Origin of the sequence: Arthrobacter sp. B2a2-09 (assembly GCF_027587375.1) — a bacterium.
Lineage (GTDB): Bacteria > Actinomycetota > Actinomycetes > Actinomycetales > Micrococcaceae > Arthrobacter.
This window is the reverse complement of the sequence record NZ_JAMXIC010000004.1, coordinates 71299-128467: the sequence shown is the minus strand read 5'-3', so window position 1 is coordinate 128467 and position 57169 is coordinate 71299. Positions and strand designations below refer to the sequence as shown.

Here is a 57169-nt window from a genome sequence, read left to right as displayed (position 1 = left end):
GGATGGCATGGATTCCTTGCTGTCCATCGTGCAGATGCCCGCCGGCGTTCCCGTGGCGACCGTTTCGATCGGCGGCGCCCGCAACGCCGGCCTCCTGGCCGTGCGCATGCTGGCGTCCGGAACCGATGAGCTGGCCGTCCGGCTACGCGGCGAGCTGCTCGAATTCGCCCAGGAGCTCAACAACACCGCCACGGAAAAAGGGGCCAGGCTCCGCGACAAGGTCGCCGAAGTCTTCTCCACGGCGAACGTCTCCGCCCGGAGCAGTCGTTAAGAGCCCGGGCAGCCGCTAAGAGGTCATCCCCGGCAATCCCGAATGAACCGTCCCGCAATGACAAGGATCCCCTGCCGTGTACCAGCTTGAGAATGTTCTCCGCCCCTATGCATGGGGATCGACGACGGCGATCGCCGCTCTGCTGGGAAGGCCCGCCTCGGGCGGTCCGGAGGCGGAGTTGTGGATCGGCGCGCACCCGGACTCGCCGTCCGTGGCCACCCGTCCGGATGGGTCTTCCGTCGCCTTGGACACCCTGATCAGCGTGGATCCCGTGCACTTCCTAGGTGAAACGAGCCTGGCCGAATTCGGTCCCCGCTTGCCGTTCCTCACCAAGCTCCTTGCAGCGGACAAGCCGCTGTCCTTGCAGGTCCACCCTCGCCTGCAGCAGGCCCGGGACGGCTTCGCGAAGGAAAATGCCGCAGGTATGGCAGCGGACGCACCCGAGCGCAACTATCGCGACGACAACCACAAGCCGGAGATGATCTTCGCGCTGACGCCGTTTCATGCCCTCTGCGGTTTCCGTCCAGCCGCCGATTCGCAGCGTGTCTTCGAGCACCTGGCGACCCTCCTGGACCTTGCCGCCGTCGACGTTCCGGGCGTCATCGCCGGAGTCATCGCGGACCTCGCCGGGTCCGACGAGCCCTCGGCACTCAAAGCTGCGTTCACCCGGCTGATTACCGGCGGGGATGCCGTCTCCGCAGCCACCGATCAGGTGGTTTCCATCCTGAAATCGGGCGCGCCGATGGGTCAGCACGCCGCGGAACTCTCCACATTGGTGGACATCAACAATGAGTTCCCGGGCGATCCCGGGGTCCTGATTTCCCTGCTCTTGAATCTTGTCTTCCTGTCCCCGGGCGAATCGGTGTACCTGCCGGGCGGAAACGTCCACGCCTACTTGAAAGGCCTCGGTGTGGAGGTGATGGCGGCTTCGGACAACGTGCTCCGTGGCGGCCTCACCCCCAAGCACATCGATGTCCCCGAACTCCTGAAGACCATCGAATTCGCCTCCCTCGGCGTACCGCGCATCGAGTCGAGGACCTCCGGATATGGCCAGGATCTGTATGTGCCGCCGTTCCGGGAATTCCAGCTCCAGCGCATCGAGTTGGCTCCCGGAGCGGAACCGGTGCCGATGGCGCAGGCCGGTCCCGCCGTCGTCGTCGTGGTTTCGGGTTCCGTCGTGCTCGACTCCCCCAAGAGCGAGCTCGCCGTGGAGCGCGGCGGGAGTGCGTTCATCCCGGCATCCGAAGAGCCCGTGATGGTGCACCCGGTTGCCGGCGCAACGGGAACCAGCGTTGCCTTTGCCGTCACAACGGGCTTGGGGAACTAAAACGGTGGAGTACTTCCTGCAGACGCCCGCATGGGCGTCCTTCCAGCGATCCCTCGGCCGAACCGTGCACGAGGAGTCCGGCCCGGGGTGGCGTTTCCTCGCGGTGGAGGAAAAGAACCCCGCGGGCAAGGTCATCTATGCACCCTACGGGCCCGTGGCCGATTCGTTGGAGGCCTTCGACGAAGCCGTAGCCGCACTCGCGGCGATCGCGCACCGCAGCCGTGCGGTCTTTGTCCGGATGGAACCGGTCACCGCCGGGTTCGAAGCCGCCGACGCCGGGGCGATACTGCGGGAACGCGGCCTGCAGCCGGCGCCATCCAACCAGCAGCCGGAATTGAGCTGGATTGTGGATCTGGACGGCGACTTCAAGGACGTCCTTGCGGGCATGAAACCCACCAACCGGAACCTGTACCGCAACATCCACAAGAAGGGTGTCACCTTCCGGTCCTCGCAGGATCCTGAAGAGATCTCCGTGCTTCTCAACTTCCTGCACATGACCGCCGCACGCAACGGCTTCAAGCCCCAGAGCGACGACTACCTGAGCTCGGTGGCACGCTCCCTCATGCCAGCGGGTGCCGGCACCCTGTTCATCGCCGAACTCGAAGGCGAGCCCATTGCGGCCGCCCTGGCGTACGACTCCGCCGACACGCGCACCTACGCCCACGCGGCGCTCGATGACACGCACCGCAAGCTCAGCGCGGGCATTCCGTTGCTCGTGACGCTCATGGCGGATGCCAAGGACAAGGGACTCAAGCACGTCGACCTGTGGGGTGTGGCCCCGGAGGACGAGCCTGACCACAAGTGGGCCGGATTCACTGCCTTCAAGAAGTCCTTCGGCGGGCGCGAAATCGCCTACCCGGGTACGTGGGACCTTCCCGTCAACAAGCTTCGCTACGGGGCCTACCAAGTGGCCCGGAAGCTGCGCGAAAAGCTCCGCTGACGTTTCCTTTCGCAGCACTCGCGCGAACTGGCAGCAAATGCCCTCAAAATTCGATTGAGAGGGCATTTGCTGCCAGTTCGCGCGGGAGGGCGCGTCCTACTTGCGGGCGTAACCTTCCCACTTGCTGGCCTGGTGCTCGCCGTCGACGAAGCGGATGGTTCCGGACTTGGAGCGCATCACGATGGACTGGGTCAGGACCTTGTCCTTGGAATAGCGCACACCCTTGAGGAGGTCGCCGTCGGTGATGCCGGTAGCCGCGAAGTAGCAGTTATCGCTCGTGACGAGGTCGTTCGTGGAGAGGACGCGCTCGAGGTCGTGTCCGGCGTCGATGGCCTTTTGCTTCTCGTCGTCGCTCGTGGGCCACAGGCGACCCTGGATGACACCGCCGAGGGACTTGATGGCACACGCGGCAACGATGCCTTCCGGGGTGCCGCCGATGCCCATCAGGGCGTCGACGCCGGTACCGGAACGTGCGGCGGCAATGGCGCCTGCAACGTCGCCATCCATGATGAACTTGGTGCGGGCACCGGCTTCGCGGATTTCCTCCACCAGCGGGCGGTGGCGGTCGCGGTCCAGGATCATGACGTTGAGCTGGTTGACCTTGACGCCCTTGGCCTTGGCGATCAGGTGCAGGTTCTGCTTCACCGGCAGACGCAGGTCCACCATGTCAGCGGCTTCGGGACCCGTGACGAGCTTCTCCATATAGAACACGGCGGAAGGATCGAACATGGTTCCGCGTTCGGCCACGGCCAGCACGGCGAGGGCGTTGTTGATGCCCAAGGCAGTAAGGCGGGTTCCATCGATAGGGTCGACGGCGACGTCGCACTCCGGTCCGGTGCCGTCACCGACGTGCTCTCCATTGAAGAGCATGGGGGCTTCGTCCTTTTCACCCTCGCCAATGACAACGACGCCGTTGAAATGGACGGTGTGGAGGAACGAGCGCATGGCGTCAACGGCGGCGCCGTCTGCCTTGTTCTTATCGCCGAAACCAACCCAGTGACCGCCGGCAATGGCGGCAGCTTCAGTAACGCGGACAAGTTCGAGGGCCAGGTTGCGGTCCGGCTCATCGGTCCCGACGGCGAGCGCCGGCGAAATCGTGGAATACTTCTGGGACATTGGCGCTGGAGACACGTGAACCTCTTCTTCGATGACGCGATTCGTGGGACCAGGAATGGCTGCGCTTGGCAGCCTGAATGATTCCTCTACAACAGATCATAGTCGGGGCGGAGCGCCACGGTCATGGGATGACCAACTCCCGGAACGCCCCTTGCGCGGATGGCCCGATGTGTATTAGCCGCCGGGATAAGGGACTATTGAAGCGTGAGTGAAACGCAAGACAAAGCAATTGCCGCTGTCCCATCGGACAACGCCACTACCGACGCAACTGGCAACCAAGAGTCCGGCCAAGCGGCGGTCAAGCCCGTTATCGCGGCGAAAGCAGCCAAACGCGCCAACGCGTCGGTGATTGGCATGCTCATCGCGTTGCTCCTCTGTGTGTTGGCATTCCTGCCGATCGTGCTCATGAACCCGGCACCAAAGAGCAGCGGCTACCGGCCCAACGTCGATGTGGCCGCAACCGCAGCCAACGCGAAAGATGTGGCGGGTTTCACACCCGTGGCGCCGGATACCGGCGACACATTTAGTCCGAACTACGCCCGTTGGAACTCCGGGACCGGCGATGGCGTGCCCACGTGGGAGGTCGGCTACGTCACTCCCAAGCAGATGTTCATCGGAATTGTCCAGACCCGCAAGGCCAATCCAACCTGGATTTTCCAGCAGACCGGCAGCGCTCCGATTACCGGCACGCGCAGCGCCGGCGGCCACGACTGGGAGCTCCATGACACGGCCAAGGGCAACCGCAGCATGGTCCTGAACTACCGCGGAACCACGATCATCCTGAGCGGCAGTGCAGGACTGGACGAGTTCTCCACACTGGCCGCAGCCGTGGTGAAATCAATGGACTCAGCTCCGGCCGCTTCCGCGGACGTGAGCACGAAGCCGGGCGACACAGTTTCGCAGCCTGCCACCTCAAAGCCGTAAAGTAGCGCCGTGGCTACCTACCTGACTCCTGCACTTGCCTGGCGCCGTTTGCGCGAAGGAAACGAACGCTTTGTCGCCGGGGAGTCCTTGCACCCCAACCAGGACGCTTCCCGCCGGCATTCCCTGCTCGAGGACCAGCACCCATTCGCAGTGATTTTCGGCTGCTCGGATTCCCGCCTGGCCGCCGAGATCATCTTCGACCTCGGACTGGGCGATGCTTTCGTGGTCCGGACCGCCGGTCAAGTGATCGACGACGCCGTCCTCGGTTCCCTTGAATACAGCATCTCCCAATTGCATGTTCCGCTCATCGTGATCCTCGGCCACGACAGCTGCGGCGCCGTGACCGCGACCAAGAACGCAGTCGAGACCGGCGAAATGCCAGCAGGCTTCATCCGTTCACTCGTGGAACGCATCACGCCTTCCGTCCTCACGGCAATGCGCAACGAGCAGACGGACGTCAACGAGATGGTGGTGGAGCACGTCAAGCAGACGGCCCGTCGCCTTGCAGACAGTTCCCGTGTGATTTCCGACGCGATCGACGACGGCCGGGCCGCCGTCGTCGGGCTTTCCTACAAACTGGACGAAGGCCGCGCGGCGCTGGTTTCCGGGATCGGCAAGCTCTAAACCCGACGCCGGGCCGCCCGCTAAGGGGCGGTAACCAGCGGCCGTAGCTTTGCACCTCCGGTTTTCGGTCAAGCGGCTGCTCGCCATAAGCTAGCCCCATGACTTCCACTCAAGAATCCAACACGGCCGAGTTCCGTATTGAACATGACACGATGGGCGAAGTTCGCGTTCCCGTGAACGCCCTGTACCGCGCCCAGACGCAGCGCGCCGTGGAGAACTTCCCGATCTCCGGCAAGACGCTTGAGCGCGCACACATCGAGGCCCTTGCCCGCGTCAAGAAGGCTGCGGCCCTGGCGAACGCTGAACTGGGAGTGCTCGACGGCGAGCTCGCCGAGGCGATCGCCAGCGCTGCCGATGAGGTTGCCGCCGGAAAGTACGACGGCGATTTCCCCATCGACGTCTTCCAGACCGGTTCGGGTACGTCCTCCAACATGAACACCAACGAGGTCATCGCTGAGCTGGCGACTCGTGCCCTCGCGGCCGCCGGGAGCGACAAAGTTGTCCACCCGAACGACCACGTCAACGCTTCCCAGTCCTCCAACGATGTCTTCCCGACGTCCGTTCACGTCGCCGCGACGTCGGCCCTGATCAACGACCTGATCCCGGCCCTCGACTACCTGGCTGCTTCCCTGGACCGCAAGGCCGTGGAGTTCAAGGACGTCGTCAAGTCCGGCCGCACCCACCTCATGGACGCCACTCCGGTGACGTTGGGCCAGGAATTCGGCGGCTACGCCGCGCAGGTCCGTTACGGCATCGAGCGCATCAACGCCGCCCTCCCCCGCGTTGCCGAGGTCCCCCTGGGCGGCACCGCCGTCGGCACCGGAATCAACACCCCGGAAGGCTTCCCGGAGCGCGTCATCGAGCTCCTCGCAGCCGACACCGGCCTGCCGCTGACCGAGGCGCGCGACCACTTCGAAGCGCAGGCCAACCGCGACGGCCTCATCGAGGGCTCCAGCCAGCTGCGAAACATCGCGATCTCGTTCATGAAGATCAACAACGACCTCCGCTGGATGGGCTCCGGCCCCAACACGGGACTTGGCGAAATCTCCATCCCGGACCTCCAGCCTGGCTCGTCGATCATGCCGGGCAAGGTCAACCCGGTCATCTGCGAAGCCTCGATCATGGTCTGCGCCCAGGTCATCGGCAACGACACCGCCATCGCCTGGTCCGGTACCAACGGCGCCTTCGAGCTCAATGTCGGCATCCCCGTGATGGCCGCCAACCTGCTCGAATCCATCCGCCTCCTGGCCAACACCAGCCGCGTCATGGCCGACAAGATGATCGACGGCATCACGGCCAACGTGGAGCGCGCCCGCTTCCTCGCCGAGGCTTCCCCGTCTATCGTGACCCCGCTGAACAAGTTCATCGGTTACGAAGCAGCGGCAAAGATCGCCAAGAAGGCCGTTGCCGAGGGTTTGACCATCCGCGAAGCCGTGATCTCCCTTGGTTACCTTGAGCGCGGCGAATTGACCGAAGAGCAGCTCGACAAGGCTCTCGACGTCACCACCATGACCCGCCCGGCCCACAAGGCCTAGCCTCCCGCTAGTCCAACTGGCCAGCCCGACGGCGGCCGGCACCTTTCCCACGGAAGGTGCCGGCCGCCGTCGTCGTTTCCGCCCACAGAGCCTTCTTGCACTCTTAGATAAAAAGTGCAAAACTTTACTTTGTGGAAAATAGTGCAACTAACGACGGCGGACTCCGGGAGCGCAAGCGCGCACAGACCCGCGCGGCGATCTCCGCCGTCGCACGGTCCCTGACGGCCCAGCGCGGACTCAACGGCTTCACCGTCGAGGAAGCCTGCGAGCAGGCCGGGATATCGCGGCGGACGTTCTTCAACTACTTCCACACCAAGGAAGACGCGGTGATCGGCTCGTTCTCCGATGAACTTCCGGAAGATGCCTTGGAGGCCTTCAACCGCAACCCCGCCCGTGCCCTCGGCACAATCTCTGCCACGATCTCGGACTCGCTGCTGTCCGCACTGCGCCACTTCACCTTGGCGGTCCTCGAGCGGTCCACCGTCAGCCCGTCGGAGATCCGCCAGCTCATCGCAGCCGTCACAGCCGAGCCCCAGCTCCTGGCCCGCTTGACCCGCGAAGGCGAAGTCCGCGAGCGCCAGTTCGCCGAGCTCATCGCCACCCGTGAAGGCCTCCCCGCAGACCACGTAGAGGTCACCATGGCCGCCGCGGTCTTCGGTGCAGTCACCAAGAAGACGAGCAAACAGTTCTTTTCCGAAGAGAACACCGAGCCCTACCGCGAACTGCTGGATCGGAACCTCAACGCGGCCCGCGCACTCTTCGCCCAACCGCTGGACGCCAATCCCGTCGAACCCCAGAAGGATCAACCGTGAGTACAACGCTCAAGACCAAAGCGGCCGCACCGCTGCTCTTGACCCAGAGAAGGATCTGGATCATTTTCTCGGCGTTGATCGCCGGAATGCTGCTCTCCAGCCTGGACCAGACCATCGTGTCCACGGCCATGCCCACTATCGTCGGCAAGCTCGGCGGCGTTGAGAACCAGGCCTGGATCACCACGGCCTACCTGCTCGCCACCACCATCGTCATGCCGATCTACGGCAAGTTCGGTGACATCCTGGGCCGGCGGAACCTCTTCCTGATTGCCATCGGTTTGTTCACCGCAGCTTCCATCGGTTGTGCCTTCGCCACCGACTTCTGGGGCTTCGTGATCTTCCGTGCCATCCAGGGCCTGGGCGGCGGCGGCCTGATGATCCTGTCGCAGGCCATCATCGCGGACATCGTGCCTGCCAAGGAACGCGGCAAGTACATGGGCCCCCTCGGTGCCATCTTCGGCCTCTCCGCCGTTGCGGGCCCGCTCCTGGGCGGCTTCTTCGTCGATCACCTCACCTGGGAATGGGCCTTCTACATCAACATCCCCATCGGCATTGCGGCGTTCACCATCGCCTGGTTCACGCTCACCCTGCCGAACAAGAAGGCCGAAAAGCGCATCGACATCCTGGGTGTGCTGCTGCTGTCCGCCGCCACGGCCTGCCTGATCTTCTTCACCGACTTCGGTGGGAAGAAGGACCAAGGCTGGGACTCCCCGCTCACCTGGGCCTTCGGCGCCGGCATGGTGCTTGCTGCTTTCCTCTTCGTCCTCGTGGAGCGTAAAGCCGAAGATCCCATCATTCCGCTGAGCCTGTTCAAGAACCGGATCTTCATCAACGCAACGGCTATCGGCTTCACCCTTGGCTTGGGCATGTTCGCCGCCATTGCCTTCGTTCCGACGTTCCTGCAGATGTCCTCCGGTACCTCGGCCGCTGTCTCCGGCCTGCTTATGCTGCCGATGATGGTGGGACTCATGGGTACGTCCATCTACTCCGGTATCCGCATCTCCAAGACCGGCAAGTACAAGATGTTCCCGATCCTCGGAGCGAGCCTCACGATCGTTGCGATGTTATGGCTCACCACGCTCACCGCGGCAACTCCGATCTGGGTCATCTGCATCCAGCTGTTCATCTTCGGCGCAGGCCTGGGCTTGATCATGCAGGTCATCGTCCTGGTGGTCCAGAACGCGGTTCCGGCCGAGCAAATCGGCACGGCAACGAGCACCAACAACTACTTCCGCGAGGTCGGGGCTTCGTTGGGCGTTGCCGTCTTCGGCTCGATCTTCACCACGCGGCTAGCCGAGTCCCTCACGAAGGCATTCACGGGCGCCGGGGCTTCTGCCGCGCAGGCTGCACAGTCCACCAGCAGGCTTGATCCGCAGACACTGGCCCAACTGCCGGTCCAGGTCAAGGACGCCATCATCAACGCCTATGCCGATTCACTGGCACCCGTGTTCTGGTACCTGATCCCGTTCATCGCTGCCGCCCTCCTGCTCGCCATCACCCTCAAGCAGATCCCGCTGTCCGACACCGCCGGAATGGTGGCCCGGGGCGAGGCTGTCGGGGGCGAGGAGGCGGAACGCCTTGAAACCGAACGCCTCGGAGGATCCGCCGAGGCGACTGTCGACGCAGACGCTGACGCCGAGCCGGAGTCCGGCACGGTGGGCGACAACGACGGCGAGCTCGCCCGGCGCTGAAGGACATGCCCAGCCTTGGCCCGGACCAGTGGACATAAGGGGGAATATGCCCACTGCCCGGATGCAAAGCTGGGCATGTCCCTTGGTCCGACGTCGGGTTCCATGGCCGCTGGCCCGGCCAACCGGGGCGCCGCAATCTTTGGGGGTTGCGGCGCCCCTGTGTTGTCCGTCCCCGCGGCGTCTGGCTTAGGCTGGAACCCATGAGTTCAGAGCCCGAAGAATCCGCGAACATCAGCCCGGCCGTTCGATGGGGACTAGGGGCCGTGCTTTTCGGCCTTCTGGCCGTCTCCATAGCCTCCGCCCGGGGCGAATGGTGGACCATCGTCGGAGCCATTGTCTGTGGGGCCGCCGCTTGCCTCTTCGCTGCCCGCGCGATCCTCGCAGCCCGTCAATCGCGCTGATACGCGACGGCGGAGCCCGGCTCCAGCGCAAGCCGGATGGTTTCGCGGTGGCCGGCACTGATATCAGGCAGCTCGTCGAGGGCAAACCAGCCGACGGCGATTGATTCGTCGTCGTTGACGCGGGCCTCCCCCGAGACATAGCGGCATTTGAAGGCAATATCCAGGAAGTCGCAGACGTCTCCGTTGGGATAAATGACCGGGCCGATCACGCCCACGGCCAGGATCCGCTCGGTTTCGGCCACCACGGCAGTCTCCTCGAAGATCTCGCGAATCAAACCGGGGGCCGGGTGCTCCCCGGGTTCCAGCATTCCGGTGATCAAGGTCCAACGGCCATTGTCGGCCCGTTGGCACAGCAAAACCCGGTTCTCGTCGTCCAGGACCACGCCACGTACGCCGGGTAGCCACAGCGGGTCGTTGCCGATCTTCTCGCGGATTTGCAGGATGAATTCCGGGACCGCCACTGCCTAGCCCGCTTTCGTTGAAACAGTCATTACCAACAAGAGCACTGCCTCCGCTTCCGGATCGGATCCGCCAGTAGGGCGAGTATCCCACCGGCGATGCCCGAATGACAGCGGGCAAGCCTGCTCAGGCGGTCGTCTCACGCGCCGCTTGCTCACGGCTCTCCTCACGCGGGCAGGGCAAGCATCGCCGCAGCGGCACCGGCGAGCATGAACGGCCCGAATGGTATCGATGATTTCAGGGTTCCCCGCCGGGCAGCCAGGACCCCAAGGCTCCACAGCCCGCCGAAGAGGAACGCAGCAAACGTTCCGGCGAAAACATGCGCCCAACCCAGATAGCCAAGGTAGAGGCCGAGGACACCAGCCAATTTGACGTCTCCGAAGCCCATCCCGGGCGGGTACACCAATCGCAGGATGAAGTAGAACACCCACAGCACGGCTCCCCCGGCCACGATTCCCAAGGCGGGCACCCCGAGGAAGGAGGCACCGCCGTCGGGCGTGTTCCCCGCTGCTCCGCCGCTGAGGTTCGTTGCCGCTCCCCCGGCCAGGGTGACAGCCATCGCCGCGCCGAGCAGCAATACACCGGCGATCGCATAGGACGGGAACACGATCCGGTTGGGCAACAGGTGGTGGCGGACGTCAATGACCGTGAGGCGGGCAGCCATAATCGCAAAGTACACACAGGCTGCGAGCAGCAACCAGAAGGCCGGGAAACTGGTCCCCCACAATTCGCCGAGTCGTCGGATCACTCTCGGATGCTATCGGTTTTCTCAAACCTGCGCCGGTCACGCACGCTTAGACTGTGGATATGGGGCGCTACAGTGCAGAAATCCAAGGCAATCCGGACGCTGACATGTCCTCCACCTTCCGAAACCTCTGCCGTTCCTCCCCGTGGAAATGGACCAGCCTGAGGTTCGAGTACCTGGACCGGCCGGGCAACACGGGAGCCACAGTGCGCGCCTGGCTGCGTCGGCCGGGGGCGCTTCGGCTCGAAACCATGGAAGGCGCGTTGCTGCATAGCACCACGGGCATCAACGACTCCCGCGACGGGCTTTACCTCGGTTCCAAGCGTAAGTCCTGGCTGTTGCCGGCCCACTTGGTGACCCCCGTTTACGACTCCGCCGGCTTGGTCCGCCGGCGTCCCGAGGCTGCGTACGGTGAACCGTCCTTCGGGAACGGTCGGCTCGCGGCAGCCCTCGATCCTGTGGAGCTCGCCGGCAATGCGCCGGTGCCGATGGAGTTTCCCGAGTCCAACCGGGTGTCGTTCGGCGCCATTCGGGAAGTGGATCACGAGGGCCGGCCGGCCCTTGAAACCATAGCGACGCCGGGACACAGTTACGTGGCGTCTGATGCCGCAACGCCGCTTTGTTTTCCCGGACGGACGCTCTTGCGGGTGGACTCGGGAACGGGCGTGTGCGTTTCCAGCCAATCGCTCGACGGCGATACCACCGGTCGGGGGCATTGGATGCGGATCCTGGGGGTAGACGAATACATGCTGGACGATCTGTTCCTCGCCGAATCGATGAACCTCACCGACGTACGCAAACACATCAGCTGGGACATCGGCCCCCGCCCCTGAGACGCTCGCTCACCTTTGGCCGTCAATTCCCAAACGCTCGCTCACCTATACGCCCCACCCGCCAAACGCTCGCTCACCTATACGCCCCACCCGCCAAACGCTCGCTCACCTATACGCCCCTCCCGCCAAACGCTCGCTCACCTATACGCCCCACCCGCCAAACGCTCGCTCACCTATACGCCCCATCCACCAACCCTCGCTCACCAATTGGGCCCTCCCGCGGAACGGGCCGACCGATGACAAGCTATCCCGGCCTGTCCGCTAGGCTTCCCGGATGAACGAGCTAAGTGCCATCTGGCCCCTCTTCGGTCTTACCCTGACCACACCCCGCCTCGAGTTGCGCCCCATCCAGGACGCTGACATCCCCGCAGCGGTCAGGGCCGCCCTCAGCGGCATTCACGAGCCTGGGAAGTCGCCCTTCTGCAACCCCTGGACGGAACTGCCCGACGATGAGTTGGGGGCCAACATGGCCCGATGGTATTGGCGCTGCCGTGCAGGAATGACCCCGGAATCATGGACGCTCCTCCTCGGTATCTGGCACAACAACGAGTTCATTGGCTGCCAGGATGTGGAGGCGAAGAACTTCGAATCGTTGAAGACTGTCTCCACCGGCTCCTGGCTCAAGAAGGGCGCGCAAGGCCAAGGCCTCGGCAAGGAGATGCGCGCGGCCGCCCTCAGCTACGCCTTCGACTACCTGAACGCAGAAATGGCGACCTCCGAAGCTGCCATTTGGAACAAGCAGTCCTTGGGCGTCTCCACCAGCCTCGGATATGAATCCGACGGCAGTTACCGCGACACCTGGGGCCCCGACGTCGTGGAAGTCCAGAGAGTCCGGCTCACCCCGGAAGCGTTCATCCGACCGGATTGGAAATTAGAGGTGGAGGGCCACGAAGCCACGGCAAAGTTCCTAGGTATGTGAGCGAGCGTCAGCGAAAAACCCGACATAAGTGAGCGAGCGTCAGCGAAAACCCGACATAAGTGAGCGAGCATCGGCAGGAAACACGACATAAGTGAGCGAGCATCGGCAGGAAACACGACATAAGTGAGCGAGCGTCAGCGACAGACGCACAAGGATCGACGCGTGAAGGGCCGTGGCCCGGCGAACCGGCCACGGCCCTTCACTCGCCGCGCCTAGATTTCCGCCCCTTCAAGCAGTTCCGTGACGAGGGCCGCGATCGGCGAGCGTTCGGAGCGGGTCAGGGTGATGTGGCCGAACAGCGGGTGTCCCTTGAGGGTCTCGACGACGGCGGCAACGCCGTCGTGCCGGCCGACGCGGAGGTTGTCCCGCTGGGCGACGTCGTGGGTCAGGACGATCTTGGAGTTCTGGCCGATACGGCTCATGACCGTGAGGAGCACGTTCTTTTCGAGCGACTGGGCCTCGTCCACGATCACGAAGGCGTCATGGAGCGAACGTCCGCGGATGTGGGTCAGCGGCATGACTTCAAGCATGCCCCTGTCCATGACTTCTTCGACGACTTCCTGGCTGACGAGTGCACCGAGGGTGTCGAAGACCGCCTGCGCCCAGGGGTTCATCTTCTCTGCCTCGGAACCGGGCAGGTAGCCAAGTTCCTGTCCACCCACCGCGTACAGGGGGCGGAAGACGATCACCTTGCGGTGCTCCCGGCGCTCCAGGACGGCTTCGAGTCCCGCACACAAGGCGAGGGCTGACTTTCCGGTGCCCGCCCGGCCGCCGATCGAGACGATTCCGACGCTGGGATCCATGAGCAGATCGATCGCAAGCCGTTGCTCCGCCGAGCGGCCGTGCAGTCCGAAGACATCACGGTCGCCCTTGACCAGCCGCACTTGCTTGTCCGCGCCCACGCGGCCCAGGGCGGAGCCCCGGTTTGAGAGCAGTACCAGGCCCGTGTTGACGGGCAGCTCGGCCGCTGCCGGGATGAAAACCGGTTCGTGCCCGTACAGGGTGGTGATTTCGTCCTCGCTGGCTTCGATCTCTGCCATGCCGGTCCAGCCGGAGTCCTTGACGAGTTCATTGCGGTATTCGTCCGCGAACAGCCCCATCGCGGAGGCTTTGACTCGCATGGGCAGGTCTTTGGAGACAACCGTGACGTTGTGGCCTTCGTTGGCGAGGTTCTTGGCGACTGCCAGGATGCGGCTGTCGTTGTCCGCACCGCGGAATCCTGCCGGAAGCACTTCGGTGGACACGTGGTTCATCTCGACACGCAGCGTTCCGCCGTCGGATCCGATCGGGATGGGTTGATTCAACCCGCCATGCTCAATGCGCAGGTCATCCAGGAGCCGGAGGGCCTTGCGGGCGAAGTAGCCCAACTCGGGATCGTGGCGTTTGCCTTCCAATTCTGTGATGACCACGATCGGGACAATGACTTCGTGCTCCGCGAAGCGCAACAGGGCGTGCGGATCGGAAAGCAATACGGAAGTGTCAATCACATAGCTTCGGCCAGTCGGGGTCCCGGACTTTGCAGTCCGCCCACTGTTGACCCGCTTGGTGCGAGAGGTAGCTGAACTTTCCCCGTCGGAAACGACTACGGGCAGTTGCTCAGAAATAGCCACATCGACTCCAGCCCCGGGCGAACCCGGCTTATTCGTGAGGCGGCTCGGCCGGAAGGCCGGGCGCGGCCCCCCACGTAACTGGTGCGATGATTCGCTCCATCTACTGGCCTCCCCGATCAGCAGGCGGTTTGCCTACTGATGGGATTAACGTATTCCCGTGCGATTACATTTCCGGTTAGCCCAAACGGCGATTCATGTAGACAAATTGTGAACATCCCGTAAACGGGAGCGCACCGGCTAGACACCGCGTCAGGAACCGTAGCGGCGCTGGCGGCCTGCGTAATCCCTCAAGGCGCGTAGGAAATCGATCTTGCGGAACGCGGGCCAGAGTGCCTCGCAAAAGTAGAACTCGCTGTAGGCGCTTTGCCACATGAGGAAACCTGACAAGCGCTGTTCACCTGACGTGCGGATCACCAGATCGGGGTCCGGCTGGCCGCGCGTGTAGAGGAAACGCGAGATGTCGTCCACTGAAAGTTCATCGGCCAGCTCGGTGATGTTGCGGCCATGCGCGACGGCGTCGTGCAGCAATTCCCGCACGGCGTCAACGATTTCGCGCCGTCCGCCGTAGCCGACAGCCACGTTCACGTGCAGCCGCTCGCGGATCGGAGTGCGTGCCGTGAGCTTGTTGAGCCGCTCGGCGAGATAGTCCGGAAGGAGCTCGGGCGCACCCATGGCGTGGACCGAGATATTGGCGTCGTCATCCAAGCGATCGAGGGTGTTGGCGATGATTCCCATGAGCAGTTCGAGCTCTTCACCGGAGCGGTTCATGTTGTCCGTCGAGAGCATGTACAGCGTGACGACCTTGACCCCAAGTTCCTGGCACCAGCCGAGGAATTCGTGGATCTTGTCCGCGCCTGCTTGATGGCCTTCGCTGGTGGGAGCGTTGAATTGCCGCGCCCAGCGGCGGTTGCCATCCACCATGACGCCGATATGCCGGGGAATCTTCTCCTGCTCGAGCGAACGGAGCAGTTTGCGCTCGTAGAAGCCGTAGAGGAAGCCGGGCCACTCCATCCGGACACTCACCTGACTTCCTTTGAACACCACATGAAAAGCGACACAACAACGACGGCGGCTGGCCTGGTTGGCAGCCCACCCTCAGCCAAACAACTATCGGCGCCTCCGGACTGCTGCCGTAGGTGCACCACCTAGGCTACCTTCCCAAGCTGGGCGGTCGTCACACCCGAGCAGCGGAAAGCGATCGCAAACTGCGTTACTCCGCGGTAACTTATCCCGGCGCGGGGTACGCTTTAACGATGTCGGAGCTGCTCTCAATCAAGCCAAGGTGGCGCGGCTGGATACATGCTGTGGCCACGCCCTTCGCCGTTGCGGCAGGGATCGTCCTTGTGGCGTTGGCGCCTACGACGGATCGCAAAATCGCCTCCGCCATCTACGCTTTCACGGGAGTACTGCTCTTCGGCGTGTCCGCGGTCTACCACCGCGGCAATTGGGAGCCGAAGACCAGGATGGTCCTCAAGCGCCTGGACCACACCAACATCATGCTGGTGATCGCGGGCAGCTACACGCCCCTTGCGTGGTCACTGCTGGAGCGCCCCAAGGCGGTGCTCCTGCTGTGGGTGATCTGGTCCGGAGCGCTGCTGGGAGTACTGTTCCGGGTTCTCTGGACCGGCGCTCCACGTTGGCTCTACGTGCCCATCTACGTTGCACTGGGCTGCGGGGCGTTGTTCTACTTGCCGGAGTTCTTCGCAGCGAGCGTTCCAGCCACGATCCTGATCTGTGCGGGTGGGGCCTTCTACATCGCCGGCGCGGTTTTCTACGGGATCAAGAGGCCCAACTTCAGTCCGTTGAACTTCGGCTTCCATGAACTCTTCCACGCCCTCACGGTGCTCGCGTTCGCCGCACATTTCGCCGCAATCATGATTGCGGTGCTGAGTTAGTTTGCGGCTGAGCTAGCCTCCGGCCTCCGTCATCGTGTCAAGGCGCCGCATCAGTTCCTCGACGGAGCCAAGCGGCAGGTCACACACCATGCCCCGGCACAAGTACACCTGTGGTGAGCCGTCCGCAGCAGCCGTCCGTGCCTCAAGCAGTGGCACCTCCGGTTCCGCGGCGCGGGCCTCCGGCAGCGCGCCGTCGTCGGCGGCTTTTTCGCCAGCAACACCGATCTGGACCGCCACCACCATCCCCGGGCTCGGCGAGGCCAACAGGGCGCGATGGAGTTCCCGTTGCTTCTGGTCTCGAGGGCCGGATACGGCGGCCTCTATGGGACCAGCCACGGCCGCCTGGGCGGTCGCAAGCAGCCATCCCGCCACCCTTGGTGCCCGCCCGGCTATGGGCGGCAGGAGCGACAGGATGTTGCTTGCCATGGCCCTGTGCTCGTGCGAACCGGAGTAGGCCGCATAGCTCAGCAAAACTCCGGAAAACGCCGCTGCCCCGCTGGGCGCCGCATTGTCGAAGGGGTCCAGGCCCGCGTGCTGGCCCTGCGCATTGAATACCTGGGCCGACTCCCCCACGGAGTCCGACAACCTGCCATCCACCACGAAGCGCGCGCAGGCTCCGCTGATCAGCTCCTCTGCCAACCCATACCAGCGCCGCCGGCCCGTCACGGCGTAGAGCGCCAGGAAGCCTTCCGCGCAAAACGCATAGTCTTCCAACAGGCCGCTGATCCCTCGCGCAACGCCATCGTGCGAGACCCTGATCAGGACCCCCGCGCCGGGTTTTGAGGTGCCGGGTTTTTGTGCGCCAGCCTTGGACGCCGGGCGCCAATGCACGCGCACCAGGTACTCGGCCAGGCTTTCCGCGGCGGTCACCAGTTCCGGCCTGTCCAGGACGGCACCGGCTTCGGCAAGCGCCGCGATGGCCAGGCCGTTCCAGCCTGCCACTACTTTGTCGTCCCGGGCAGGCTGGGGGCGCGCCGAGCGCGCGGCGCGCAAGACGGGCCTGACGCGGTTCCACAACCGCGATTCCGCCCCGGACAGCTGGCGCCCCGGATGGAGGGGAGAGCCAAGCTCCGAGACCGTCCCGGACGGCCCCACGTTCATCAGCCGGGCCACGGCCGCTCCGTCCCCAGGGCCGAGCGCGGCTTCGAGGCTCGCGGGAGTCCACAGGTAGGACGCCCCTTCGTGATGCACTCCGTCCACCACGGTATCGGCGTCAAGCGAGGAAGCGAGTCCGTCCGGGGTTGCGGGATCGCCCACGCCGAGCGAGTCCAGCATCCAGTCCGCCACCCGCGACGCCACACTTGCGGCCTCGCCGGCCGGCAGGACCCAGTCGCCGTGCAACCGGACCCAGTGGACGTAGGCGCGGAGAAGCTGGGCGTTGTCGTAGAGCATCTTCTCGAAATGCGGCACGGACCAATCCGCTGTCACGGAATACCGGGCGAAGCCGCCGTCGAGCTGGTCGCACAATGCGGAACGGGCCATGGCGGCGAGGGTGCGGCCCGCCATGTCGCGGGCGGCGTCCGACGTATCCGACGGCGCTGCAGCGTGCCGTATCAGGAACTCAAGAACAGCCGACGGCGGGAACTTGGGAGCGCCGCCGAAGCCACCGCCGTCGGGATCTTCCGAACGGGCGAGAAGTCGCACCGCCTCCGAAAGCAGGCTCGTGTCCAGGCTTTCGGGCGGCCTGTCGAGGAACACCGCCGAGGCGAGCTGGGCATTGGCCATGCCGACGGCGAGCATCCGGGCATTCTGCTCGACGGCGTCCCGGCGTTCCAGCCACGCCTCGTGGACCGCTTCAAGCACCTGGCGGAAGGACGGCCTCCCGGGCTGGGCCGTTGGCGGGAAATAGGTGCCTGCATGGAAGGCCAAGCCCTCGGGCGTCAGGAAGACGGACATCGGCCAGCCGCCCTCGCCGCTGATGGCCTGAGTGGCCGCCATGTAGATCGAGTCCACGTCAGGGCGTTCTTCGCGGTCCACTTTGATGGCCACGAAACGGGCGTTCAGGTAGTCGGCGGTGTCCTGGTCTTCGAAGGACTCGTGGGCCATGACATGGCACCAGTGGCACGCGGCATAGCCGATGGAGAGAAAGACGGGCACATCGCGGGCCGCCGCGAACGCGAAGGCCTCATCGCCGAACGGCCGCCAGTGCACTGGATTGTGCGCATGCTGGCGAAGATAGGCGGACGGTTCCGAGCCGAGGGCGTTGGACGCCCCCGGCCATTCCCGGGTGGTGCCCGGGTCAGCGGGCTCCGGAGCCGGCATCGCCGTCGGAGTCTTCTGCGCTCGGCTTGCCCGATACGACGCCGTCAGTCTCGGTGCCGTCGGCCTCGCCGACCAGGGCTTCTTCAACCTGGGCGCGGTAGCGGACCCGCCGGATCCGGCGGACCATGTCCACGATCAGGAAGGTCGTGAGCACCACGATGAAGGCAGTCAGGACGAAACCCCAGGTCCCCGGGGTCACCTGGTCTTCCGACAAGCCGGGGCGCAGCGACGGGGTCGGGGTAGGCGACGGGGTCGTGGCCAGGGCGATGAGAAAGTGGTGCACGGTTCAAACCTTCTATGGGAGTTTCCAGCCGGGTGGCGACTTCTACGCTTGATAGAAATCGCCGACGATCCTATCTTAGCCCTGCGAACAGGTCCTTTTCCGGCAGTTCGGCCGGGATCCGGGAGTGGACCAGCGTGTAGTCCTCCCACGGCCAGGCCCTGCGCTGCATGTCCGGGGACACCGCGAAGAAGAAGCCAAGGGGATCAATCTGCGTCCGATGCGCCCGGAGTGCGTCGTCTCGGGCCTCGAAGTAGTCACCGCAATCCACCTTCGTGGTGGTCTGGTGCATCGGCCTCGGCGGAGTGTGGCCTTCCGCATCGGCTTCCAGCCAGGAAGCCAAGCGTTCGGCGTAAGGCGATTGCAATCCTGCCTCTTCGAGCGCGAAATGCAAGGCGCGGAAGCGGTCCGGGCTGAAGGCGCGGTCGTAGTACAGCTTGCTGGGCGCCCAGCTTTCGCCTATCCCCGGGTAGCGCTCCGGGTCACCCGCAGCGTGGAAAGCTTCGACGGCAACCTTGTGGGCCATGATGTGGTCCGGATGCGGGTAGCCGCCGTTTTCGTCGTAGCTCACCATGACGTGCGGCTTGAAGTCGCGGACCAGGCGGACCAGCGGTGCCGCCGCCCGCTCAAGGGGCTGAAGCGCAAAGCAGCCGCTAGGCAGGGGTGGCAACGGATCGCCGTCGGGCAGTCCGGAATCCACGAAACCCAACCAACGCTGCTTGACTCCCAGGACCGCGGCAGCTTGCTTCATTTCCAAGCGCCGCGCGCCTGCCATGTCCCGCTTCGGGTGCGGAGCCGACTCCATGGCCGGGTTCTGGATGTCCCCGCGGGAACCGTCAGTGCACGTAGCCACCATGACCTCCACGCCGGAAGCCGCGTACATCGCCATGGTTGCCGCGCCCTTGCTTGACTCGTCGTCCGGATGCGCGTGGACGGCGAGCAGCCGGAGCTGCGTGTCGGGACTGGTGGATGTGCTCATCCGGTACGGTTCCTCTTTCTGGGGTAAAGCTCTTCTGGGTAATGCTCTTCTGGGTAAGGCTGATGGCCGGGTGTTGCCGAGGCGTTTCCATGGTGTGCATCGAGGTGCCGAAAGCCCACTAAACTAGGTGGGTGACTTCGGAAGACCCATCGGGCACGGCGCTGCCGGCAACTACCAGCCTAGCCAATCGCTACGGCAGCCAAAAGCGCGCCTTCGGAGGGAAAACCAAACGGAACATCGTGATCGCCTTTATCGTTCTCGGTATCGGGCTCCTGGCATGGTTGACCATTTCTTCCTCGCAATCGTCTGTGACTTTCAAAGACATCGGCTACAGCGCTACCGACGCCACCCAAACCGTGGTCGATTTCCAAGTCACCAAGAATCCTGATGCCACGGCAAAATGTGCCATCAAGGCCATGGACTCCGGGTTCGCGGTGGTCGGCTGGAAAGTCGTCCAGATCGGCCCTAATGCCCCCAAGGACGGCGCCGACGGCGGCCAGACAACCGCCCAAAGGACCATCCTTCGCACCGAGTCCGGGGCCGTGTCCGCCGTCGTGGACAACTGCTGGATTGTCGACAGCAGCAAATAACAAACGTGTGACCCGCGACTCAGCGAGCTTGGGTTTGTCCACAGGATTGACTACACTAGATCAATACCTTAACCCCGCTGAGTTGGTTGCTGAGTTCCACGAGTGGCCTGCACCGGCGGGGTCTTTGCTTGTCAGATCCATAAGGAGAAGTCCGTGTCGACCACCAACAGCGCGCCTGCAGCTTGGCTTACCCAGGACGCATTTGACCGCCTGAAGGCAGAGCTGGACCGCCTTTCCGGCCCTGGCCGTGCGGAGATCGTACAGAAGATCGAAGCCGCCCGCCAGGAAGGCGACCTCAAGGAAAACGGTGGATACCACGCCGCCAAGGAGGAGCAGGGCAAGATCGAGGCCCGCATCCGCCAGCTGACCGTGCTCCTGCGCGACGCCCAGGTCGGCGAAGCTCCGGCCGATGACGGAATCGTCGAGCCCGGCATGCTGGTCGTCGCCCGCATCGCCGGTGACGAAGAGACCTTCCTGCTCGGATCCCGTGAAATCGCCGGCGATTCCGATCTCAACGTCTTCAGCGAGAAGTCCCCGCTGGGCGTGGCCATCATGGGCCACAAGGAAGGCGACAAGATCAGCTACGTCGCCCCCAACGGCAAGGAAATTCCGGTGGAGATTGTTTCCGCCAAGCCGTTCGCTGGCTGATAGTCCCCACCGCCACCCTCGCCTCGCAAGTCCCCACCGGCCAGGGAACCCTGGCGGCGTGGGCCCACGCGGTTGTTGTCGTTTCGGCGGCCCACCCCTTCGCGGGGAGGGCCGCCGTTTTGCTTTTGCTCCCCCAACTAGCTCGCAGTTGTTGTCGTTATGAGCCCTCATAACGACAACAACTGCGAGTTAGTTGGGTGGGCCACGGCGTTAGCTGGGTGGGGCCACGGCGGCGGCGGGGCGCGGGCGCAGCAGCACTGCGGCCACCACTCCCCCGATGGCCCCGCCAAGATGCGCTTGCCAGGAGACGATCCCCAATACCATGGGCAGCAGGCCGAACAAGATGCTGCCATACGCCAGGAAGAGCACCACGGACAGTAGGATTTGCCACCAGCTGCGGTTGAAAAAGCCACGCACCAGCAGGAACGCGAAGAGCCCGAAAACCAGGCCCGAAGCGCCTACTGTCACACCTCCTGTGCCGATGAGCCACACCGCAAGGCCTGAACCTAGCCAGCTGAACGCAAGAGCCGTCAGGAACACCCGGAGACCGGACAGGAATACCAGGAATCCGAAGATGACCAACGGCAGCGCATTGGACAGGAGATGACCGAAATTGGCGTGGAACAAGGGGAACGTCAGGATGTCGAAAACCCCGTCCACGCTCCGCGGCCGCAGCCCGAAGGTGGCGTTGAGGCTGTGCGACATCAAGGTGTTGACCAACTCGATCACAGCCAACAGCGCCACGAAGCCACCCATGAACAGCAATCCACCCCTGGCGCGGGTGGCCAGTGAATCCTTGGCCGGTATCCGCCCGTCCCCGTTGCCGTAAAGCGCCATGGTCAGCAGCCCGTCAGTGCACCACGATCGGGTGGAAGCCCTCGGCACGAAGGGCTGCCAGGACCTGCTCGCTGTGCTCGTGGCCCTTGGTTTCCAGGTTGACGGTGATGGAGACGTCGCCCATGCTGATCGCGCCGCCCACCCGCGTGTGGTCCAGGCCGGTCACATTCGCATCGTTTTCGGCGATGATGCGGGCGATGGTGGCCAAGGAACCGGGCCGGTCATCCAGCATCATGCGCACTGTCATGTAGCGTCCGGCCGCTGAGAGGCCGCGCTGGATCACCTTGAGCATCAGCATGGGGTCGATGTTGCCGCCGGACAGGATGACGGCAGTGGTTCCGGGGTTTTCGATCTTGCCGTCCATGAGGGCGGCGACGCCGACAGCACCGGCCGGCTCAACCACCATCTTGGCCCGCTCCAGCAGGAAGATGAGCGCCCGGGCCAAGGAGTCTTCGCTCACGGTCACGACGTCGTCCACAAGTTCGCGGATGATGCTGAAGGGCAGTTGGCCGGGGCGTCCGACGGCGATGCCATCCGCCATGGTGGAAACCTTCTTGAGCGGCACCAAGGCATCGGCGGCGAGCGACGGCGGGTAGGCGGCCGCATTTTCGGCCTGCACGCCGATGATCCGGATCTCGCGTCCCAGCTCCCTTGCCCTCGCTTTGATCGCGACGGCGACTCCAGCCAGCAGGCCACCGCCACCGACGCCCATGAGGACAGTGTCGACGTTGGGGACCTGGTCCAGGATTTCGAGCCCGACGGTGCCCTGGCCCGCCACGACGTCGACGTTGTCGAAGGGGTGGACGAAGACGGCGCCTGTTTCGTCGGCGTAGCGTTGCGCCTCGGCCAGGGCCTCATCGACGTTGTGTCCGTGCAGGACAACTTCGGCTCCGTGGCTGCGGGTCGCAGCAAGCTTCGGAAGCGCTACGCCGAGCGGCATGTAGATGCGTGCCTTGATTCCCAGGCTTTTCGCCGCCACTGCAACGCCTTGCGCGTGGTTGCCAGCCGAAGCCGCGACCACGCCGCGCTTCTTTTCCTCAGGAGACAGGCGCGCCATCCGCACATAGGCGCCACGGACCTTGAAGGAACCTGCCCGCTGGAGGTTCTCGCATTTGAAGAAGACCTCTCCGCCTACCATCGCTCCCAGGGCCCGTGAGGACTCGATGGGCGTCTTGGTAATAATGCCCTCGAGCAGCTCCCGCGCCTTAAGGACATCGTCCAGGGTGACGGGCAGGGTATCGAGGGTATTCACGGGTTATTCTCCTTTGTTGGTGTGGCCTGCGGCATCCTTGGGGAATGTCCGTTCCGCAGCCGCGTACTGACCTGCGGCGCCTTTGCCGCTGTTGGACCGTGCGCCGGCGATGGCGCCGGGAAGGTGGATTTCCTTGATGGTGGGGTCCTCATCGGAGTCCTGTGGTGCAGTCCCTGCGCCAGCGTACGCCGTCATCAGTCCTTCATCATGTTCCCACGTCCGCGCGGCAATATAGCGAACCGCCGTATTTGCTACGGCGAGGAGCGGAACGGCAAAGAGCGCTCCCGGGATTCCGGCCAGGTAGGAACCGGCTGCGACCGACAAGATCACGGCGACAGGGTGCAGCGATACGGCCTTGCCCATGATGAGCGGCTGGAGGATATGGCTTTCTAGCTGCTGCACGAACAGCACGATGGCCAACATGACGAGCGCGTTGACGGGACCGTTGGCCACCAAAGCCAGGAGCACGGCGATGGCTCCCGTCACGAGGGCACCAACCACCGGGATAAATGAACCGATAAACACCAGGACACCCAGGGGCAGGGCGAGGGGAACCTGGATAATCGCTGCGCCGACGCCGATCCCCACCGCGTCCACGAACGCCACGAACATCTGGATGCGCACGTAGCTGACCATCGACGACCAACCGCGCCGGCCGGCGCCGTCGGCCGCTGAGCGTGCAGTCCTGGGCAGGAGCCCGACAATGAACCGCCAGATCCTGGATCCTTCCAGGAGGAAGAAAATCAGGATGAACAGGGCCAAGACCATGCCCGCGGCAAAATGCCCGGCGGTACTACCGAACGACAGGGCACCGCTGAGGATGCTGCTGCTGTTGTTCTGCAGGGCCGCGGTGGCGCTCTGGATATATGTGTCGATCTGGTCCGCGGTCAGATGCAGCGGCCCATCGGCGAGCCACGCCTGGATTTGCTGGATGCCCGCAAGCGCTTCCAGCCAGAGCTCGCCGAATCCCACGGCAAGCTGCCGTCCCACCAACGCCAGGGCTCCCGCAATGACCCCGAGGAACCCCACCACAGTGATGGCGACAGCCGCTCCGTGCGGCACCTTGAGCTTCCTGAGCCACCCCGTGACCGGATAGAGCAAGCCGGCCAGGAGGGAGGCGACCATGAGCGGGATGATGAGGAAGCTGACCTTCCCCAACAACCAAATGAGGGCCCCAAGTACCACCAATATGAGGCCCACCCGCCAGGCCCAAGCGGCGGCAATCCGGACTCCGTACGGGATGTCCTGCGCAATGTGATGTTCCGACACCGCCCTGGGCACGGCCGAAACCGGGTCACTTGTTGGCGTGGCGTCCTGTGCTGGCGTCATTCCCCCATAATTCCGCAGGGAGTGCCGGATGGGAAACCCATCTACAGCGCGCCCACAATTCCCCACGTCATGGTGAAGGTCTCCCCCGGTTCAAGCCAGCGGAGGCCCTCCCCCGAGTTGAACGCGTTCGCCGGACCGGTCATGGGCTCGATCGCAACGGCCTTCGAGCGGCCCGGAAAAGTATCCGTGACGAAAACATGGACGTAGGCGCAGTTTTCGTCCTGCTCCAAGGAAACGCTCCGGCCATCCGGCGCTGACAGCGTTTGGCGGGCGACGCCGCCGTCGTACGCCAACCCGGTGAACGCCACATCGATATCGAGGCCGCCCACACTGCGGCCGCCGCCAAGATCAAAATCGCCATCGACGGCGACAGAGCTACGCGGGATAAGCCGCTCGTCGGCCACGAGCCGCGTGCCGGCGTGGACAGTCAGGACCAGCTCTTCTGGCGGAACGTCCCCCACGCGCAAATACGGGTGCGCCCCGAGTACGAAAGGCGCGGGGGCAGCCGAATCATTGATGAAACTCTGGGAGACCCGCAGTGCGAGCCCGGCGTCGATCTCGTACCGGACCTGATGCCGGGCGAGGAAGGGGTAGCCGTGCTGCGGGAAGATCACGGCTTCGAGGGTCACGGAGAACTCGTCTTCCGCCACGAGGGCATAGGACGAGTTGCGCAGGAGCCCGTGGCTCGCGTTGCTGCGGGACACCTCCGTGATGTCCAGTTGCTGCTTCTTGCCGTCAAGGTACCAGATCCCGTCCTCGATCCGGTTGGCCCACGGAGCCAGGGTAATTCCGGTGGCGCCGGGCGGAAGTTGCCCGTCACCGTAGCTCTCGGTGAGCTGGACGCCGTCGCGGCTGAACAACCGCAAGCCCGCGGCGAGCTCGGTGACGACGGCGAGTGCGTCACCGCGGCGGATCTCGAATTGGCGTCCGCTGGCAAAGCGGCGGGATATGGTCTCTTCGCCTGGCGCGGAAAACGGTGTTGTGGGAGGCATGGCACCACCGTACTGCATCCCGCGTGTCGCTTGGTCCCATCGCTTAATGTTCAATTTTGTTAGTTATTTTGCCTTTTTGAGCGCTCTGTGGCACCATAAATCCATGACTCGCCTTACCAGCACACGCCTCGCCGATGGCCGGGAGCTGATCTATTTCGACGACGCCGGCTCGCCGGAGCGCGATCCCGGCTCGCTGACGGATCACCGTGAGCTGCCGTCGCGCGCTGATCCGGGCGAGCTGCGCTACGACGCGCTGAGCGGCGAATGGGTCGCCGTCGCGGCACACCGCCAAAGCCGCACCCACCTGCCGCCCGCGGACCAGTGTCCGATCTGCCCCACCACGCCCGCGAACCCTTCGGAAATTCCCGCGCCGGACTACGACGTCGTGGTTTTCGAGAACCGATTCCCTTCCCTGGGACCCGCGGTCGGGACGATCCCCGGCACCCCTGCTTGGGGAACGTCAGGCCCCGCCTACGGCCGCTGCGAAGTTGTCTCGTTCACCCCCAGCCACACAGGATCCTTTGCCGGGCTTGGCGAAACCAGGGCACGCACGGTCATTGAGGCTTGGGCGCACCGGACCGAGGCGCTCAGCGCTCTCCCTGGAATCCAGCAGGTGTTCCCTTTTGAAAACCGGGGTGCGGACATCGGGGTAACCCTCCACCACCCGCACGGACAGATCTATGCCTACCCCTACGTCACGCCGCGGGCGGCAAGCCTTGGCGCCGCCGCCAGCCGGCACTTCGACGACTCCAAGGGCCGGGAATCGCTGACGTCCTCGATCCTCAAGGCTGAACGGCAGGACGGAGGCCGCATGGTGCTCGAGGCCGGGCATTTCAGCGCTTACGTGCCGTTCGCTGCTCGCTGGCCGCTGGAGGTGCACCTCGTCCCGCATCGGCAAGTTCCAGACCTCGCCGCCTTGAGTGGCGAAGAACGCGACGAACTGGCCCATGTCTACCTCGAGTTGCTCAAGCGCATGGACGCCCTGTATCCAACTCCCACGCCGTACATTTCCGCCTGGCACCAGGCACCCTTGGATCCCGCTTTGAGACCGTCCGGCCACCTGCACCTGCAACTCACCTCCCCGCGCCGTGCCGCCGACAAGCTCAAGTACCTTGCCGGTTCCGAGGCCGCCATGGGAGCCTTCATCAACGACACCACGCCCGAATCCGTGGCAGAACGGCTGCGCGCCGTCGCCAGCGATTCGCGGCGCCCTATTCCGGAAGGGGCCCCAGCATGACCTCCACTCCCGATGCCCCCGCCCTGAGCGTCCTGTCCGGGCATTTCGAGTCGACTTTCGGTTCAGCCCCCGACGGCGTGTGGCAGGCACCGGGACGCGTGAACCTGATCGGCGAGCACACCGATTACAACGAGGGTTTCGTGTTGCCCTTCGCGATCGACAAGACCGCGAAGGTTGCAGTCCGGATCCGCCGTGATTCACGCGTCCGGCTGCTGTCCACTTTCGGCGAGCAGGGCATGGTCGAGGCCGACGTGGACATGTTGGCCCCGGGAGCAGCCAAGGGCTGGACGAAGTATCCGCTCGGCGTGGCCTGGGCCTTGCAACAGCGCGGCATCCATGTCCCCGGCTTCGATCTCCTCATGGATTCCGATGTCCCCCTTGGCGCTGGACTGTCTTCCTCGCACGCCATCGAATGCGCAGTCATCTCGGCCCTCAACGAGCTGACGGGCGCGGGACTGGGTGCCGAAGACATGGTGCTCGCAACGCAAAGGGCCGAAAACGACTTCGTGGGCGCTCCCACCGGAATCATGGACCAGTCTGCCTCGCTTCGCGGGTCAAAGGGCCATGCCGTCTTCCTGGACTGCCGCGACCAAAGCGTACAACTGGTCCCCTTCGACGCCCAGGAAGCCGGGCTCGTGTTGCTCGTCATCGACACCAAGGTCTCCCATTCGCATGCGGACGGGGGCTACGCCTCCCGTCGGGCTTCCTGCGAACTGGGGGCCCAAGTACTGGGCGTCCCGGCCCTTCGCGACGTTGGCATCGGCGATCTGGAGGAAGCCAGCGGCCTCCTGGACAGCACGACTTTCCGGCGGGTGCGGCACATCGTCACGGAGAACGACCGCGTGTTGCAAACGGTGGAACGCCTCATCACGGACGGGCCCGCCCACATCGGCAGGCTCCTGGATGCGAGCCACGTGTCCATGCGCGATGACTTCGAAATCTCGTGCCCGGAGCTGGATCTCGCGGTGGAAACCTCCCGCGCCCACGGCGCCATCGGTGCCCGAATGACAGGAGGCGGCTTCGGCGGCTCAGCGATCGCCCTCACTCCGGTGGGCCATGAGCAGGAGGTGCGCGACGCCGTCGTACGCGCCTTCGTGGCGGCCGGTTTCACGACGCCGGACATCTTCACCGTGACCCCGGCCGCCGGGGCCACACGCCTCGCCTGACGTCGGTGCATTCGCCGCATTCGGCGAGCGGGCCCCGGCGTAAGCTGGGGGCATGACTGAGGCCGTCATTGTTTCCACCGCCAGAAGCCCCATTGGACGGGCCTTCAAAGGGTCGCTCAAGGACGAACGTCCTGATGACCTCGCGGCGGCGATGGTGACTGCTGCGCTGGCGAAGATTCCGGCTTTCGATCCGGGATCACTGGACGGCCGCGGCCTCGATGACCTCTACCTTGGTTGCGCCGAACCCAGTGGCGAGGCCGGTTCGAACATGGCCCGGGTGGTGAGCGTCCTGGCCGGTCTGGACACCGTCCCCGCGGCCACGATCAACCGCTTTTGCGCCTCGAGCCTGCAGACCCTGCGGATGGCCTTCCACGCCATCGGTTCCGGGGAAGGCCATGCCTTTGTCTCGGCGGGGGTAGAGTCCGTGTCCCGTTACCAGAACTGGGCAGGGGCGGGGGAAACGGACACCAGCCTGCATAACCCCCTGTTTGAAGCGGCGCGTGCCCGCACGGCCGCCCGGGCCGCGTCCAACACCCCATGGACGGATCCGCGCATGGGTGGACGGATGCCGGACGTCTACATCGCGATGGGACAGACCGCGGAAAACGTCGCCACGAGCCACGGGATCAGTCGCGAGGAGCAGGATCTGTGGGCAGTCCGGAGCCAGAACCGCGCTGAGGCGGCCATTGCCTCAGGTTTCTACGCCCGTGAGATCACGCCGTACACCCGCAAGGACGGCACGGTGGTGGACCGCGACGATTCACCCCGCGCCGGTGTCACCCTTGAAGGGGTCAGTGCCTTGGAACCGGTATTCCGCAAGGAAGGGACCGTGACCGCGGGGAACGCGTGCCCGCTTAATGATGGCGCCGCCGCCGTAGTGGTCATGAGCGATTTCAGGGCCCGGGAACTCGGCCTCGAGCCGCTGGCGCGTATCGTCTCGACCGGCGTCAGCGCCCTTTCCCCGGAACTCATGGGCATGGGACCCGTAGAGTCCTCCCGCCGGGCCTTGGCCTTGGCGGGGCTGAGCATGGCGGACATCGACCTGGTGGAGCTCAACGAAGCCTTCGCCGTGCAGGTGGTGGCGAGCGCCCGCGAACTCGGCATCGATCCGGAGAAGCTCAACGTTCATGGCGGCGCCATCGCCCTCGGCCACCCCTTTGGGATGACGGGTGCCCGAATGACCACCACCTTGCTCAATGGCCTCCGCGAGCGGGATGGCACCTTGGGACTGGCGACCCTGTGCGTCGGTGGCGGGCAAGGCATGGCGGTGGTCTTCGAGCGGCTTTCGTAACCGCCCGAAGACCACCAGGGTTAGTCGTCGCCGCGCAGGATCGCCAGCAGCCGGATGATCTCCACGTAGAGCCACACGAGCGTGACGGTCAGGCCGAAAGCGGCCGTCCAGGAGTATTTCTCCGGAGCGCCCTGCCGGACACCCTGCTCGATGCTCGTGAAGTCCATGACCAGGGAGAACGCGGCCAGGCCAATAGCCAGGATGCCGATGAAAACGCCCAACGGGATGCCGAAGATGTGCACGCTGCTGCTCAGGCCGAACGGCGACTGGACGGCGCCGGTCCACACCAGGACCATGTTGATCACTGCGAAGACGAGGTAGCCGAGCATGGCGATCATGAAGAAGCGCACTGCCTTGGGGGTGGCGCGCACTTTGCCGCTCTTGAAGAGGGCCAACGTCACGCCGAACACCGCGAGGGTACCGATGACTGCCTGCAGGCCAACGCCCGGGAACATACCATCCAGAAGGCGGGTCAGGCCTCCGAGGAACAAGCCCTCAAGACCGGCATAAGTCAGGATCAGCGCCGGGGACGGCTGCTTCTTGAAGGAGTTGACCATGCCCAACGCGAAGCCGCCCAACGCACCGACAACCATGAGGAGGTTTGCGGTGCCGGGGGCAACGAACAACGTGACGGCTGCACCAAGCAACAGAACTGCGAGGCAGGCCGCGGTCTTGACGATGACGTCGTCGAAAGTCATACGGCCGGTCTCGGCCGGACCGGCCGCGGGCTGGTTGTACATCTGCTGCAGCTGATCGCTGGTCATCTGCGGCTGTGCCGCCCAGGCGGGCTGGCCGTACTGGTTCTGGCCGGGCGCGCTGCCCGGAACCTGGCCGTACTGGTTCTGGCCGTACTGGTTCTGGCCGTACTGGTTCTGGCCGTGGGAGTAGCTGGGAACGGGCGGAGCCTGTGTGGCTCCACGGAAATTCTTTCCGTTGAAGATCGGGTTGCCGCCGAGTGCCATGGTGGGTGTCCTTCTTGCTATGGGTGCGAAGTGATAGTTCACGCTACCAATTCCCACGCTTGGTCCGCACCGAAAGTTCCACCGCCGTCGATGCCGGCACCCTCCTAGTTGTGAGGGTGCCGGCACATGCGGCTATCCGACGCCGAGGTACGCTTCCTTGACCGCCGGATTGGCGAGCAGTTCCTTGCCGGTGCCCCTGTGCGTAATTGACCCGGTTTCAAGGACAAAAGCACGGTGTGCACGCGCGAGGGCCTGGTTGGCGTTTTGCTCCACCAGAAGCACCGTAGTGCCTTGGTTGTTGATCTCGGTGACGATCTTGAAGATCTGCCGGATGAACTGCGGAGCAAGCCCCATGGAGGGTTCATCCAGCAGCAGCAACTTGGGGTTGGACATCAGCGCCCGGCCGATCGCAAGCATCTGTTGTTCGCCACCGCTCATGGTGCCGCCACGCTGTTTGATGCGCTCCTTCAACCGTGGAAACAGATCGAAGACGCGCTCCAAATCGTCTGCCACCTTGGTCCGGTCCTTACGGCCGTAGGAACCCATGTCAAGGTTCTCCTCCACCGTCATGCCGGGGAAGATTCCGCGTCCCTCGGGCGCTTGGGAAATCCCTTGGACGACCCGGATGTGCGCTTTCATCCTGGTGATGTCCTTACCGCCGAAGGTGATGGAACCAGCCGACGGAGTCAGCAATCCGGAGATGGTCCTCATGGTGGTGGTTTTGCCAGCACCATTGGCACCGATGAGCGAGACAATTTCGCCTTCTTCGACACTGAATGACATGTCGGAAATGGCTTGGATCCGACCATAGTGCACGGATATGTTCTTCAGCTCAAGCAAGGTCATCTTCAGGCTCCCCGAGATAGGCGGAAATAACTTTCGGGTCATCGCGGATGATCTTGGGCAACGCATCCGCAATCTTTTTCCCGAACTCCAGGACCACAATCCGGTCGGTCACGCCCATGACCAACTTCATGTCGTGCTCAATAAGCAGAACCGTGTAGCCGTCGTCACGGATGGTCCGGATGAGGGCCATGAGTTCTTCTTTTTCCGCGGGATTGAATCCGGCTGCAGGCTCATCAAGGCACAGGACCTTGGGGTCCGTGGCCAGTGCCCGCGCAATTTCCAGGCGACGCTGGTACCCATAAGGGAGGTGCCTCGACAAGAAGTGGGCATGATCAGCGATGCCCACGAACTCAAGCAATGCCATGCCGCGTTCAATTGCCGTTTTCTCTTCCCGGACATGGGTCGGCAGACGCAGGAGTGCCCCGCCGATACTCGTGCGGTGGCGTGCGTCGAGGCCAACAACCACGTTTTCCAAAGCTGTCATCTCGCCAAAAAGGCGGATGTTCTGGAAGGTCCGGGCCAAACCTCGTCTGGTGATCCTGTGCTGCGGCAGTCCGTTGAGCAGCTGGCCTTCCAGCAAGACCTTTCCCGAAGTGGGTTTGTACACGCCCGTCATGGCGTTGAAACAAGTGGTTTTACCGGCACCGTTGGGACCGATCAAACCGAGGATTTCGCCTCGGTTGATATCGAACGTGACATTGTCCAAAGCCGTGAGGCCACCGAACTTGATCGTCAGGTTTTGGACCTGGACCAAGGCTTCGCCCACCTTGGTGACAATGTCCCTCTCAGGGGCTACCCTCTCGGCAACCTCCAGGTCCACACCCTGCTCCTTGAGTGCGTCGACATCAATATCCGGTTCGATCGCTTCACTCATTGCCAGACCCCTTTCCCGGTTCCAAAACGACTTTGCCCGAAGCAGGGATGTCGCCCATGGCGCCCTTGAGCTTGTTGTAAGCCAGGCGCCCGTACGCGAGGAGACTCTGGCGTGCCGGGAGGAGGCCGCCGGGGCGGAAAATCATGATGATCACCAGCGCCGCACCGAAGATCAAATACTTGAACTCGGCAATCGCGGTAAAGCGGAGCGGAATATATGCCACCAGGGAACCGCCAAGAACCGCACCGACCTTGTTTCCCGTGCCGCCCATGACAACAGCGGCGACGAACAAGATCGAAGTCGCGATATCAAATTTCTGGTTGTTCACAAAACCTACCTGGCCGGCGAACAAAGCACCCGAGAGTCCGCCCACGGAAGCACCAATCGCGAACGCCCAGACCTTGTACTTGAACGTGGGGACGCCCATGATTTCCGCGGCGTCTTCATCCTCACGGATGGCAATCCACGCGCGTCCCACCCTGCTGCGCTCCAGGTTTCCGGCGGCCAAGAGCACCACGATGATGATGGTCAGCGTCAACCAGTACCACGGAGTTCCGCTTGAGTTCAGGAAGATCGGTTGGCCGCTTGAATCCGTCCCCGGAGGGTGGCCGACGTTCTGGAAACCAACCTGGCCTTTCATTGCCGGAATGATGGTGGCCAAAATGCGCACGATCTCGCCAAAGCCAAGCGTGACGATAGCCAAGTAGTCGCCGCGGAGGCGAAGCGTAGGCACACCCAGGACCACGCCAAAGAACATGGCTACCGCCATCGCCAGCGGAAGCGTCCACAAGTAGGGAATGTGCACATACGGCGAGTCCGGGCTGGTAAACATTGCCGCTGTGTAGGAACCCAGGGCAAAGAACGCCACGTAGCCCAAGTCAAGAAGGCCCGCATAGCCGACCACCACGTTCAAGCCCACAGCCACCAAGGCATAGACAGACATTTGCGCGAGCGCAATTTGCCAATTGTTGCCCGGTTCCGTCGTGATCAGCGGCGGATTGAGGATAGGAAGCAAGTACGCAAGCACAACCACGACGATCAGTATCAGCCATTGAGTTTGCCGCGGAAGCGCATTCCATCTGTCGCTTAGCCCCGGGAACCAGCCTTTACGGCGCCGCATCTTGGCTTCGCGATCGGCAATCTCCTGCGCCGAGGCATCATCCGGAATAAGTGTGGGCCCGTCTGTTGTACTCATGCCTTACTCTTTCCTAGCGAGCTACCCAAGACGCCTTCGGGTCGCACAATCAACACCAACACCAAGACAACGAAGGCCACAACGTCCGTCCATTGTGAGCTGCCCAAGAGCACCTGGCCGTAGTTTCCAATCAAACCGATCAGCAGCCCACCCAGCAAGGCACCGCGCACATTGCCGATGCCTCCCAGAACAGCAGCGGCGAAGGCTTTGACGCCGAGGATGAATCCGCCGTTGTACTGCACCCCCGACGGGATTTTCATGACGTAGAACAGAGCTGCCGCACCGGCCAAAATACCGCCGATGATGAAGGTGGTCACGATGATCTTTTCCTTGTTGACACCCATCAAAGTTGCGGTATCCGGGTCCTGCGCGACGGCGCGGATGCCTCGGCCGGTCCGGGACCGCCTAATGAATTGATCAGTGGCGATCATCAGGATAATCGCAGCAATGACAATAACCACCTGCTGCGAATCGACGATTGTCCCGAAGACGTCGAAAATTGCCGCGGGCCGGAACATCGTCAGTGCCGCTTCCGGGCTGGGTCCGCGCCACCAGTAGATGGTGTATTGAATGGCAAAGGAAACACCGATGGCGGTAATCAAGAATGCCAGGCGGGGCGCCTTGCGCTGGCGCAAAGGTTTATAAGCCACCCTTTCCACGATCACCGCCATCAAGGCCGAGGCGATTATGGCCACAATCAGGGCGAGGACGAGGTTTCCCACGATGGCCCAGAAAGCCAGCCTTGGAGCGGACGGGCCAAAATTCAAGGCACTGAGGGTAAAGAACACCCCGTAGCAGCCCGTGATAAAGACTTCGGAGTGGGCGAAGTTGATGAGGTTGAGAACACCGTAAACGAGGGTATAGCCAAGGGCAACCAACGCGTAGATTGCCCCGAAGGTCAATCCGTCAAAGGTGGAACTCCAGAAGTTCTGGGTAAAGGAGTTTACGTCGAAGGTGATCCACGTATCGTCCACGGGAACGGAGTGGAGCAGGCTGGGAATTACTTCACTGATCATGGGCACTTCCTGATGCGTTCAAGAGAAATGCTGGGGGTCCGCACGGATGCTGACCCCCAGCATTCACATGGGCTGCCGGTATTACTTGCCGATTACGCCGATCGGAACAATCTTGCCGTTCTCAACCTTGTAACCATAGACATCCGGTGTTGCCAGCTCGCCGGTTGAATCCCACTTGTAGTGCTTCGACAGGCCATCCGCATCGTAGGACTTGACCCAGGAAAGAAGGTCCGCACGGGACTGCTTGCCCTTGTCGATCCCCGAGAGCAAGACCGTGACGGCGTCGTAACCTTCAATGGAGTAGGTTCCGGGCTCAGCGTTGGCCAGCTTCTTGTACTCGGTCTCGAAGCTCGGGATCAGCTCACCCGGGATGCAGGGGCAGGTGAAGTACGAGTTGGACGACGCGTCGCCTGCCAGCTTGATGAACTGGTCATCCTTCACGCCATCCGGGCCCACGAAGGATCCGGTGAATCCCTTTGCAACCAGCTGCTGGTCGAAGGGAGCGCCCTCTGCGTAGTAGCCGGCGTAGTAGACGGTGTCTGCCTTGGCGTTCATGATCTTGGAAATCACGGCCGAGAAGTCCTTCTGGCCAGTGACGACCTTGTCGGACCCCACCATCGCAGAGCCAAGAGCCTGGGAGGTTGTGGTTCCCAAACCGATGCCGTAGTCAGAATCGTCCTGGACCAGGTAGACCTTCTTTGCCTGCAGCTTGTCCGTAAGGAACTTTGCTGCCGCTGGACCCTGGACGGCGTCATTGCCGAGGGCGCGGAAGAAAGTGGTCCAGCCGTTCTTGGTCAGGCTCGGGTTGGTAGCGGAGGGCGTGATGTGCACCAAGCCCTTCTGTTCGAAGATGTTGCCGGTGGCCTTGGACTCTCCGGAGAACGGCAAGCCCACCACTCCGATGATGTCCGGCTCGGAAACAATCTGCGTCACTGGGCCCGTGGCCTTGTTCGGATCGCCTTCAGTATCGAACTTCTTGAACTGGACCTGGCATCCGGGGTTCGCGGCGTTGTGCTGGTTGATCGCCAGTTGGATGCCGTTGAAGATGTTGATACCCAGCTGGGCGTTCGGTCCCGTTTCGGCACCGGCATAAGCAAGGGTTGTCGTGGACGGGCATGTTCCCTTGCCATCGCCTGCAGGCAAAACAGCTGCGGCAGGAACGTCGACTTTGGAAATCGAAGGGATGTTGATCCTGCCGCTGGCCCCCGAGGTCTCCGTGCCGCTAGGGGCGGTCTGATTCGCACAGCCCGCCACGAGCATGCCGAGGGTGGCCGCTGCTGCCATCGCCGAAATGACTTTCTTCCTGTACATAAATAGCCTCCGCGGTGCGTATGATTCGTGGTCATTCGCCCGAAGTCACTTTCACTTCGAACATGTTCCATGAGAGTACTACCAAATATGTGTCCTAGAACACATATATGCAGGTCAGGATCTAATAACGGTGGATGACCGCCGCGCGCGGACAACCCTTCTTATGAACGCACGGTTAAATTCGTGTCACTGCGCAGCTTGGCGCAAACAGGAGGGCCGGAAAGGAACGCACGTCGCGTGCGTGCCCCAGGTGGGACTCGAACCCACAACACGCGGATTTTAAGTCCGCTGCCTCTGCCAATTGGGCTACTGGGGCGCCCGGATAATGGTAACCCAGCGCACCCCCTTACTTTGTCTCCTAGAGCGCTTGGAACGGCGCGGCATAGCGAAAGGTTCCACTGGCGCCGTCGGGCCATGCTTTGAGGGGCAACAACTGGAAATGGTCTCCCCACCCGGCGTCGGGGGCCATCACGCCCAGCTTGCCGGCGGGAAGAAAACCGAAGCGAGGATAGTACTCAGTGCTGCCCAGCAAGGCGATGCCCGGTTCGCCCGCATCCTCGGCGCGCCGGGCGGTTTCCCGCAAGAGCGCAGATCCGATGCCGCGCCGCTGCAGGTGCGGCTGGACGCTGATCGGGCCCAGTCCCAAAAGCCGGAGCTCCCCGATCCGGCCGCGGGTACTGATGACGTGGCCTACGATCTCCCCGCCGATCTCGGCCACGATGCTGAACTCCGGCAGGTACTCATCGGAGTCGAACAGTTCCCGTAGCAGCTTTACTTCGGCCGGGACTCCTTCGACGGGCAACCCGGTGACCGGGCTAGTGGAAAAGGCGGCAGCCGTGAGCGCAAGCACGGACTCGCGGTCCGCACGCCTCTCCGTGCGCAGCACCACACCTTGGCCCAGCAGTTCAAGCACGTCCATGGCGTGGCCGCGCTCGGCGGATGGAACCAACAGGTGGTCGTGATGGAACCCGGCAAGGACATTGCAGCTGATACCAGCCGCCGTAAGGGCAGAGCTGACTGCCGCGGTGAGCCCCACGGCTTCCAACGCAGAGTGAATTTGAAGAGTGATCCACGCCGCCACGAAATCGTAGGACAGTCCCAGACGCTCGGCTTCCTCGCGCCGAAGCACCACGGTGAGGCCCTCCGCTTCGCGGACAGCAGCTTCGATATTGCCCTCAAGCGGTTTGCCGTGCGGCCACAATGCGTACACGTAATCGCCGTCTCGAACCACGGGATGCATGGATGTCAGGAGGGTCGTCAGATCGCTTTCGCCAGCCATGCTGCAAGTCTAGGACCCGCCGTCGCGGACAGGACCCTGCGTAAAGCCACGAGTAAACGACGACGGCGGCCGCCTCCCGAATGGGAGAAGGCCGCCGTCGGCGGAACTACTTGGGGTATCGCTACTTGGCGTCAGCCGTGACCGGAGCCTTGGCTTCAGCAGGCTCAGCAGGCTCAGCAGCCGGCGCGGGCGCGGCGGCCGGCTTGGGAGCCGGGGTGGCCGCGGCCACAAAGGCTCCCCGCGGGTTGTCGAGGTCCAGCAGCTGGGTGGTGTCGCGACCCATGGTCATGCCCAGGAGCCAGTTGAAGATCACGCGGACCTTGCGCTCACCGGTGGGGATGGCCAAGCCGTGGTAGCCGCGGTGGGCCAGCCAGGCGAGTCCGCCCTTGAGGCCGATACGGCCCAGGATGTTGATGTTGGCAACGCCCTTCCATTCGCCGAAGCCGGCAACCGCACCGAGGTTCTTGTGCTTGTAGTCGCCCATGGGCTTGTCCCAGCGGGAAGCCCACAGGTTCTTGGCGAGGCGCTTGGCCTGGCGCAGTGCGTGCTGGGCGTTCGGAACACAGGTGCCGTCCGGCAGGCCGCTGCCCGTGAGGTCCGGAACGGCAGCGATATCGCCGGCCGCCCACGCGTTGTCGATGATGCCTTCGTCGCCGGCGATGCGCAGGTCCGGGAGGACACGGACACGTCCGCGCGGCTCGAGCGGGAAGTCGGTGGAACGGATCATCGGGTTGGCCTGCACGCCTGCAGTCCACACGAGGGTGTCGGCTTCGAACTCCTGGGCAGGGGTCTTGTCCGGCAGGTTGATGAGCTTGAGGCTACCCTCGGCGTTATCGAGGGAGGTGTTGAGCAGGACCTCGATGCCACGGCTGCGCAGGTGTTCAACAACCCACTCGGCCTGGGATGCGGTGACCTCAGGCATGATGCGGCCCATGGCTTCGACAAGAACGAAGCGGACTTCTTCCTGGCGGATGCGCGAGTTGTTCTTGACGGCAGCGCGGGCGAGGTCTTCCATCTCGGTGATGCACTCAATACCGGCGAAACCGCCACCCACAACCACGAAGGTCAGGGCCTTGGCGCGCTCGGCGGCATCCGTCATGGTGGAGGCGACCTCGATGCGCTCAAGGACCTTGTTTCGCAGGGCGACCGCTTCTTCGATGGTCTTCAGGCCGATGCCTTCGTCAGCGAGTCCCTTGATGGGGAAGGTGCGGGTAATGGCACCGGCGGCAACCACGACGTCGAAGTAAGGGATCTCGAAAGGCTCTCCACCGTCGGCCGGAGCAACAACAGCGGTGCGGTTCTGGTGGTCGATGCTGGTGACGCGGCCCTGGATGAGTTCCGTCTGCTTGAGGTGCTGGCGGTGCGAGACGACGGCGTGGCGTGCCTCGATGTTGCCGCCGGCCACTTCGGGGAGGAAGGGCTGGTAGGTCATGTAGGGAAGGGGATCAACGACGGTGACGATTCCGCCGGCGTTCGCGATCTTCTTCTGCAGCTTGAGTGCTACGTACAGGCCGACGTATCCGCCGCCGACAACGAGAACACGGGGACGGTCAATGAGCTCAGGGGTGGTTGCCATAAGAATAGAGTACAGCACCTTGTGAAAATCTTCACTAACTATTTCCCGAGGCTGCCGCGCCGTCTCCAGGGGCTATTTCGGACCACTCGGATCCACGACGTCCACCACGCCCGTCGCGGGCTCGTCGGGCAGTTCCGGGGAGGTCCGGTAGGCGCGCCTCAATTGGACGGAGGCGCCCGCAAGGATCGCCACGAAGAGCGAACCGAAGCCGATGACCACAGCGGCCGGAACCGCAGTGTCGGCCTGCGAGGGCGCCTTCGCCGCAGGAACTGTGGGATCTGCCAAGGTGGCGGCGGGGATGCTCGGTTTGGACGTTGGCTGAGGTGTAGGGCTGCTGAGGTCCCCGCGCCGATGGACCCGGATCCATTCCGCAATGGATCCCACCGGATTGCTCGCCACCTCGGGCACATCGGCTTTCAGCGCTGCCTCGGCGTTGAGGATGCCGTAGCCATAGATAGGGTCCTTCCCGGGCGCCCCCGCATCCACCGCCGTGGACACAATCCTGTTGATGACCTGCTTGGCGCTCATATCCGGCCATTTCGAGCGGATAAGTGCAGCGACGCCGGAGACAATCGGCGCGGAGCCGGACGTGCCGGCCCAATCTTCATAGCTCCCCCCGGGCAGGCCACCCACCAGCTGTTCCGAGGGTGCCGAGACGCCGATGCTGATTCCCTGCGAAGAAGCATCGACGCTGGCGGTACGGTTCCGGTCAAGTCCTGCCACGGTCAGTACACCCGGAATCGTGGCGGGCGCGCCCACCTGGACATTTCCGCCGATCCGGTTGCCCGCCGCGGCCACGATCACCACATCCTTTTGTTCGGCATAGAGGAAGGCCGCGTCCCAGCTTTGGGGCCAGTCCGGCGAGGTGCTGCCGAGGGAAATATTGATGACCTTGGCGCCGTTGTCCACTGCCCATCGAACAGCTTCGGGAATCTGTTCCTGGTCCGTCTTGCCCGCGGGATTCGGCGAACCAAGCCAAGCGGAAACGGACAAGATCTGGGCCTCGGGGGCCACGCCGACAATTCCGTCCGGGCCAACACCGGAATCGGGCGAAGGAGACGAACTGGCCGACGGAGACGCCGAAGGGCTGGCCGAAGCGTGTCCACGCCCTGCCAGGAGGGTGGCGACGAGGGTCCCGTGCTCCGGTTTTGCCCCGATGCTCTTCTGTCCGTTCGGATCGCCCGCACCGGAAACGTCAGTTCCGCCGACCACCGCCCCCTTGAGATCGGGGTGTAGCCCGTCCACCCCGCTGTCGATGATGGCCACTTTCACCCCCGCGCCCTTGGATACCTGCCAGGCTGCTGAAATGCCGTACTCGTTGAGCCAGTATTCCTTGTCCCGCCAAGAGTCGGCGAACGCCGCAGGCGCAGTGAGCAGGGCCCCTGCAAGGCTTCCCCCGGCCAGCATGGCGGCCAGCGCGGCCGATACTGTCCGGCGGCGCCAACCGTGTGGCAATGCCATCAGCGAATACCCACTCTTACCGATTACTCGGAATACTCAGCGCGATGCCGTCGAGGATGTCATGCTCGCTGGAGGTGGCCGCGGTGATGGAGCCCTCTGCGAGCTCGGCCAAGCGCTGGAGGATGCGGCGCCAAACGAGGGCTCCGGCTCCGATGACGTCAACGCGTCCAGGATGCATGTAGGGCAGCCGGGCACGCTCTTCGCGGCTCATTTCCAACAGGCTTGTGGCGGCGTCGCTAATGGTCGCCAGGTCCAGGCTGGCACCGTGGATCAGTGCGGGATCGTACTCGCCCAGGCCCAAGGCGTGCGCCGTGATGGTGGTGATCGATCCGGCAACGCCCACGACGGCGGTGGCCCGGCCCAGCGGGACCGTACGGGCGGCGAGGTCAATGGCTGCGTCGACGTCGGCTTCCGCTGCGGCGATCTGTTCCGGCGTCGGAGGATCGCTGCGGAGGTGCCGTTCAGTCAGCCGCACGCAGCCGATGTCGACGGATTTGGCGGCAATGACGCCGTCGGAGTCTCCGAGGACGAACTCCGTGCTTCCGCCGCCGAGGTCCACCACCAGCACCGGGTCCTTGCCGCGTGAAGGAAGCACGCTGCTTGCACCGGCAAAGGACAGGGCGGCTTCTTCGTCGCCCGAGATGACCTCGGGTTCGACGCCCAGCAGGTGCCGGATCCCGTCAACGAAGACGTCCCGGTTGCGGGCGTCGCGGCTGGCAGAAGTTGCCACGAAACGGACGCCCCCGGCACCATGTTGGCGGATCAGCTCAGCGTAGTCGGCGGTTGCCGCGAAGGTGCGTTCGAGCGCCTCGGGGGCAAGCTCGCCGGTGGCGTCAACCCCTTGGCCGAGGCGCACCACGCGCATCTCGCGGACAACGTCCCGCAATGGAGACCCGGCGTCCGCGCCGTTGGAATCCGCGATCAGGAGGCGAATCGAATTGGTGCCACAATCGATGGCAGCTACCCGGTTCATACGTTGAGCTCCCCTGCGGCTGATTCCCTTGGTGCCTCTGTTGCTTGGGAGGACGTGGATTTGCGGACAGGGGCGGGACGGCCAACGATGTCAGGCAGGCCCTGCGGCCCGTGGCGGCTGAGATCCTTGGACGGGGCCTCCCCCGCGCTGTCCCACGCGCCGTCGCAATAGCATCGGTCCGCGGTCCACCATTCGCTGATCGCCTCGATGGCCTCGTCGCCGAGCGGATTGACGCCGGGACCGGCCGCCAGCGAGTGGCCAACGAGCACGTGCAGGCACTTGACGCGGGTGGGCATGCCGCCGGCAGAGACGCCTGCGATCTCGGGGACGTCCCCGGTGCCGGCACGTCCGGCAATCTCGTCACGAGCCTGAAGGTAGGCTTCGTGGGCGCTCCTGTAAGCCGCAGCCAAAGGCTCGTCGGCAGTGAGCCGTTCGTTCATCTCATTCATGAGCCCGCCGGCTTCCAGGCGCGACACGGCGGCGGTGATGACGGGGTGCGTCAAGTAGAACGTCGTCGGAAACGGGGTGCCGTTGCTCAATCTCGGAGCGGTCGCAGCGACCAGCGGGTTGCCGCACACGCAGCGCGCCGGGATTTCGACGACGTCGCGCACCGGCCGTCCGAGCTGGCGGCTGAGGATTTCAAGATCGTGTGCTGATGGCTTGCGGGACTCCTGCGATGCAGGTGCCGAGTTGTCTTCCACTGGCGCTGCCATCCTTCCTGCCCTGTTTGGCCGCGCCGATGAGGGCGCGACGGCGGCGGGCACCGCGTCTAGTCTGTTGCCGAGCGCCTGATGGATTCCCAGAGCCCATCCACCCAAGGCAGATTGGATGGGCTTCCGGAAGCTCCTGAGCTGGTGCTTCCGCCCGGCGTGCCGGCGGGAACGTCCCCACCAAACACCCAGTAGCCTGCTTCACCCGGCATAACCATGTTAATGCGGTCCCGGGCCTGTTGTTTCACGTAGTTGGGGTCCTGCCACCGTGTGATCTGCTTCTGGAGGCTGGCCTGATCGGCCTGTTTGCTCGCGATGTCGGCTTCCAGGCCGGAGATTTCCGCCTTTTTCTCCAACCAGATCTTGACTGTGGGCGCGAGCATGATGGTGATCGCGATCATCACCACGGCGAGGGCAAGCATGCGGCCGGAGAACGCCTTCGCGGGCACGGGGCGCGCGCTGTGGTCCTTGTCGAGGTGGGTGGAGACTGCGCCGGACGTTTTGTTGGATGCCTTGCCGACAACCGGGGTGTTTCCCGGCTTGCCCGGAAGAGAACGACCCGATTTCGCGGCAGAACCAGCCTTTGAGCCGGACTGGCCCTTGCTTTGGGTGCTGCCTTCGGCTCTGGCGTTCGACGACGTCCTGGACCCGACGTGAACCGGGGTCTCCTGCTGCGCAGAGGTTGCCTTGCGGGACTCGCCGAAGTCGGCACGGATAACATGGCCGCCGTCGGGGTTCTTCTGGGGCGAGCGGCCGAGGGCATCTGCCCTGGGGACCTTGGGGCGGCGGGTGGCCATGACACTCCTGTAATGCCTGGTGCTTGCCTGGCGGGTTGCTGCGCGTTGCGTGCCTCACGGAGCCTGCGGTTTGCCGAAGTGCTCGCACATTCCGTTAAACAGAACCGGTGGCTATGGTCTTTCCACCATAGCCACCGGTCAGCTGTTTCAGCGGATACTAGCCCTTGAAACGCGGGAAAGCGCTGCGGCCGGCGTAACGTGCGGCGTCGTCGAGTTCTTCTTCGATGCGCAGCAGCTGGTTGTACTTGGCGACGCGCTCGGAGCGGGCCGGGGCACCGGTCTTGATCTGGCCCGCGTTGGTGGCAACGGCGATGTCAGCAATGGTGGTGTCCTCGGTTTCGCCGGAGCGGTGCGAGGTGATGGTGGTGTAACCGGAGCGCTGGGCCAGGGAAACGGCGTCCAGGGTTTCGGTCAGGGAACCGATCTGGTTGACCTTGACGAGCAGGGAGTTGGCCGTGGCAGAGTCGATGCCCTGCTGCAGGCGGATCGGGTTGGTGACGAAAAGGTCGTCGCCAACCAGCTGGACTTTGTCGCCGATCGCGTCGGTGAGGGTCTTCCAGCCTTCCCAGTCGTTTTCGTCCAGCGGGTCTTCGATGGAGACCAGCGGGTAGTCGGCAACGAGTTCGGCGTAATAGGCGCTCATCTCGGTGGCCGAGAGTGCCTTGCCTTCGAACTGGTAGGCGCCGTCCTTGTAGAACTCGGAGGAGGCGACGTCCAAGGCCAGGGCGATGTCCTTGCCCGGGGTGTAGCCAGCGTTCTTGATGGCTTCCTGGATCAGGTCCAGTGCAGCGCGGTTGGACGGCAGGTTCGGCGCGAAGCCGCCTTCGTCACCGAGGCCGGTGGAGAGGCCCTTGGCCTGCAGGACGGACTTGAGGTTGTGGTAGACCTCAACGCCCCAGCGCAGGCCTTCGGAGAAGGTCTCGGCGCCGATCGGAGCGATCATGAATTCCTGGATGTCGACGTCCGAGTCGGCGTGGGAGCCACCGTTGAGGATGTTCATCAGCGGGACGGGCAGGACGTGGGCGTTCGGGCCACCCAGGTACTTGTACAGGGGCAGGTCCGCGGAGGCGGCGGCTGCGTTGGCCACGGCGAGGGAAACGCCGAGGATGGCGTTGGCGCCGAGCTTTGCCTTGTTCGGGGTGCCGTCGAGGTCGATCATGGCCTGGTCGATGCTGCGCTGGTCCGTGGCGTCGAAGCCGATCAGGGCCGGGGCGATTTCGTCGATGACCGCGTCAACGGCCTTCTGGACGCCCTTGCCGAGGTAACGGCCCTTGTCGCCGTCGCGCAGTTCAACGGCTTCGTGCTCGCCGGTGGAAGCACCGGAGGGAACTGCCGCGCGGCCGATCTGGCCATCGGAAAGCAGAACTTCAACTTCTACTGTCGGGTTTCCGCGGGAATCAAGGATCTCGCGGGCGTGGATGGCATCGATAAGCGCCATGGACTGCTCCTTATGGTGAAGCGATTTACTGGGAATCTTGAGGGAAATTCTCGACGTCCTCGTCGCCACTAGCCTAGTCGAGACCGGCCAACGTTACGGAACAGCGTCGGACCCCTCACGTTTTGTGGCTTCGCCGTCGCGTCCCTGGTAGCGGCGTACGGCACCGCGCAAGGCCCGTTCGGCGTCGAAGCCCTTCTCCCGTGAGCCCGCTACAACGGCAAGCAGCAAGTCTCCAAGCGCGGCTTCGGAGTCGGGAACCTCCACCGCGGCAACCGGACGGCCACGGCGTTCCGCGCCGCCTGAGCGCTCCGCGCGCTCGGCACGGTCAAGGGACTTTTGCGCCAGGGCGAGGGCCGGAAGGTGGGGTGGAATGCCTTCGAAAGGATCCGAACGCTCGGGCTTTTCGGCCTTCTTCACGGCATCCCACTTTTCGACGATCTCCTCCACGGTGGCCGGGAAGGAATCCTGCAAGGATCCGTCCGGCCTGAAGACGTGCGGGTTGCGCCGCACCATCTTCTCCGTGATGGTGCGGGCGACGTCGTCGAAGGTGAACTGTCCTTGCTCCTCGGCGAGCCGGGCGTGAAGTACCACCTGAAGCAGCACGTCGCCCAGCTCACCTCGGAGTTCGACGGCCGTATCGGAACCGGACGCACCGGCTTCGATCGAATCGACCACTTCGTACGCTTCCTCGATCAGGTACTCGACGAGGGATTCGTGGGTCAGCGCCCCCATCCACGGACAATGCTCGCGCAAAGAAGCAATTTTCCCCAGCAGCTCCCCCACCTCGCAAGCTCGGCCGGGGACCCCTGCTGCCGTGGGCCCACCGAGCACGTCCGTGGGTCGTTCAGAGGCCGCGCCTGAAGGAGTTTCCTCAGGCAAGGTTGGCGTAGGCGTCGTTGATGTACTCCACCAACGCTTCTTTTTCGTCGAGCGGCAGGAACGACGACTCGGCCGCGTTAAGGGTCAGTTCGAGAAGATCGTCGAGATCGTAGTCGAAGGTCTCCACGAGAAGCTCGAACTCGTCGGTGAGCGTCACGCCGCTCATGAGCCGGTTGTCCGTGTTGATGGTGACGTTGAAGCCCAACTGGTAAAGCATGTCCAGCGGGTGGTTCTCGATGCCTTCGCCGAAGTTCACGATTGCGCCGGTCTGCAGGTTGGACGAGGGGCAGATTTCCAGCGCAATTCCGCGATCGCGGACCCAGCCGGCCACCTCACCCAACGTGACCATGCCAACGGTGTCCTCGGCGTCGTCGTCGGCCTCTTCACCTTCGGCATCTTCGAATTCAACCGTGATGTCCTCCGCGATACGGACGCCGTGGCCCAAGCGCAGGGCGCGGCCGTCCACGAGGGCGGACTGGATGCTATCCAGGCCCGCGGCTTCTCCGGCGTGCACGGTAGCCGGGAAGTTGTGCTCGGCCAAGTAGGTGAAAGCGTCCTTGAAGCGGGACGGCAGGAAGCCGTCTTCGGCTCCGGCGATGTCGAAGCCGACAGCTCCGTTGTAGCGGTGGCGCACGGCGAGCTCGGCAATTTCCTGGCCGCGGTCCGCGTGGCGCATCGCCGTGATGAGCTGGCCCACCTGGATCTGGCGGCCGGACTCCTCAACGGCGTCCACGCCGGCGTCGAGACCTTCCTGGACGGCGTCCACAACCTCATCCAGGGTGAGGCCCTTCTGCAGGTGCTGTTCAGGAGCCCAACGGATCTCGCCGTACACGACGCCGTCGTCAGCCAGGTCCTCAACGAACTCCTTGGCGACACGCGCCAGGCCTTCCTTGGTCTGCATAACAGCGATGGTGTGGTCAAAGGTTTCGAGGTAGCGGACCAACGAACCGGAGTCGGCGGACTCACGGAACCACTGGCCCAGTGCTACGGGATCCGTGGAAGGCAGGGGGTGGCCGACGGCCTCCGCCAGCTCGATGATGGTGGCCGGACGCAGTCCCCCGTCCAGATGGTCGTGAAGGGAAACCTTCGGCAGGCTCTTCAGGTCGAAGTCAAGGGCAGGGGCGGCGTCAACAATGGGCTCAGTCACGTCTCAACTCTAGGGGGACGGAAGAAGCTTAGCCAGCAGGGTTTGAGCGATCGACGCCGGCCGCCGCGTTAACCGCGGTCCCTCCGTCTGCTGCGGCTGCTTCCGCGGAAGCAGCCGCCTTCGTCTCCGCGTCCTTCTTTTCGAGGTGCTTGTGCCACCAACGCAGCGTGTGGTCCACAATGACGCCGAGTACTACGGCGAATGCCACGGCAATCCCCACTCCGAGGAGCGGGTTGTTGTGCACCCAGTGGCCAGCCAGCGATCCAATGCCGATCGAATAGACTACCCACGTGAAGCAGGCGAAGGCATCCAGCCAGAAGAAGGTCTTGTGGCGGAACCCGGTCTGTCCGGCGACGTAGTTCACCGCCACACGGCCCCACGGGATATACCGTGCGGTGAATATAAGCACTGCGCCGCGCTTGTCCAGCTCGTAGTGTGCCCAGGCGAACATCTTCTGGACCTTCGGCTTGCGCATCCATTTCCAGCGGTCCAAGCCGATCTTGCGGCCCAGCATGTAGGCCATGTTGTCGCCGGCCATCGCCCCGACCAGCGCGGTAGCGCCGAGTAGCCACAGGTTGGGCTCACCCCGGTGCATTGCCAAAGCCGAGAGCCCTACGATCGCGGTCTCACTGGGAAGGATCGTGGCAAAGCCGTCGATGAAAAAGAAAACCAGGAGCGCCGGGTAGATCCACGGTTGCCCGGCGGCGTGCTCGAGCATGTGGTTCATGAATTCCACGCAGGCATTGCTCCTCAAGGAAAGTCACGCGGTTGCGTGACACAGATCGCTATCCAGTGTCCCACGGCCGGAGCGTCGTTCGCTACGCCCCGGCCGGGACACAATTTAAGGCTAGCTCGAAAGTTGGAACGTGAGCATCCCCCCGCAGAGGGATCTTCCGGAGCTAAACGCGTCATACCAAGGGAGGAGACGGCGCCACCCTGGCTGTGCACTCCTGGCTATCTGACAGGCTCCTCTTCGGGCTCCCCGGCTTCCTCGTCCTCTTCGGTGGCGGGGGTGGCACCGCGGACTTTGCTGATGACCCGGTCCACGATGATTCCCAGGATGGCGGCCGCAACGATCGCGATGGTCGCTCCGAGCAGGTGATTGTGCTCGAACCACTGGCCGAAGAACAAACCGATGGCTACGGAGTAACTGGCCCACAAAGCGGCAGACATGGCCGTGAGCGCCACAAACATGCCGTGCGAGAAATGCGTAGCACCGGCTGTGAGGTTGACCGCCACACGTCCAATGGGGATGAACCGGGCCACGATGATCAGTGACGCGGCCCGGCGTCGAAGTTCCCGCCCAGCCCAACGGAAGGCACCCTGCATCCTTTGGGAACGCATCCACCGCCAGCGGCGAACACCTATTTTGCGGCCTATCAAGTAGGCGATGTTGTCGCCAGTGAAAGCCCCGAGGGCGCCCACCAGGATCAGCAGCCACGCGTTAGGCGTCCCTGCGGTCGCGGAGACGGCCGCGAGTCCCACCACCATCGACTCGCTGGGAATGGGCGGGAAGAAACCGTCGATCACACAGCAGGCAAAAACCAGAAGCAAGACCCAAGGCTGTCCGGCTGCGGCGAGGATGAAGTCGTTGAAGGCTTGCACGGTCTTTCTAACGAATGGCCGCACGGATTGTCTCCCGGGCATCCCAAAATGCCCGGGAGACCCACCTAGGAGATCCGGTCGATGATGAGCCGTTGCGCCGGCCGTGAGCCTTCCGGCGCGATGAGCACGGCGCCTTCCAAGGCTTCCTTGGCCCGTTCGAACTTTTCCGGGGTGTCGGTCAGGAGGGTCATGAGTGGCTCCCCCGCCCGGACCAAGGCACCTGGTTTGGCATGCATCCGCACCCCGGCTCCGGCTTGGACGATGTCTTCCTTCCGGGCACGTCCGGCGCCGAGGCGCCAGGCAGCCACACCCACGGACAAGGCGTCGAGCTCCACCAGGACGCCGTCGGCAGGAGCCCGGATGACCTCGGATTCCCTGGCCACAGGCAGGGCGGCACGCGGATCGCCGCCTTGGGCTTCGATCATACGGTTCCAGACGTCCATCGCGCGGCCATCCTTGAGGGCGGCCGCGGGATCGGCGTCGTGCACTCCGGCGCAGGCGAGCATCTCTTCGGCGAGCCTGACGGTCAGCTCGACGACGTCTTCCGGACCGCCGCCCGCAAGCACCTCCACCGATTCCTCTACCTCGATCGCATTGCCCGCAGTCAAGCCCAGCGGGGTGCTCATGTTGGTCAGGAGGGCCACCGTGTTGACGCCCGCATCCTTGCCCAGGGCCACCATGGTTTCGGCCAGCTCGCGGGCACGGGCTTCGTCCTTCATGAACGCCCCGGAGCCCACCTTCACGTCGAGCACCAGGGAGCCCGTGCCCTCGGCGATCTTCTTGCTCATGATGGACGAGGCAATCAGGGGAATGGCTTCCACTGTGCCCGTCACGTCGCGCAGGGCGTAGAGCTTCTTGTCCGCCGGAGCCAATCCCGTGCCGGCGGCGCAGATGACAGCACCCACGTCCTGCAGCTGGGCAAGGATTTCCTCGTTGCTGAGGTTCGCCCGCCAACCGGGAATTGCTTCGAGCTTGTCGAGCGTGCCGCCCGTGTGGCCCAGTCCCCTGCCGGAAAGCTGGGGCACCGCCACTCCAAAGACCGCCACCAACGGCGCCAGCGGAAGGGTGATTTTGTCCCCGACGCCCCCTGTGGAGTGTTTGTCGGTGGTGGCTTTCATGCCGCCGTCGGGACGCCGAAGGCTGGAGAAGTCCATCCGCTCGCCCGAGGCGATCATCGCCTCCGTCCAACGCGAGATCTCGGCACGGTCCATCCCGTTGAGCAGGATCGCCATGTTCAAGGCCGCCATCTGCTCGTCGGCAATGACGCCGCGGGTGTAGGCATCGATGGTCCAGTCAATCTGTTCCGGGCTCAGGGTGCCCTTGTCCCGCTTGATGCTGATGATCTGGACGGCATCAAACGCTTCAGTCTGTGTCACCGGTTCTCCTCCAGGTTGTCGGGACCGAAGGCATCAGGCAGCACTTGGTCCATGGTCTTGATGCCCTGCGTTGTCATGAGTTGCATGCCGGGTGCCCGGAATTCATACAGCAATTGCCTGCAACGGCCACACGGCATGAGGACGTTGCCCTTGGCGTCGACGCAATAGAACGCCCGCAATCTGCCGCCGCCGCCCATATGGAGGTCTCCCACCAGGGCGCACTCGGCGCACAGGGTGAGGCCATAGCTGGCGTTCTCGACGTTGCAGCCGCTGACGATCCGCCCGTCCTCGGTGAGGGCGGCTGCCCCCACCGGGAACTTCGAATACGGAGCGTAGGCCTTCCCCATGGCGGCGACCGCGGCGGCCTCGAGGGCCGCCCAGTCCACTTCAGTATCCGTGACCGCCACGGTCAACCCTTGACGTACGGTATGCCGCTTGCCGCCGGCGGCCGGGACCTGCCCACCAATCCAGCGACCGCGAAGACCGTCAAGGCGTAAGGCAGCATGGCCATGAACTGGCTCGGCACGGGCGATCCGATGATGGTGATGACGCTCTGCAGGTTGTCCGCGAAGCCGAACAGCAACGCGGCCAGGAAGGCGCCGATCGGGTTCCAGCGCCCGAAGATCAACGCGGCGAGGGCGATATACCCGCGGCCACCGGACATGTCCTTGCTGAACGCATCCACGGACACCAACGTGAAGAACGAGCCGCCAATGCCCGCGATCGCGCCTCCCATGAGCACGTTCCAGAAACGGGTCCGGTTGACATTGATGCCCACGGTGTCGGCAGCCTGCGGATGCTCGCCGACGGCCCTCACGCGCAGTCCCCACTTCGTGTGGAAAAGGCCGAGGTAAACCACGATCACGGCGATGTACATCAGATAGCCCACGAGGGACTGGTGGAACAGGATGGGGCCGATGATGGGGATATCGGACAGGAAGGGAATGTCCACCGGAGGCAAGCGCCCCGGCTTGTTGAGCCCATCCGGGTCAGCCGTCAGCAGCGTCGAAAAGAGGAAGCTGGTCAGTCCGCTGATCAGGACGTTGAGCACGACGCCGACGATGATCTGGTTGACGAGGTACTTGATGCTGACCACAGCGAGGACCAAGGAAACAAGCGCTCCAGCTACGGCCGCCGCGACCAGCCCGGCGTAGACATTGTGCGTCACGGTGGCAACGACGGCCGCCGAAAACGCTCCCAGCAGGAGCTGCCCTTCAATGGCGATGTTGACCACGCCGACGCGTTCGCACAGGACGCCGGAAAGGGATCCGAAGACCAGCGGCACAGCCAGGGTTACGGATCCTGCGATCAGTCCGGCGAGGGAAATTGACGGCTCATCACCATTTCCGCCAGCCACGATCCAGACCATGAATCCGATGAGGAACACTGCGGCAAAGGTACCGCCCACCCAGCGGGGTGTAGCCCTCTTCGCCTGGGTGAGGTACACCGTGTAGCCGGCCAGGCCCAGGAGAATCACCGCAGCGATCCAGCCGATGGCCGCGGAAGGAAGCGTGATCTTGGAAACCTTCGCCACTCCCAGCGCGGCAAGGCCGAGGACCACCACAGCGGCGACGAAGGATGCTGGCAACCAACCCGGTACTGTGCCTGAACTTGACGCGAGGCCTGAACCCGACGTGGGGCCCGGACGACGGCGGGCGAACCACAGGTATCCGAGGCCAACGGAAAGCAGGAGGGCCAGAACGAACGTGACCAACGCAGCAACACTGGAGGCCGCTTCATTGGCCGCCTCGGCAATGCCGAAGCCTGCCGACTTCGAATTGGACATGAACCCGAACAGCGCGGTTCCCAGGATTGCGAGCAGGGACAGTCCGATTCCGGCCTTCCAGCTGACCAGCCCGGTGGCACCCGTTTTTCCGGGGCGCGCAGGCGCGTTACCGGCGGGTGTGCCACCGCCGGACTGAGTTGTGGTGGTGCTCATGCTGTTGCAGCTCCGCTCTCGATTTTTCCGGAGGGGATGGTTCCGGAGCCGGGGCCGCCAGTGGCCTTCTTCTTTTTCCGCGGGTTCAGTCCGAAGATCGCGCGCACCAGTGGCGGTGCCGCAATGAACAGGACGATCAAGGACTGGATGACCAAAACGATGTCGATGGGGGTCTGGGTTTCAGCCTGCATCGCGACGCCTCCCGCACGGAAGGCGCCGAAGAGAAGCCCGGCGAAGAAGGTTCCCCACGGCGTCGAACGGCCCAGCAATGCGACCGTGATGGCATCGAATCCGATGGAAGCCGCGACGCCTCCCGAGAGGTACTTCTCCGTTCCGGATACCTGCGCAATGCCGGCCAGGCCTGCAAGGGCACCCGCAATCGCCATCACGAGGATCACGGCGCGGGGAACGTTGATTCCAGCGGTGCGTGCCGCGCTCTGGTTGGCGCCCACGGCCCGGAATTCAAAGCCGAGCGTGGAGCGGTTCAGGAGCCACCAGACGAAGATCGTTGCCAGCACAGCCAGGAGGAAGCCGGCGTGGAGCCTGAACTGGGGCCCGAGCAACTCCGGAAACAGTGCCGACTGGTCCAGGAAGGGCGAGATCGGGTTGGTCGAGCCCTTGCGTTGGAAAGCCGGAGTGGTCAGGAGGAACAGGAGCAGGAAGTTGGCAATGTAGTTCAGCATGATGGTCACGATGACCTCATGCGCACCGGTCCGGGCCTTGAGGAGGCCGACGACGCCGCCCCACACCGCGCCGCCGACGAATCCGGCAACGATGACAAGCAGCAGGTGAACCAGGAAAGGCAAGTGCCAGGTGAATCCCACGTAGGCGCCGAACAGGGCACCAAAGATGATTTGGCCTTGCGCGCCGATGTTGAACAGTCCCGCACGGAAGGCTAAGGCCACGCCGAGACCTGCCAGGATCAGGGGCGTGGACACCGTCAGGGTTTCAGTGATCGGGTACAGCTGGGCTGCGGCGTCGGCCCCGGCCCAGTTGAATATCGAGCCCTGGACCAGTGCCACGTACGGCCTGAAGACCTCGGTGAGCATGTCCCCCGGCTGCGCGAAGAAATAACCTGCTGTTTCAGCCACTTTGGGGTTGGTCACGGCCATCAGGATTCCGCCGAGCACAATCGCGAGTAGCACGGACAACACCGAGACCATGGCGTTTCCGGTCACGATCTGCCGGAAGACCGAACCACCGGCGGCATGCGGGATCTGTCCGCCTTGGCTGGTAGCGGGAACTGCCGACGGGGCCATTGCACCGTCAGCAGTGTCCAATGCGACATCCAGGACGGCCTCGTCGTTCAATGTTTCCGGGCGCTCCGGCTCGACCTCGTTTTCTTGTCGAGGGGTGTTGGACTCAGACATGTGTTCCTCCCTCGAGGGTCTTGTGCGCAGTCAGTTCTGCCTCATGTTCCGGAACGCCTGCCATCATCAAACCCAGCACATCGCGGGAGGTACCGGCGGGAACAATCCCGACCAGCTTTCCGCGGTAGAGAACGGCGATCCTGTCAGCTAGCTCGAGCACTTCATCGAGTTCCGTTGACACGATCATCACCGGAGTTCCGTTGTCCCGTTCGGCAATGACCCGTTTGTGCACGAATTCGATGGAGCCGACGTCGAGGCCTCGGGTGGGCTGCGATGCGATGAAGAGCCTCAATGGCCTCGACAGCTCCCTTGCGAGCACCACCTTTTGCTGGTTACCTCCGGAGAGCGTGCCTACGGCGACATCGATCGACGGCGTCCGCACATCGAACTCTTCGACCTTCTTCTCGGCGTGGGAAGCAATCAAGGCCGGTTTCATGCCGATGCCTTGGGCAAAAGGCGGCTTGTCGTACAGGTCCAGGATCATGTTCTCGGAAATGGAGAACGTTCCTACCAGGCCGTCGATCTTGCGGTCCTCAGGGACGAACCCGACGCCGGCGGAAAGGACCTGCTTGACGCTCTTGCCGAGCAGTTCGACGTCGTCGAGGATGATGGACCCGGTGACGTGGGGCTGGACGCCGAGGATGGCTTCCGTGAGCTCCGTCTGGCCGTTGCCTTGGACACCGGCGATGGCAAGCACTTCGCCCTTGGCGATCTCGAAACTCAGCCCGTCCACGACGTGCTGGCCATTGTGGTCGACGACGGTCAGGTCCCGGACCTTGAAGGTCGCCTCACCCGGTTGGGCGGGTTTCTTTTCCAGGGTCAGGCTGACCGCCCGGCCCACCATCGCCGAGGCGAGTTCCGTCGGGGACGCGGAGGGATCAGCCGAGCCCACCACTTTCCCCCGCCGGATCACCGTGATGATGTCCGAAATTTCCTTGACCTCACGCAGTTTGTGCGAGATGAAGACAATTGATTTTCCGGCGGCCTTGAGCTGTCGGATGATGTCCAGGAGCTCATCGGTTTCCTGCGGAGTGAGAACCGCCGTCGGTTCATCGAGAATCAGGACTTCGGCGTCGCGCACCAGCGCCTTGATGATCTCGACCCGTTGCTGCACGCCCACGGGCAGGTCTTCCACGAGGGCGTCAGGGTCGACGTGGAATCCGTACTGCTTGGAGATCTCGGAAATCTTGCGGCGGGTTTCATCCAGGTTCAGGAAACCGGCAGCCTTGGTGGCTTCGTTTCCCAGCGCGACATTTTCGGCGACGGTGAATACCGGAATCAGCATGAAGTGCTGGTGGACCATTCCGATCCCTGCCGCCATGGCATCGCCGGGACCCTTGAAGACGACCGGCTTGCCGTCGACCAGGATTTCGCCGTCGCTGGGATCGTAGAGTCCGTAAAGGACATTCATCAGGGTGGATTTACCGGCACCGTTTTCGCCCAAGAGGCAATGGACTTGGCCGGGTTCAACCACGAGATCGATGTGGTCATTGGCTACGAGGGATCCGAAGCGCTTCGTGATCCCTTTCAGTTCGAGTTTCAAAACTCCAACCCATCTATAAAGGATGGCTCCTCGTCATCACCGTGCTCCCAGCATAGTGCTCGGCCAAGGAGTGTCGAAGAGCAAAATTGAAGGCAACGCAGAACGCGCTGCCCTTCTGCCAAAACTCGGCTGAAGGGCAGCGCGACGCGGTTTAGCCCGGACTATTACTTGGGGCTGGACTTCGATTCGACCTTGACTGCGCCCGAGATGATGTCCTTCTTCAACTGGTCAAGATCACTCTTCATGTCAGCCGGCACAGCGGAGTCGAGATCGTGGAACGGGGCAAGCGCCACGCCCCCGTTGTCGAGCGTGCCAACGTAGGGGCTGGGGTCGAACTTGCCGTCTTTGTCGGCCTTGATGACCGTTTCGACGGCGGTCGCCATGGTCTTCTGGACCGAAGTCAGGATGACCGACTTGTAGGCGGGTGCGGTCAGGTAGCCATCCGAGTCAACCCAGATCAGCTTTGCGTCCGTGCCCTTCGCCTTGGCGTCAAGGATCGCACTTCCGGCGCCCGCTCCAACCGGGCCAGCGACGGGAAGGATGACGTCGGCCCCTTGGTCCAGGAATCCCTGGGTGAGGACCTTGCCCTTGTCGACCTGCTTGAAGTCGCCGACAAACGTTCCGTCCTGCTTGTCCTTGTCCCAGCCAAGCAGCTGGACGGACTTGCCCTTCTTCTGGTTGTAGTACTTCACGCCGTCAGAGAAGCCGTCCATGAAGATGCTCACGGTGGGGATGTTGAGGCCACCGAAGGTGGCAACCTTGCCCGTCTTGGAAGTGCCGGCGGCGAGGTATCCGGCCATGAAGGCAGCCTGTGCCGTGTCATAGACAATCGGCTTGACGTTCTTCGGGAAGGTGGGGTCCGAGTAGTCGATGATCGCGAAGTGGTCGTTCGGGTTCGCCGTCGCAATGTTCTTCGTGGCGTCGCCCAGCAGGAAGCCGACCGTAACCGTCAGCTTGCAGCCTTGCTGGACCATGGAACGCAGGTTGGGGTCATAGTCCGTGTCGGCCTTGGACTGGACGTGCTTCTCCTGGATATTCAGGTCCTTGGCTGCCGCCTGAAGGCCTTCGTAGCCTGACTGGTTGAACGACTTGTCATCGAAGCCGCCGGAGTCGGACACCATGCATGCGGTGTAGTCCGACTTGGTGGCGCTGCCCGAGCTCGACGCAGACGGTGCGCTGCCGCAGCCTGCCAGCAAAAGTGCAGCGGCGCCCGCAGTTGCGACGCCCGCAAATGAACCGCGCTTTAATGTGGCACGCAGTGATTGCTTCAATTTTCCTCCAGGAAGAAAGTGATTGATGCTACGACAGTTGGTCAATGAGTGTCCGTTTCGAAAACTCGAGTCTGAAATTCTGTTTTCACTGATGCTTCGCAGCACTGCGCCTGGGGCGCACTGATGGCACAACTTTAGTGGGATTGAACACACCCGGGTAACACAAAAGCCCAACAACCCGAAGATTGTTGAGCTTTTGTTACCAAGCAGTAGTGGAACTCCCAGCCAGCGGGCCTAGCATTCGCGTTCCCACGGGCGCGAACTGGCAGCAGATGACCCCAAAATCGCTTTTTGAGGGCATCTGCCGCCAGTTCGCGCCGCTACGGAAATGGACTCAGGGCAGGCGGACCAGCATCTTGCCGGTGTTGGCTCCATCCAGGAGATCAATGAAGGCCTGCGGCGCGTTTTCCAGCCCGTCAACGATCGTCTCGTCGTAGCGGACCGTTCCATCGGCCAGCCATCCGGCCATCTTCTCGGCGAACTCGGCGGCGTGCTGGCGCTGGCCGCCTACGAGGAAGCCACGGAGGGTCAGTTGCTTTCCGATGGCCACGGCCAGGTTCCGCGGGCCCGGTGTGGGCTCTGTGGAATTGTACTGCGAAATGGCGCCGCACATTGCCACGCGGCCACCCGCGGTGAGGACTGCGAGGGCAGCCTCGAGGTGTTCGCCGCCCACGTTGTCAAAGTAGACATCGATGCCGCGCTCCCCCGCCGCCTCGCGGAGTTGCTTCACCACCGGGCCGTCGTGGTAGTCGAAGGCCGCGTCGAAGCCGAGTTCCAGCAAGCGCGCCACCTTCTCCGGGGAACCGGCGCTGCCAATCACCTTGGAGGCGCCCATGGCCTTGGCGACCTGGCCGACGATCGAACCTACTGCGCCCGCGGCACCGGAAACGAAGACGACGTCCCCGGCCTTGAACTCGGCCACCTTGAGCAGCCCGGCATACGCCGTCAGGCCCGTCATGCCAAGCGCTCCGAGGAACGCCGACGTCGGTGCCAGGCCGGCCGGAACCGGCGTCGCGCTTGCCGCATCCAGCACGGAAAATTCGCGCCAACCGAGCTGGTGCACGACGACGTCACCCACCTTGAGAGCCTCGGAACGGGACGCGATCACCTCGCCCACCGCACCGCCGTCGAGCGCTGCATCGAGTCGGAAAGGTGCCGAATAGGACTTCGTGTCATTCATGCGGCCGCGCATGTAGGGATCGACCGACATGAACTCGTTGCGGACCAGGATCTGGCCGTCCTGAAGCTCCGGCAGATCGGTCTCAGCCAACCGGAAATTCTCCTGGACAGGGCGTCCCTGCGGACGGGATGCCAGCTGGATTTCGCGGGTGCTATTGGGGACGGCGGCGCTCATGCGGCCACCTCCACAAGCTTGATGTCGACGGCGATGTTGCCGCGGGTCGCGTTGGAGTAGGGGCAGATCTGGTGGGCCTTGGCCACGAGCTGCTCGGCGGTTTCCCGGTCGAGGGCAGGCAGCGCGATCTCGAGCTCGGCGGCGAGCCCGTATCCCTCGCGGTCCTCCAGTGCGCCGAAGTGGATCTTGGCAGCCACGGCGGAATCACTGAGATCCACCCGGGCCTTGCGTCCCACCAACCTGAGCGCCGAGTGGAAGCATGCAGCGTATCCGGCGGCGAAGAGTTGCTCGGGGTTGGTGCCCTGGCCATTTCCGCCCAGTTCCACCGGGCTGGCGAGAGCGACGTCCAACTTGCCGTCATTGCTGCGTGCGTTGCCGTCGCGGCCTTCACCGGAGGCAAGCGCCTCGGCTGTGTAGAGAGTCTTCACTGTGGTTCCTTTTCCTTCGGAGGGGATGGACGATCAGATGGCTGAATGGAGGGCTTCGGTGAGCCGGCCCAGGGTGTCGTGAAGCTGTGCAAGTTCGGCGGCGCTCAAGCCGGCGGCCTCGGCGAGGCGTTCCGGCACAGCCCCGGCCCGGGCGCTGAGGGTACGTCCCGCATCGCTCAGGTGGATCTCAACGCGACGCTCATCCTCGGCCGAACGCCGGCGCTCCACCAACCCCAAGGCTTCAAGCCTCTTGAGCAGCGGTGACAGGGTGCCCGAATCGAGGCCCAGCTCAGTACCCAGTTCCCGGACGCTTCGCGGCTCGTTCTCCCAGAGCACCAGCATCACGAGGTACTGCGGATACGTCAGTCCAAGCTCATCCAGCACCGGCCGGTAGACCGCCGTCGCCGCCTTGGACGCGGAGTAGAGGGCGAAACAGACCTGGTGGTTGAGGCGGGGGGCTTCACTCATGAATATAACGATAGCTCACAATTAAATTGTGCACAACTCAATTCGCCCCAGCGACCCTCGCTCACAAACAAGCCCACCCCCGACGACCCTCGCTCACAAACAAGCCCACCCCCGACGACCCTCGCTCACAAACAAGCCCACCCCCGACGACCCTCGCTCACAAACAAGCCCATCTCGGGCGACGCTCGCTCACAAACAAGCCCAAACGACGGGATCCTCCTGCAGATGATCCGAGCGAGCGTCCGCCGACCGACCCACATAAGCGAGAGAGCGTCCCCCGACCGACCCACATAAGCGAGCGAGCGTCCGCCGACCGACCCACATAAGCGAGCGAGCGTCCGCCGACCGACCCACATAAGCGAGCGAGCGTCCGCCGACCGACCCAC

At 63.7% G+C, this 57169-nt stretch carries 55 protein-coding genes and 1 tRNA gene (1 of these 56 cut by a window edge); 17 read left to right on the top strand and 39 right to left on the bottom strand.

Annotation, left to right across the window (positions count from 1 at the left end; translation table 11 throughout):
* The 3 genes from purE to NFJ07_RS06230 form a co-directional block, all read left to right on the top strand.
* A protein-coding gene (purE, locus tag NFJ07_RS06240) for a 5-(carboxyamino)imidazole ribonucleotide mutase (RefSeq protein WP_269993398.1) crosses the window boundary here: on the top strand, positions 1-271 show its 3' portion. The gene continues 254 nt to the left of window position 1, outside the view; the window shows 271 of its 525 coding nt (coding positions 255-525); the start codon falls outside the window, past its left edge; it ends in the stop codon at positions 269-271.
* Positions 272-347: 76 nt separating this feature from the next.
* The gene (gene manA / locus NFJ07_RS06235) at positions 348-1598 is read left to right on the top strand and encodes a mannose-6-phosphate isomerase, class I (protein WP_269993236.1); all 1251 of its coding nucleotides are present in this window, start codon (positions 348-350) and stop codon (positions 1596-1598) included.
* A 4-nt stretch (positions 1599-1602) separates the two neighbouring features.
* Complete coding sequence (locus NFJ07_RS06230; RefSeq protein WP_269993235.1) at positions 1603-2538, top strand: lipid II:glycine glycyltransferase FemX; 936 nt, start codon at positions 1603-1605, stop codon at positions 2536-2538.
* A gap of 96 nt (positions 2539-2634) precedes the next feature.
* Here NFJ07_RS06230 and glpX read toward each other — a convergent pair whose 3' ends face one another.
* Positions 2635-3654, bottom strand: a complete 1020-nt coding sequence (gene glpX / locus NFJ07_RS06225) for a class II fructose-bisphosphatase (protein WP_171983398.1) — start codon at positions 3652-3654, stop codon at positions 2635-2637.
* 204 nt (positions 3655-3858) lie between these two features.
* Between glpX and NFJ07_RS06220 the strand changes: the two genes are divergently transcribed.
* The 6 genes from NFJ07_RS06220 to NFJ07_RS06195 all read left to right on the top strand — a co-directional run bounded on the left by NFJ07_RS06220 (position 3859) and on the right by NFJ07_RS06195 (position 9641).
* On the top strand, positions 3859-4578 hold the full coding sequence (locus NFJ07_RS06220; RefSeq protein WP_269993234.1) for a DUF4245 domain-containing protein: 720 nt from the start codon (positions 3859-3861) through the stop codon (positions 4576-4578).
* Between the two features lie 9 nt (positions 4579-4587).
* Complete coding sequence (locus NFJ07_RS06215; RefSeq protein WP_269993233.1) at positions 4588-5202, top strand: carbonic anhydrase; 615 nt, start codon at positions 4588-4590, stop codon at positions 5200-5202.
* 98 nt (positions 5203-5300) lie between these two features.
* Positions 5301-6737 carry a class II fumarate hydratase gene (locus tag NFJ07_RS06210; protein ID WP_269993232.1) on the top strand — a complete coding sequence of 479 codons (1437 nt, stop codon included), beginning with the start codon at positions 5301-5303 and terminating at the stop codon, positions 6735-6737.
* A gap of 131 nt (positions 6738-6868) precedes the next feature.
* Positions 6869-7549, top strand: coding sequence for a TetR/AcrR family transcriptional regulator (locus NFJ07_RS06205; RefSeq protein WP_269993231.1), 681 nt, complete (start codon positions 6869-6871; stop codon positions 7547-7549).
* Positions 7546-9240, top strand: coding sequence for an MDR family MFS transporter (locus tag NFJ07_RS06200; protein ID WP_269993230.1), 1695 nt, complete (start codon positions 7546-7548; stop codon positions 9238-9240). The genes NFJ07_RS06205 and NFJ07_RS06200 overlap by 4 nt, the downstream gene beginning before the upstream one ends.
* 200 nt (positions 9241-9440) lie before the next feature.
* Positions 9441-9641 carry a hypothetical protein gene (locus NFJ07_RS06195; RefSeq protein WP_269993228.1) on the top strand — a complete coding sequence of 67 codons (201 nt, stop codon included), beginning with the start codon at positions 9441-9443 and terminating at the stop codon, positions 9639-9641.
* Here NFJ07_RS06195 and NFJ07_RS06190 read toward each other — a convergent pair.
* Both NFJ07_RS06190 and NFJ07_RS06185 read right to left on the bottom strand, forming a co-directional pair.
* Entirely contained in the window at positions 9629-10102 is a 474-nt protein-coding gene (locus tag NFJ07_RS06190) for an NUDIX hydrolase (RefSeq protein WP_269993226.1), read from the bottom strand. The genes NFJ07_RS06195 and NFJ07_RS06190 overlap by 13 nt on opposite strands.
* Positions 10103-10266: 164 nt before the next feature.
* Positions 10267-10848 (bottom strand): prepilin peptidase, encoded by a 582-nt coding sequence (locus tag NFJ07_RS06185; protein ID WP_269993225.1) that lies wholly within the window; start codon positions 10846-10848, stop codon positions 10267-10269.
* Positions 10849-10907: 59 nt separating this feature from the next.
* Here NFJ07_RS06185 and NFJ07_RS06180 point away from each other — a divergent pair, with 59 nt between their 5' ends.
* Positions 10908-11678 carry a hypothetical protein gene (locus NFJ07_RS06180; protein ID WP_269993224.1) on the top strand — a complete coding sequence of 257 codons (771 nt, stop codon included), beginning with the start codon at positions 10908-10910 and terminating at the stop codon, positions 11676-11678.
* Positions 11679-11952: 274 nt separating this feature from the next.
* Complete coding sequence (locus NFJ07_RS06175) at positions 11953-12597, top strand: GNAT family N-acetyltransferase (RefSeq protein ID WP_269993223.1); 645 nt, start codon at positions 11953-11955, stop codon at positions 12595-12597.
* A gap of 212 nt (positions 12598-12809) precedes the next feature.
* On the opposite strand, the gene NFJ07_RS06170 is transcribed toward NFJ07_RS06175, so the two are convergent.
* Together NFJ07_RS06170 and NFJ07_RS06165 are read right to left on the bottom strand one after the other, a co-directional pair.
* A complete protein-coding gene (locus NFJ07_RS06170) occupies positions 12810-14084 on the bottom strand; it encodes a PhoH family protein (RefSeq protein ID WP_269993222.1) in 1275 nt (424 codons plus the stop codon).
* A 372-nt stretch (positions 14085-14456) separates the two neighbouring features.
* The gene (locus tag NFJ07_RS06165) at positions 14457-15218 is read right to left on the bottom strand and encodes an isoprenyl transferase (RefSeq protein ID WP_269993397.1); all 762 of its coding nucleotides are present in this window, start codon (positions 15216-15218) and stop codon (positions 14457-14459) included.
* Between the two features lie 242 nt (positions 15219-15460).
* On the opposite strand from NFJ07_RS06165, the gene trhA reads away from it, so the two are divergent.
* Entirely contained in the window at positions 15461-16102 is a 642-nt protein-coding gene (trhA, locus tag NFJ07_RS06160; protein WP_269993221.1) for a PAQR family membrane homeostasis protein TrhA, read from the top strand.
* A 12-nt stretch (positions 16103-16114) separates the two neighbouring features.
* Here trhA and NFJ07_RS06155 read toward each other — a convergent pair whose 3' ends face one another.
* The 3 genes from NFJ07_RS06155 to mca form a co-directional block, all read right to left on the bottom strand.
* Complete coding sequence (locus NFJ07_RS06155; RefSeq protein ID WP_269993220.1) at positions 16115-18364, bottom strand: thioredoxin domain-containing protein; 2250 nt, start codon at positions 18362-18364, stop codon at positions 16115-16117.
* Positions 18342-18647 (bottom strand): hypothetical protein, encoded by a 306-nt coding sequence (locus NFJ07_RS06150; protein ID WP_269993219.1) that lies wholly within the window; start codon positions 18645-18647, stop codon positions 18342-18344. The genes NFJ07_RS06155 and NFJ07_RS06150 overlap by 23 nt, the downstream gene beginning before the upstream one ends.
* Before the next feature lie 70 nt (positions 18648-18717).
* Complete coding sequence (mca, locus tag NFJ07_RS06145) at positions 18718-19623, bottom strand: mycothiol conjugate amidase Mca (protein WP_269993218.1); 906 nt, start codon at positions 19621-19623, stop codon at positions 18718-18720.
* A 131-nt stretch (positions 19624-19754) separates the two neighbouring features.
* Between mca and NFJ07_RS06140 the strand changes: the two genes are divergently transcribed.
* Together NFJ07_RS06140 and greA are read left to right on the top strand one after the other, a co-directional pair.
* Entirely contained in the window at positions 19755-20213 is a 459-nt protein-coding gene (locus NFJ07_RS06140; protein WP_269993217.1) for a DUF4307 domain-containing protein, read from the top strand.
* A gap of 153 nt (positions 20214-20366) precedes the next feature.
* Positions 20367-20861: a transcription elongation factor GreA gene (gene greA / locus NFJ07_RS06135; protein WP_269993216.1), complete on the top strand. Its 495-nt coding sequence runs from the start codon at positions 20367-20369 to the stop codon at positions 20859-20861.
* Positions 20862-21071: 210 nt separating this feature from the next.
* On the opposite strand, the gene NFJ07_RS06130 is transcribed toward greA, so the two are convergent.
* From NFJ07_RS06130 to NFJ07_RS06115, 4 genes are read right to left on the bottom strand one after another with little or no spacing between them, the layout of a single operon-like run.
* Positions 21072-21698 (bottom strand): rhomboid family intramembrane serine protease, encoded by a 627-nt coding sequence (locus NFJ07_RS06130; RefSeq protein ID WP_269993215.1) that lies wholly within the window; start codon positions 21696-21698, stop codon positions 21072-21074.
* A gap of 13 nt (positions 21699-21711) precedes the next feature.
* Entirely contained in the window at positions 21712-22950 is a 1239-nt protein-coding gene (gene ilvA / locus NFJ07_RS06125) for a threonine ammonia-lyase (RefSeq protein ID WP_236816223.1), read from the bottom strand.
* 3 nt (positions 22951-22953) lie between these two features.
* Complete coding sequence (locus tag NFJ07_RS06120; RefSeq protein WP_269993214.1) at positions 22954-24279, bottom strand: AI-2E family transporter; 1326 nt, start codon at positions 24277-24279, stop codon at positions 22954-22956.
* Positions 24280-24320: 41 nt separating this feature from the next.
* Positions 24321-25271 carry an aldose 1-epimerase family protein gene (locus tag NFJ07_RS06115; protein WP_269993213.1) on the bottom strand — a complete coding sequence of 317 codons (951 nt, stop codon included), beginning with the start codon at positions 25269-25271 and terminating at the stop codon, positions 24321-24323.
* Positions 25272-25374: 103 nt separating this feature from the next.
* Between NFJ07_RS06115 and galT the strand changes: the two genes are divergently transcribed.
* From galT to NFJ07_RS06100, 3 genes are read left to right on the top strand one after another with little or no spacing between them, the layout of a single operon-like run.
* The gene (gene galT, locus NFJ07_RS06110) at positions 25375-26508 is read left to right on the top strand and encodes a galactose-1-phosphate uridylyltransferase (protein WP_269993212.1); all 1134 of its coding nucleotides are present in this window, start codon (positions 25375-25377) and stop codon (positions 26506-26508) included.
* Complete coding sequence (gene galK, locus NFJ07_RS06105; protein ID WP_269993211.1) at positions 26505-27674, top strand: galactokinase; 1170 nt, start codon at positions 26505-26507, stop codon at positions 27672-27674. Before galT ends, galK begins: the two co-directional genes overlap by 4 nt.
* A 52-nt stretch (positions 27675-27726) precedes the next feature.
* Positions 27727-28965: an acetyl-CoA C-acetyltransferase gene (locus NFJ07_RS06100; protein ID WP_269993210.1), complete on the top strand. Its 1239-nt coding sequence runs from the start codon at positions 27727-27729 to the stop codon at positions 28963-28965.
* A 20-nt stretch (positions 28966-28985) separates the two neighbouring features.
* Here NFJ07_RS06100 and NFJ07_RS06095 read toward each other — a convergent pair whose 3' ends face one another.
* From NFJ07_RS06095 to NFJ07_RS05965, 27 genes are all read right to left on the bottom strand, one after another.
* Positions 28986-29927 carry a Bax inhibitor-1/YccA family protein gene (locus NFJ07_RS06095; RefSeq protein ID WP_269993209.1) on the bottom strand — a complete coding sequence of 314 codons (942 nt, stop codon included), beginning with the start codon at positions 29925-29927 and terminating at the stop codon, positions 28986-28988.
* 132 nt (positions 29928-30059) lie between these two features.
* Positions 30060-30773 (bottom strand): ABC transporter ATP-binding protein, encoded by a 714-nt coding sequence (locus tag NFJ07_RS06090; protein ID WP_269993208.1) that lies wholly within the window; start codon positions 30771-30773, stop codon positions 30060-30062.
* Positions 30760-31647 (bottom strand): ABC transporter ATP-binding protein, encoded by an 888-nt coding sequence (locus NFJ07_RS06085; RefSeq protein WP_269993207.1) that lies wholly within the window; start codon positions 31645-31647, stop codon positions 30760-30762. Before NFJ07_RS06085 ends, NFJ07_RS06090 begins: the two co-directional genes overlap by 14 nt.
* Entirely contained in the window at positions 31640-32842 is a 1203-nt protein-coding gene (locus NFJ07_RS06080; RefSeq protein ID WP_269993206.1) for a branched-chain amino acid ABC transporter permease, read from the bottom strand. The genes NFJ07_RS06085 and NFJ07_RS06080 overlap by 8 nt, the downstream gene beginning before the upstream one ends.
* A complete protein-coding gene (locus tag NFJ07_RS06075) occupies positions 32839-33858 on the bottom strand; it encodes a branched-chain amino acid ABC transporter permease (protein ID WP_269993205.1) in 1020 nt (339 codons plus the stop codon). The genes NFJ07_RS06080 and NFJ07_RS06075 overlap by 4 nt, the downstream gene beginning before the upstream one ends.
* Before the next feature lie 81 nt (positions 33859-33939).
* Positions 33940-35169 (bottom strand): branched-chain amino acid ABC transporter substrate-binding protein, encoded by a 1230-nt coding sequence (locus tag NFJ07_RS06070; RefSeq protein ID WP_269993204.1) that lies wholly within the window; start codon positions 35167-35169, stop codon positions 33940-33942.
* Between the two features lie 242 nt (positions 35170-35411).
* A tRNA-Leu gene (locus NFJ07_RS06065) sits at positions 35412-35485 on the bottom strand.
* 42 nt (positions 35486-35527) lie between these two features.
* Positions 35528-36448, bottom strand: coding sequence for an N-acetyltransferase (locus tag NFJ07_RS06060; protein WP_269993203.1), 921 nt, complete (start codon positions 36446-36448; stop codon positions 35528-35530).
* Between the two features lie 121 nt (positions 36449-36569).
* On the bottom strand, positions 36570-38024 hold the full coding sequence (locus NFJ07_RS06055; RefSeq protein ID WP_269993202.1) for an NAD(P)/FAD-dependent oxidoreductase: 1455 nt from the start codon (positions 38022-38024) through the stop codon (positions 36570-36572).
* Between the two features lie 72 nt (positions 38025-38096).
* Positions 38097-39485 (bottom strand): S8 family serine peptidase, encoded by a 1389-nt coding sequence (locus NFJ07_RS06050; RefSeq protein ID WP_269993201.1) that lies wholly within the window; start codon positions 39483-39485, stop codon positions 38097-38099.
* A 16-nt stretch (positions 39486-39501) separates the two neighbouring features.
* A complete protein-coding gene (locus tag NFJ07_RS06045) occupies positions 39502-40458 on the bottom strand; it encodes a Ppx/GppA phosphatase family protein (protein WP_269993200.1) in 957 nt (318 codons plus the stop codon).
* The gene (locus NFJ07_RS06040) at positions 40455-41171 is read right to left on the bottom strand and encodes a DUF501 domain-containing protein (protein ID WP_269993199.1); all 717 of its coding nucleotides are present in this window, start codon (positions 41169-41171) and stop codon (positions 40455-40457) included. Before NFJ07_RS06040 ends, NFJ07_RS06045 begins: the two co-directional genes overlap by 4 nt.
* A 56-nt stretch (positions 41172-41227) precedes the next feature.
* Positions 41228-41965 carry an FtsB family cell division protein gene (locus NFJ07_RS06035; protein ID WP_269993198.1) on the bottom strand — a complete coding sequence of 246 codons (738 nt, stop codon included), beginning with the start codon at positions 41963-41965 and terminating at the stop codon, positions 41228-41230.
* 157 nt (positions 41966-42122) lie between these two features.
* Entirely contained in the window at positions 42123-43403 is a 1281-nt protein-coding gene (eno, locus tag NFJ07_RS06030; protein ID WP_269993197.1) for a phosphopyruvate hydratase, read from the bottom strand.
* Between the two features lie 93 nt (positions 43404-43496).
* Positions 43497-44135, bottom strand: coding sequence for a MazG nucleotide pyrophosphohydrolase domain-containing protein (locus tag NFJ07_RS06025; RefSeq protein WP_269993196.1), 639 nt, complete (start codon positions 44133-44135; stop codon positions 43497-43499).
* A 139-nt stretch (positions 44136-44274) separates the two neighbouring features.
* Positions 44275-45429, bottom strand: coding sequence for an adenosine deaminase (locus NFJ07_RS06020; protein WP_269993195.1), 1155 nt, complete (start codon positions 45427-45429; stop codon positions 44275-44277).
* Positions 45430-45457: 28 nt separating this feature from the next.
* On the bottom strand, positions 45458-46147 hold the full coding sequence (locus NFJ07_RS06015) for a DedA family protein (RefSeq protein ID WP_269993396.1): 690 nt from the start codon (positions 46145-46147) through the stop codon (positions 45458-45460).
* Positions 46148-46383: 236 nt separating this feature from the next.
* The gene (locus NFJ07_RS06010) at positions 46384-47034 is read right to left on the bottom strand and encodes a DedA family protein (protein ID WP_269993194.1); all 651 of its coding nucleotides are present in this window, start codon (positions 47032-47034) and stop codon (positions 46384-46386) included.
* Between the two features lie 65 nt (positions 47035-47099).
* The gene (locus NFJ07_RS06005) at positions 47100-48410 is read right to left on the bottom strand and encodes a thymidine phosphorylase (protein ID WP_269993193.1); all 1311 of its coding nucleotides are present in this window, start codon (positions 48408-48410) and stop codon (positions 47100-47102) included.
* Positions 48407-48817 carry a cytidine deaminase gene (locus NFJ07_RS06000; RefSeq protein WP_269993192.1) on the bottom strand — a complete coding sequence of 137 codons (411 nt, stop codon included), beginning with the start codon at positions 48815-48817 and terminating at the stop codon, positions 48407-48409. Before NFJ07_RS06000 ends, NFJ07_RS06005 begins: the two co-directional genes overlap by 4 nt.
* A 2-nt stretch (positions 48818-48819) precedes the next feature.
* Positions 48820-50349 (bottom strand): ABC transporter permease, encoded by a 1530-nt coding sequence (locus NFJ07_RS05995; RefSeq protein WP_269993191.1) that lies wholly within the window; start codon positions 50347-50349, stop codon positions 48820-48822.
* Positions 50346-51719, bottom strand: a complete 1374-nt coding sequence (locus tag NFJ07_RS05990; RefSeq protein WP_442865304.1) for an ABC transporter permease — start codon at positions 51717-51719, stop codon at positions 50346-50348. The genes NFJ07_RS05995 and NFJ07_RS05990 overlap by 4 nt, the downstream gene beginning before the upstream one ends.
* A complete protein-coding gene (locus NFJ07_RS05985; RefSeq protein ID WP_269993190.1) occupies positions 51712-53262 on the bottom strand; it encodes an ABC transporter ATP-binding protein in 1551 nt (516 codons plus the stop codon). The genes NFJ07_RS05990 and NFJ07_RS05985 overlap by 8 nt, the downstream gene beginning before the upstream one ends.
* 164 nt (positions 53263-53426) lie before the next feature.
* Positions 53427-54533: a BMP family lipoprotein gene (locus tag NFJ07_RS05980; protein WP_269993189.1), complete on the bottom strand. Its 1107-nt coding sequence runs from the start codon at positions 54531-54533 to the stop codon at positions 53427-53429.
* A 334-nt stretch (positions 54534-54867) separates the two neighbouring features.
* Entirely contained in the window at positions 54868-55887 is a 1020-nt protein-coding gene (locus NFJ07_RS05975; protein WP_269993188.1) for an NADP-dependent oxidoreductase, read from the bottom strand.
* Entirely contained in the window at positions 55884-56315 is a 432-nt protein-coding gene (locus NFJ07_RS05970) for an organic hydroperoxide resistance protein (RefSeq protein WP_269993187.1), read from the bottom strand. Before NFJ07_RS05970 ends, NFJ07_RS05975 begins: the two co-directional genes overlap by 4 nt.
* 33 nt (positions 56316-56348) lie before the next feature.
* The gene (locus NFJ07_RS05965; protein WP_269993185.1) at positions 56349-56783 is read right to left on the bottom strand and encodes a MarR family winged helix-turn-helix transcriptional regulator; all 435 of its coding nucleotides are present in this window, start codon (positions 56781-56783) and stop codon (positions 56349-56351) included.
* Positions 56784-57169 lie beyond the last annotated feature (386 nt).

What these genes read in the sequence shown, in the direction of transcription:
- glpX (WP_171983398.1), bottom strand. Translation starts at nt 3,654, where the DNA reads ATGTCCCAGAAGTATTCCACGATTTCGCCGGCGCTCGCCGTCGGGACC.
- NFJ07_RS06210 (WP_269993232.1), top strand. Translation starts at nt 5,301, where the DNA reads ATGACTTCCACTCAAGAATCCAACACGGCCGAGTTCCGTATTGAACAT.
- NFJ07_RS06195 (WP_269993228.1), top strand. Translation starts at nt 9,441, where the DNA reads ATGAGTTCAGAGCCCGAAGAATCCGCGAACATCAGCCCGGCCGTTCGA.
- NFJ07_RS06180 (WP_269993224.1), top strand. Translation starts at nt 10,908, where the DNA reads ATGGGGCGCTACAGTGCAGAAATCCAAGGCAATCCGGACGCTGACATG.
- NFJ07_RS06175 (WP_269993223.1), top strand. Translation starts at nt 11,953, where the DNA reads ATGAACGAGCTAAGTGCCATCTGGCCCCTCTTCGGTCTTACCCTGACC.
- NFJ07_RS06165 (WP_269993397.1), bottom strand. Translation starts at nt 15,218, where the DNA reads ATGGAGTGGCCCGGCTTCCTCTACGGCTTCTACGAGCGCAAACTGCTC.
- trhA (WP_269993221.1), top strand. Translation starts at nt 15,461, where the DNA reads ATGTCGGAGCTGCTCTCAATCAAGCCAAGGTGGCGCGGCTGGATACAT.
- NFJ07_RS06155 (WP_269993220.1), bottom strand. Translation starts at nt 18,364, where the DNA reads ATGCCGGCTCCGGAGCCCGCTGACCCGGGCACCACCCGGGAATGGCCG.
- mca (WP_269993218.1), bottom strand. Translation starts at nt 19,623, where the DNA reads ATGAGCACATCCACCAGTCCCGACACGCAGCTCCGGCTGCTCGCCGTC.
- NFJ07_RS06130 (WP_269993215.1), bottom strand. Translation starts at nt 21,698, where the DNA reads ATGGCGCTTTACGGCAACGGGGACGGGCGGATACCGGCCAAGGATTCA.
- NFJ07_RS06120 (WP_269993214.1), bottom strand. Translation starts at nt 24,279, where the DNA reads ATGACGCCAGCACAGGACGCCACGCCAACAAGTGACCCGGTTTCGGCC.
- NFJ07_RS06115 (WP_269993213.1), bottom strand. Translation starts at nt 25,271, where the DNA reads ATGCCTCCCACAACACCGTTTTCCGCGCCAGGCGAAGAGACCATATCC.
- galT (WP_269993212.1), top strand. Translation starts at nt 25,375, where the DNA reads ATGACTCGCCTTACCAGCACACGCCTCGCCGATGGCCGGGAGCTGATC.
- galK (WP_269993211.1), top strand. Translation starts at nt 26,505, where the DNA reads ATGACCTCCACTCCCGATGCCCCCGCCCTGAGCGTCCTGTCCGGGCAT.
- NFJ07_RS06100 (WP_269993210.1), top strand. Translation starts at nt 27,727, where the DNA reads ATGACTGAGGCCGTCATTGTTTCCACCGCCAGAAGCCCCATTGGACGG.
- NFJ07_RS06095 (WP_269993209.1), bottom strand. Translation starts at nt 29,927, where the DNA reads ATGGCACTCGGCGGCAACCCGATCTTCAACGGAAAGAATTTCCGTGGA.
- NFJ07_RS06090 (WP_269993208.1), bottom strand. Translation starts at nt 30,773, where the DNA reads ATGACCTTGCTTGAGCTGAAGAACATATCCGTGCACTATGGTCGGATC.
- NFJ07_RS06085 (WP_269993207.1), bottom strand. Translation starts at nt 31,647, where the DNA reads ATGAGTGAAGCGATCGAACCGGATATTGATGTCGACGCACTCAAGGAG.
- NFJ07_RS06080 (WP_269993206.1), bottom strand. Translation starts at nt 32,842, where the DNA reads ATGAGTACAACAGACGGGCCCACACTTATTCCGGATGATGCCTCGGCG.
- NFJ07_RS06075 (WP_269993205.1), bottom strand. Translation starts at nt 33,858, where the DNA reads ATGATCAGTGAAGTAATTCCCAGCCTGCTCCACTCCGTTCCCGTGGAC.
- NFJ07_RS06070 (WP_269993204.1), bottom strand. Translation starts at nt 35,169, where the DNA reads ATGTACAGGAAGAAAGTCATTTCGGCGATGGCAGCAGCGGCCACCCTC.
- NFJ07_RS06060 (WP_269993203.1), bottom strand. Translation starts at nt 36,448, where the DNA reads ATGGCTGGCGAAAGCGATCTGACGACCCTCCTGACATCCATGCATCCC.
- NFJ07_RS06055 (WP_269993202.1), bottom strand. Translation starts at nt 38,024, where the DNA reads ATGGCAACCACCCCTGAGCTCATTGACCGTCCCCGTGTTCTCGTTGTC.
- NFJ07_RS06050 (WP_269993201.1), bottom strand. Translation starts at nt 39,485, where the DNA reads ATGGCATTGCCACACGGTTGGCGCCGCCGGACAGTATCGGCCGCGCTG.
- NFJ07_RS06045 (WP_269993200.1), bottom strand. Translation starts at nt 40,458, where the DNA reads ATGAACCGGGTAGCTGCCATCGATTGTGGCACCAATTCGATTCGCCTC.
- NFJ07_RS06040 (WP_269993199.1), bottom strand. Translation starts at nt 41,171, where the DNA reads ATGGCAGCGCCAGTGGAAGACAACTCGGCACCTGCATCGCAGGAGTCC.
- NFJ07_RS06035 (WP_269993198.1), bottom strand. Translation starts at nt 41,965, where the DNA reads ATGGCCACCCGCCGCCCCAAGGTCCCCAGGGCAGATGCCCTCGGCCGC.
- eno (WP_269993197.1), bottom strand. Translation starts at nt 43,403, where the DNA reads ATGGCGCTTATCGATGCCATCCACGCCCGCGAGATCCTTGATTCCCGC.
- NFJ07_RS06025 (WP_269993196.1), bottom strand. Translation starts at nt 44,135, where the DNA reads ATGGGGGCGCTGACCCACGAATCCCTCGTCGAGTACCTGATCGAGGAA.
- NFJ07_RS06015 (WP_269993396.1), bottom strand. Translation starts at nt 46,147, where the DNA reads ATGCTCGAGCACGCCGCCGGGCAACCGTGGATCTACCCGGCGCTCCTG.
- NFJ07_RS05995 (WP_269993191.1), bottom strand. Translation starts at nt 50,349, where the DNA reads ATGAGCACCACCACAACTCAGTCCGGCGGTGGCACACCCGCCGGTAAC.
- NFJ07_RS05990 (WP_442865304.1), bottom strand. Translation starts at nt 51,719, where the DNA reads ATGTCTGAGTCCAACACCCCTCGACAAGAAAACGAGGTCGAGCCGGAG.
- NFJ07_RS05975 (WP_269993188.1), bottom strand. Translation starts at nt 55,887, where the DNA reads ATGAGCGCCGCCGTCCCCAATAGCACCCGCGAAATCCAGCTGGCATCC.
- NFJ07_RS05965 (WP_269993185.1), bottom strand. Translation starts at nt 56,783, where the DNA reads ATGAGTGAAGCCCCCCGCCTCAACCACCAGGTCTGTTTCGCCCTCTAC.